General features: G+C 49.5%; 56 protein-coding genes and 1 pseudogene (1 of these 57 running past the window's edge). 31 read left to right on the top strand and 26 right to left on the bottom strand.

What is annotated here, in order from left to right; genetic code table 11:
• Positions 1-1,685, bottom strand: the 5' portion of a protein-coding gene (dcp, locus tag D9736_RS19655; RefSeq protein ID WP_130258977.1) for a peptidyl-dipeptidase Dcp. Its footprint begins 361 nt before the window's first position; the window shows 1,685 of its 2,046 coding nt (coding positions 1-1,685); its start codon is at positions 1,683-1,685; its stop codon lies beyond the left edge, outside the window.
• A 136-nt stretch (positions 1,686-1,821) separates the two neighbouring features.
• On the opposite strand from dcp, the gene ydfG reads away from it, so the two are divergent.
• The 3 genes from ydfG (at position 1,822) to ydfZ (ending at position 3,721) form a co-directional block, all read left to right on the top strand.
• Positions 1,822-2,568, top strand: a complete 747-nt coding sequence (gene ydfG, locus D9736_RS19650; protein ID WP_130258976.1) for a bifunctional NADP-dependent 3-hydroxy acid dehydrogenase/3-hydroxypropionate dehydrogenase YdfG — start codon at positions 1,822-1,824, stop codon at positions 2,566-2,568.
• Positions 2,569-2,656: 88 nt separating this feature from the next.
• Positions 2,657-3,343 carry a DNA-binding transcriptional regulator rspR gene (gene rspR, locus D9736_RS19645; protein WP_130219085.1) on the top strand — a complete coding sequence of 229 codons (687 nt, stop codon included), beginning with the start codon at positions 2,657-2,659 and terminating at the stop codon, positions 3,341-3,343.
• 174 nt (positions 3,344-3,517) lie between these two features.
• Positions 3,518-3,721, top strand: coding sequence for a putative selenium delivery protein YdfZ (gene ydfZ / locus D9736_RS19640; protein ID WP_000214710.1), 204 nt, complete (start codon positions 3,518-3,520; stop codon positions 3,719-3,721).
• 39 nt (positions 3,722-3,760) lie between these two features.
• Here ydfZ and D9736_RS19635 read toward each other — a convergent pair whose 3' ends face one another.
• The 7 genes from D9736_RS19635 to D9736_RS19605 all read right to left on the bottom strand — a co-directional run bounded on the left by D9736_RS19635 (position 3,761) and on the right by D9736_RS19605 (position 10,986).
• Positions 3,761-5,221 (bottom strand): mannitol dehydrogenase family protein, encoded by a 1,461-nt coding sequence (locus D9736_RS19635; RefSeq protein ID WP_130258975.1) that lies wholly within the window; start codon positions 5,219-5,221, stop codon positions 3,761-3,763.
• Between the two features lie 133 nt (positions 5,222-5,354).
• On the bottom strand, positions 5,355-6,638 hold the full coding sequence (locus D9736_RS19630; RefSeq protein ID WP_130258974.1) for a TRAP transporter large permease: 1,284 nt from the start codon (positions 6,636-6,638) through the stop codon (positions 5,355-5,357).
• Positions 6,639-6,662: 24 nt separating this feature from the next.
• Complete coding sequence (locus D9736_RS19625) at positions 6,663-7,139, bottom strand: TRAP transporter small permease (RefSeq protein WP_130258973.1); 477 nt, start codon at positions 7,137-7,139, stop codon at positions 6,663-6,665.
• Between the two features lie 51 nt (positions 7,140-7,190).
• Positions 7,191-8,165, bottom strand: coding sequence for a TRAP transporter substrate-binding protein (locus tag D9736_RS19620; RefSeq protein ID WP_130258972.1), 975 nt, complete (start codon positions 8,163-8,165; stop codon positions 7,191-7,193).
• Between the two features lie 44 nt (positions 8,166-8,209).
• Complete coding sequence (locus D9736_RS19615; protein WP_130258971.1) at positions 8,210-9,229, bottom strand: Zn-dependent oxidoreductase; 1,020 nt, start codon at positions 9,227-9,229, stop codon at positions 8,210-8,212.
• Between the two features lie 11 nt (positions 9,230-9,240).
• Positions 9,241-10,455, bottom strand: a complete 1,215-nt coding sequence (rspA, locus tag D9736_RS19610; protein WP_130258970.1) for a starvation-sensing protein RspA — start codon at positions 10,453-10,455, stop codon at positions 9,241-9,243.
• A 204-nt stretch (positions 10,456-10,659) separates the two neighbouring features.
• Positions 10,660-10,986 (bottom strand): YnfA family protein, encoded by a 327-nt coding sequence (locus tag D9736_RS19605; protein ID WP_064529976.1) that lies wholly within the window; start codon positions 10,984-10,986, stop codon positions 10,660-10,662.
• 134 nt (positions 10,987-11,120) lie between these two features.
• Here D9736_RS19605 and D9736_RS19600 point away from each other — a divergent pair, with 134 nt between their 5' ends.
• Both D9736_RS19600 and speG read left to right on the top strand, forming a co-directional pair.
• Positions 11,121-11,462 (top strand): DUF1283 family protein, encoded by a 342-nt coding sequence (locus D9736_RS19600; RefSeq protein ID WP_130258969.1) that lies wholly within the window; start codon positions 11,121-11,123, stop codon positions 11,460-11,462.
• 34 nt (positions 11,463-11,496) lie between these two features.
• On the top strand, positions 11,497-12,057 hold the full coding sequence (gene speG, locus D9736_RS19595) for a spermidine N1-acetyltransferase (protein ID WP_064529978.1): 561 nt from the start codon (positions 11,497-11,499) through the stop codon (positions 12,055-12,057).
• A 2-nt stretch (positions 12,058-12,059) separates the two neighbouring features.
• Here speG and D9736_RS19590 read toward each other — a convergent pair whose 3' ends face one another.
• Positions 12,060-12,770, bottom strand: a complete 711-nt coding sequence (locus D9736_RS19590; protein WP_130209287.1) for a YnfC family lipoprotein — start codon at positions 12,768-12,770, stop codon at positions 12,060-12,062.
• Positions 12,771-12,876: 106 nt separating this feature from the next.
• Between D9736_RS19590 and D9736_RS19585 the strand changes: the two genes are divergently transcribed.
• From D9736_RS19585 to clcB, 4 genes and pseudogenes are all read left to right on the top strand, one after another.
• Positions 12,877-13,182: a DUF1161 domain-containing protein gene (locus tag D9736_RS19585; protein ID WP_130219129.1), complete on the top strand. Its 306-nt coding sequence runs from the start codon at positions 12,877-12,879 to the stop codon at positions 13,180-13,182.
• A 52-nt stretch (positions 13,183-13,234) separates the two neighbouring features.
• Positions 13,235-13,321: pseudogene (locus D9736_RS23655) on the top strand (hypothetical protein); the annotation flags it as partial.
• 42 nt (positions 13,322-13,363) lie between these two features.
• Entirely contained in the window at positions 13,364-13,978 is a 615-nt protein-coding gene (dmsD, locus tag D9736_RS19575) for a Tat proofreading chaperone DmsD (protein WP_130258968.1), read from the top strand.
• Positions 13,979-14,137: 159 nt separating this feature from the next.
• Entirely contained in the window at positions 14,138-15,430 is a 1,293-nt protein-coding gene (clcB, locus tag D9736_RS19570; protein WP_130258967.1) for a voltage-gated ClC-type chloride channel ClcB, read from the top strand.
• Here the strand turns inward: clcB and bioD are convergent.
• The 3 genes from bioD to D9736_RS19555 all read right to left on the bottom strand — a co-directional run bounded on the left by bioD (position 15,383) and on the right by D9736_RS19555 (position 18,452).
• The gene (gene bioD, locus D9736_RS19565; protein ID WP_130209293.1) at positions 15,383-16,078 is read right to left on the bottom strand and encodes a dethiobiotin synthase; all 696 of its coding nucleotides are present in this window, start codon (positions 16,076-16,078) and stop codon (positions 15,383-15,385) included. The genes clcB and bioD overlap by 48 nt on opposite strands.
• A 125-nt stretch (positions 16,079-16,203) precedes the next feature.
• Positions 16,204-17,424, bottom strand: a complete 1,221-nt coding sequence (gene mlc, locus D9736_RS19560) for a sugar metabolism global transcriptional regulator Mlc (protein WP_130219069.1) — start codon at positions 17,422-17,424, stop codon at positions 16,204-16,206.
• A 134-nt stretch (positions 17,425-17,558) separates the two neighbouring features.
• Entirely contained in the window at positions 17,559-18,452 is an 894-nt protein-coding gene (locus tag D9736_RS19555) for a LysR family transcriptional regulator (protein ID WP_130219067.1), read from the bottom strand.
• A gap of 106 nt (positions 18,453-18,558) precedes the next feature.
• Between D9736_RS19555 and D9736_RS19550 the strand changes: the two genes are divergently transcribed.
• From D9736_RS19550 to D9736_RS19535, 4 genes are all read left to right on the top strand, one after another.
• Complete coding sequence (locus D9736_RS19550) at positions 18,559-19,812, top strand: MFS transporter (protein WP_130258966.1); 1,254 nt, start codon at positions 18,559-18,561, stop codon at positions 19,810-19,812.
• A 413-nt stretch (positions 19,813-20,225) separates the two neighbouring features.
• A complete protein-coding gene (asr, locus tag D9736_RS19545; RefSeq protein WP_214678558.1) occupies positions 20,226-20,534 on the top strand; it encodes an acid resistance repetitive basic protein Asr in 309 nt (102 codons plus the stop codon).
• Between the two features lie 92 nt (positions 20,535-20,626).
• Positions 20,627-20,710: a hypothetical protein gene (locus D9736_RS19540; protein ID WP_000233091.1), complete on the top strand. Its 84-nt coding sequence runs from the start codon at positions 20,627-20,629 to the stop codon at positions 20,708-20,710.
• Between the two features lie 99 nt (positions 20,711-20,809).
• Positions 20,810-21,631 carry a serine protease gene (locus D9736_RS19535; protein ID WP_130258965.1) on the top strand — a complete coding sequence of 274 codons (822 nt, stop codon included), beginning with the start codon at positions 20,810-20,812 and terminating at the stop codon, positions 21,629-21,631.
• 38 nt (positions 21,632-21,669) lie between these two features.
• Here the strand turns inward: D9736_RS19535 and mdtI are convergent, their stop codons facing one another.
• Together mdtI and mdtJ are read right to left on the bottom strand one after the other, a co-directional pair.
• Positions 21,670-21,999, bottom strand: coding sequence for a multidrug/spermidine efflux SMR transporter subunit MdtI (gene mdtI, locus D9736_RS19530; RefSeq protein ID WP_130219061.1), 330 nt, complete (start codon positions 21,997-21,999; stop codon positions 21,670-21,672).
• Positions 21,986-22,351, bottom strand: coding sequence for a multidrug/spermidine efflux SMR transporter subunit MdtJ (gene mdtJ, locus D9736_RS19525; protein ID WP_130258964.1), 366 nt, complete (start codon positions 22,349-22,351; stop codon positions 21,986-21,988). The genes mdtI and mdtJ overlap by 14 nt, the downstream gene beginning before the upstream one ends.
• A 406-nt stretch (positions 22,352-22,757) precedes the next feature.
• Between mdtJ and tqsA the strand changes: the two genes are divergently transcribed.
• On the top strand, positions 22,758-23,792 hold the full coding sequence (gene tqsA, locus D9736_RS19515; protein WP_130209311.1) for an AI-2 transporter TqsA: 1,035 nt from the start codon (positions 22,758-22,760) through the stop codon (positions 23,790-23,792).
• A 24-nt stretch (positions 23,793-23,816) separates the two neighbouring features.
• Here tqsA and pntB read toward each other — a convergent pair whose 3' ends face one another.
• Together pntB and pntA are read right to left on the bottom strand one after the other, a co-directional pair.
• Positions 23,817-25,205, bottom strand: coding sequence for a Re/Si-specific NAD(P)(+) transhydrogenase subunit beta (gene pntB / locus D9736_RS19510; protein ID WP_130219057.1), 1,389 nt, complete (start codon positions 25,203-25,205; stop codon positions 23,817-23,819).
• A gap of 10 nt (positions 25,206-25,215) precedes the next feature.
• Positions 25,216-26,748 carry a Re/Si-specific NAD(P)(+) transhydrogenase subunit alpha gene (gene pntA, locus D9736_RS19505; protein WP_130258963.1) on the bottom strand — a complete coding sequence of 511 codons (1,533 nt, stop codon included), beginning with the start codon at positions 26,746-26,748 and terminating at the stop codon, positions 25,216-25,218.
• 522 nt (positions 26,749-27,270) lie between these two features.
• On the opposite strand from pntA, the gene ydgH reads away from it, so the two are divergent.
• From ydgH to folM, 3 genes are all read left to right on the top strand, one after another.
• Positions 27,271-28,215: a DUF1471 family protein YdgH gene (ydgH, locus tag D9736_RS19500; RefSeq protein ID WP_130209317.1), complete on the top strand. Its 945-nt coding sequence runs from the start codon at positions 27,271-27,273 to the stop codon at positions 28,213-28,215.
• A gap of 188 nt (positions 28,216-28,403) precedes the next feature.
• Positions 28,404-29,786 carry an amino acid permease gene (locus D9736_RS19495; RefSeq protein ID WP_130209319.1) on the top strand — a complete coding sequence of 461 codons (1,383 nt, stop codon included), beginning with the start codon at positions 28,404-28,406 and terminating at the stop codon, positions 29,784-29,786.
• Positions 29,787-29,823: 37 nt separating this feature from the next.
• Complete coding sequence (gene folM, locus D9736_RS19490; RefSeq protein ID WP_130258962.1) at positions 29,824-30,546, top strand: dihydromonapterin reductase; 723 nt, start codon at positions 29,824-29,826, stop codon at positions 30,544-30,546.
• Here the strand turns inward: folM and D9736_RS19485 are convergent.
• On the bottom strand, positions 30,543-30,878 hold the full coding sequence (locus tag D9736_RS19485) for a GlpM family protein (RefSeq protein WP_130209323.1): 336 nt from the start codon (positions 30,876-30,878) through the stop codon (positions 30,543-30,545). The two genes, folM and D9736_RS19485, sit on opposite strands and share 4 nt — an antisense overlap.
• 127 nt (positions 30,879-31,005) lie before the next feature.
• Between D9736_RS19485 and rstA the strand changes: the two genes are divergently transcribed.
• From rstA to tus, 3 genes are all read left to right on the top strand, one after another.
• Entirely contained in the window at positions 31,006-31,725 is a 720-nt protein-coding gene (gene rstA / locus D9736_RS19480) for a two-component system response regulator RstA (RefSeq protein ID WP_130258961.1), read from the top strand.
• A gap of 3 nt (positions 31,726-31,728) precedes the next feature.
• The gene (rstB, locus tag D9736_RS19475) at positions 31,729-33,030 is read left to right on the top strand and encodes a two-component system sensor histidine kinase RstB (protein WP_130258960.1); all 1,302 of its coding nucleotides are present in this window, start codon (positions 31,729-31,731) and stop codon (positions 33,028-33,030) included.
• Positions 33,031-33,104: 74 nt separating this feature from the next.
• Positions 33,105-34,034 (top strand): DNA replication terminus site-binding protein, encoded by a 930-nt coding sequence (gene tus, locus D9736_RS19470; protein ID WP_130219049.1) that lies wholly within the window; start codon positions 33,105-33,107, stop codon positions 34,032-34,034.
• On the opposite strand, the gene fumC is transcribed toward tus, so the two are convergent.
• Positions 34,031-35,434: a class II fumarate hydratase gene (fumC, locus tag D9736_RS19465; protein ID WP_130258959.1), complete on the bottom strand. Its 1,404-nt coding sequence runs from the start codon at positions 35,432-35,434 to the stop codon at positions 34,031-34,033. The two genes, tus and fumC, sit on opposite strands and share 4 nt — an antisense overlap.
• A gap of 142 nt (positions 35,435-35,576) precedes the next feature.
• Positions 35,577-37,223 (bottom strand): class I fumarate hydratase, encoded by a 1,647-nt coding sequence (gene fumB / locus D9736_RS19460; protein ID WP_130258958.1) that lies wholly within the window; start codon positions 37,221-37,223, stop codon positions 35,577-35,579.
• A gap of 198 nt (positions 37,224-37,421) precedes the next feature.
• Between fumB and manA the strand changes: the two genes are divergently transcribed.
• A complete protein-coding gene (manA, locus tag D9736_RS19455; protein WP_130258957.1) occupies positions 37,422-38,597 on the top strand; it encodes a mannose-6-phosphate isomerase in 1,176 nt (391 codons plus the stop codon).
• A 100-nt stretch (positions 38,598-38,697) separates the two neighbouring features.
• Positions 38,698-40,206, top strand: coding sequence for a YdgA family protein (locus D9736_RS19450; protein ID WP_130258956.1), 1,509 nt, complete (start codon positions 38,698-38,700; stop codon positions 40,204-40,206).
• Between the two features lie 44 nt (positions 40,207-40,250).
• Here D9736_RS19450 and uidC read toward each other — a convergent pair whose 3' ends face one another.
• The 6 genes from uidC to malI form a co-directional block, all read right to left on the bottom strand.
• A complete protein-coding gene (gene uidC, locus D9736_RS19445; protein WP_130258955.1) occupies positions 40,251-41,516 on the bottom strand; it encodes a glucuronide uptake porin UidC in 1,266 nt (421 codons plus the stop codon).
• 38 nt (positions 41,517-41,554) lie between these two features.
• Positions 41,555-42,928, bottom strand: a complete 1,374-nt coding sequence (gene uidB, locus D9736_RS19440; protein ID WP_130258954.1) for a glucuronide transporter — start codon at positions 42,926-42,928, stop codon at positions 41,555-41,557.
• Positions 42,925-44,736 (bottom strand): beta-glucuronidase, encoded by a 1,812-nt coding sequence (gene uidA / locus D9736_RS19435; protein WP_130258953.1) that lies wholly within the window; start codon positions 44,734-44,736, stop codon positions 42,925-42,927. Before uidA ends, uidB begins: the two co-directional genes overlap by 4 nt.
• A 384-nt stretch (positions 44,737-45,120) precedes the next feature.
• Positions 45,121-45,708: a DNA-binding transcriptional regulator UidR gene (uidR, locus tag D9736_RS19430; RefSeq protein ID WP_130209345.1), complete on the bottom strand. Its 588-nt coding sequence runs from the start codon at positions 45,706-45,708 to the stop codon at positions 45,121-45,123.
• A 232-nt stretch (positions 45,709-45,940) separates the two neighbouring features.
• Positions 45,941-46,708 carry a 7-alpha-hydroxysteroid dehydrogenase gene (gene hdhA / locus D9736_RS19425; protein ID WP_000483368.1) on the bottom strand — a complete coding sequence of 256 codons (768 nt, stop codon included), beginning with the start codon at positions 46,706-46,708 and terminating at the stop codon, positions 45,941-45,943.
• A 111-nt stretch (positions 46,709-46,819) separates the two neighbouring features.
• Entirely contained in the window at positions 46,820-47,848 is a 1,029-nt protein-coding gene (gene malI, locus D9736_RS19420; RefSeq protein WP_130219033.1) for a mal regulon transcriptional regulator MalI, read from the bottom strand.
• Between the two features lie 174 nt (positions 47,849-48,022).
• On the opposite strand from malI, the gene malX reads away from it, so the two are divergent.
• The 3 genes from malX (at position 48,023) to add (ending at position 51,902) form a co-directional block, all read left to right on the top strand.
• On the top strand, positions 48,023-49,615 hold the full coding sequence (gene malX, locus D9736_RS19415; protein WP_130258952.1) for a PTS maltose transporter subunit IICB: 1,593 nt from the start codon (positions 48,023-48,025) through the stop codon (positions 49,613-49,615).
• Between the two features lie 9 nt (positions 49,616-49,624).
• Positions 49,625-50,797, top strand: a complete 1,173-nt coding sequence (gene malY, locus D9736_RS19410; protein WP_130258951.1) for a bifunctional maltose regulon transcriptional repressor/cystathionine beta-lyase MalY — start codon at positions 49,625-49,627, stop codon at positions 50,795-50,797.
• 103 nt (positions 50,798-50,900) lie between these two features.
• Positions 50,901-51,902, top strand: coding sequence for an adenosine deaminase (gene add / locus D9736_RS19405; protein ID WP_130258950.1), 1,002 nt, complete (start codon positions 50,901-50,903; stop codon positions 51,900-51,902).
• Between the two features lie 35 nt (positions 51,903-51,937).
• On the opposite strand, the gene D9736_RS19400 is transcribed toward add, so the two are convergent.
• Positions 51,938-52,978: an oxidoreductase gene (locus D9736_RS19400; protein WP_130258949.1), complete on the bottom strand. Its 1,041-nt coding sequence runs from the start codon at positions 52,976-52,978 to the stop codon at positions 51,938-51,940.
• A 242-nt stretch (positions 52,979-53,220) separates the two neighbouring features.
• Here D9736_RS19400 and blr point away from each other — a divergent pair, with 242 nt between their 5' ends.
• From blr to rsxC, 6 genes are all read left to right on the top strand, one after another.
• On the top strand, positions 53,221-53,346 hold the full coding sequence (gene blr / locus D9736_RS19395; RefSeq protein ID WP_001296096.1) for a division septum protein Blr: 126 nt from the start codon (positions 53,221-53,223) through the stop codon (positions 53,344-53,346).
• 272 nt (positions 53,347-53,618) lie between these two features.
• Positions 53,619-53,834 carry a transcription modulator YdgT gene (gene ydgT, locus D9736_RS19390; protein ID WP_064530017.1) on the top strand — a complete coding sequence of 72 codons (216 nt, stop codon included), beginning with the start codon at positions 53,619-53,621 and terminating at the stop codon, positions 53,832-53,834.
• 86 nt (positions 53,835-53,920) lie between these two features.
• A complete protein-coding gene (locus tag D9736_RS19385) occupies positions 53,921-54,361 on the top strand; it encodes a DUF2569 domain-containing protein (protein ID WP_130209359.1) in 441 nt (146 codons plus the stop codon).
• A 76-nt stretch (positions 54,362-54,437) separates the two neighbouring features.
• Positions 54,438-55,019 (top strand): electron transport complex subunit RsxA, encoded by a 582-nt coding sequence (gene rsxA, locus D9736_RS19380; protein WP_000133193.1) that lies wholly within the window; start codon positions 54,438-54,440, stop codon positions 55,017-55,019.
• Positions 55,019-55,597, top strand: a complete 579-nt coding sequence (gene rsxB / locus D9736_RS19375; RefSeq protein ID WP_130258948.1) for an electron transport complex subunit RsxB — start codon at positions 55,019-55,021, stop codon at positions 55,595-55,597. The genes rsxA and rsxB overlap by 1 nt, the downstream gene beginning before the upstream one ends.
• On the top strand, positions 55,590-57,671 hold a 2,082-nt coding region (gene rsxC / locus D9736_RS19370), incomplete at its 3' end, for an electron transport complex subunit RsxC (protein WP_130258947.1). The genes rsxB and rsxC, both read left to right, overlap by 8 nt.

Raw genomic sequence — 57,671 nt, 5'->3', positions numbered from 1 at the left:
TGCCAGCGCATATCAAGAAGCGCAGCGCTAAGTAACTCGCTCATCTCGTAGCCTTTATTGAACAGGCTGGCATTGCGCATTTTCTGTTGTAACTCTTCCGGCATGGTTTCTCCGGTTTGGTAATGCTTCGCATAGCGAGAGAATACCTGCGGATTTGTCGCCCAGTGTTCGTTGATTTGTGAAGGGAACTCGACGAAATCACGCGGCGTGTTGGTGCCAGAAAGCGTCGCATAACGTTGGCTAGCAAACAGGCCGTGCAGCGTATGACCAAATTCATGGAATAAGGTTATAACATCGTCCCACAATAACAATTCAGGTTCGCCTGTCGCTGGTTTCTGATAATTGCAAACATTGTAAATAACGGGACGTGTGTCATTGAGCGTCGATTGCTCAACAAAATTCCCCATCCACGCGCCGCCGCTTTTGGAATCACGGGCAAAGAAATCACCGTAAAATAGCGCAAGACCGACTCCGTTATGGTCAAATATTTCCCATACGCGCACATCCGGGTGATAGACCGGTATATCAAAGCGCTCGACAAATTTAATGCCGAAAAGCTGATTTGCAGTCCAGAATACCCCCTCATTCAACACTGTGTTCAATTCGAAATAAGGCTTGAGCTGCGCTTCATCGAGATCGAATTTCTCGCGTCTTACCTGCTCGGCATAAAATGCCCAGTCCCACGGCTGGACGCTAAATCCGCCTTGCTGCTTTTCGATAACCGCCTGAATAGACGCCAGTTCATCGTCTGCTCGCTTACGCGCGGCCGGGACAATTTCACGCATGAAGTTAAGTGCTGCTTCGGGTGTTTTTGCCATCTGGTCGGCGATTTTCCACGCAGCATAATGAGGGAAACCAAGCAGTTTCGCCTGCTGCGCGCGGATCTCCACCAGCCGTTGAATAATGGCACGGGTATCGTTAGCGTCTTTTTTTTCTGCCCGAGTCCAGCCCGCAGTGAACAGTTTTTCACGCGTCGCGCGATCGCGCAGTTCGGCAAGCGCCGGTTGCTGGGTGGTATTCAGCAGTGGGATAAGCCACTTGTTATCCAGACCTTTCTCGCGCGCTGCATCCGCCGCCAGGGCAATATCTTGCTCACTCATCCCGGCCAGTTGCCCAATATCGTCAACCACCAGCCCACCGGATTTGTTCGCCGCTAATAACCGCTGGTTAAACTGACTGATAAGGGTCGCCGCCTCTGTATTCAGCACTTTTAATTTTGCCTTATCGGCCTCTGCAAGTTTGGCCCCGGCAAGAACAAAACGTTGATGAATCACCTCGACCAGTCGAATAGATTCGCTATCAAGACGCAGAGATTCACGGCGCTTCCAGATGGCATCGACCCGAGCGAACAATTCGCCGTTCAGGTAAATGTCATTAGCCAGTTCTGCAAGTTCTGCCGAGAACTGTTCATCAAGACGCTGTAATTCATCGTTGGTATGCGCCGAGGTCATAGCGAAAAAGACGCTGGTCACACGTGTGAGTAATTCCCCGCTCTTTTCAAGAGCCAGAATAGTATTAGTAAAATCGGGCGTCTGTGGGTTTAACGCTATCGCTTCTATCTCAACCCGCTTTTGCCGCATCCCCTCGTCGAATGCCGGGCGATAGTGATGATTTGCAATCTGATCAAAATGGGGCGCCATATAAGGCAGCGTGCTCTGCGTAAGAAAAGGATTCGTCGTTGACATTTTCTACTCCTGAAAACGAGGTGTTCCATAGCGTAGGCTTACTGATAACGGAGTGCAATGTTGCAAACCAGTATTACCCGCTCTTAAGCATCACGTGCTATGTTAGTGACACACAAAAGCGTTGAGGAACAGTGAGATGATCGTTTTAGTAACTGGAGCAACGGCAGGTTTTGGTGAATGCATTACTCGTCGTTTTATTCAACAAGGGCATAAAGTTATCGCCACTGGCCGTCGTCAGGAGCGGTTGCAGGAGTTAAAAGACGAGCTGGGCGATAATCTGTATATTGCCCAACTGGACGTCCGTAACCGCGCCGCCATTGAAGAAATGCTGGCATCGCTTCCTGCCGAGTGGAGTGACATTGATATTCTGGTGAACAATGCTGGACTGGCGCTGGGTATGGAACCTGCACATAAAGCGAGCGTTGAAGACTGGGAAACCATGATTGATACCAACAATAAGGGCCTCGTGTATATGACGCGCGCAGTCCTGCCGGGCATGGTTGAGCGCAATCGTGGTCACATTATTAACATTGGTTCAACGGCGGGTAGCTGGCCATATGCAGGTGGCAACGTCTACGGCGCGACAAAAGCGTTTGTTCGTCAGTTCAGCCTGAATTTACGCACAGATCTGCACGGTACGGCAGTACGTGTCACAGACATCGAACCAGGGCTGGTGGGTGGCACCGAATTTTCCAATGTCCGCTTTAAAGGCGATGACGGCAAAGCAGAAAAAACCTATCAAAATACCGTTGCACTGACGCCAGAAGATGTCAGTGAAGCCGTCTGGTGGGTAGCCACTCTCCCCGCTCACGTTAACATCAATACCCTGGAAATGATGCCGGTTACCCAAAGCTATGCCGGTTTGAATGTCCATCGGCATTAATTTTTATACCCGGCCTCACCGCCGGGTTATTGCTTGTCACAAAAAAGTGGTAGACTCTTGCAGTTAACCCACTCAAAAGCAATAACGAATGACCGTCGAAACACAACTTAATCCCACACAGCCTGTCAATCAGCAAATTTACCGTATTCTTCGCCGCGACATTGTGCATTGTCTGATTGCACCAGGTACGCCATTGTCGGAAAAAGAAGTTTCTGTTCGTTTCAATGTGTCACGCCAGCCGGTTCGCGAAGCCTTCATTAAACTGGCTGAAAACGGCCTGATTCAAATTCGCCCGCAGCGTGGCAGCTACGTCAATAAAATCTCCATGACCCAGGTTCGCAATGGCAGTTTTATTCGACAGGCCATTGAGTGCGCGGTGGCACGGCGGGCAGCGAGCATGATCACTGAAAGCCAGTGCTACCAACTTGAGCAAAATCTTCACCAGCAACGCATTGCCATTGAGCGCAAACAACTGGATGATTTTTTTGAACTTGATGACAACTTCCATCAACTCCTTACCGATATTGCTGACTGTCAGCTCGCGTGGGACACCATTGAAAACCTGAAAGCGACCGTTGACCGGGTGCGCTACATGAGTTTTGACCACGTTTCGCCGCCGGAAATGCTGCTTCGCCAGCACATGGATATTTTCTCTGCGCTGCAAACACATGATGGTGATGCCGTTGAAAAGGCAATGGCATTGCATTTGCAGGAGATTAGCGAGTCCGTACAGCTAATACGCCAGGAAAATAGCGACTGGTTCAGCGAAGAGTAATTCTTTACCTCTCATCCCATTCGGGGTGAGAGTTCATCCCCTTCTTCTGGTTTATGCAAGCATCAAAAAAGATGTGAACTTGATCATAAACAAAAAAAAATTCACTCGACAGGAGTATTTATATTGCGCCCGTTACGTGGGCTTCGACTGTAAATCAGAAAGGAGAAAACACCTATGACGACCTACGATCGTAACCGTAACGCAATCACTACTGGCAGCCGTGTTATGGTTAGCGGCACCGGTCACACTGGCAAGATCCTGTCGATTGATACTGAAGGTCTGACCGCAGAGCAAATCCGCCGCGGTAAAACCGTAGTAGTTGAAGGTTGTGATGAAAAACTCGCACCTCTGGACCTGATTCGTCTCGGCATGAACTAAGCGTGTGAATGCCGCCATCGGCGGCATTGCTGTCACTTATCACTTCACCGCATATTTCGCCACGGTCGCTTTCGCACCATGCGCTAATAAAGACAAATACGCTTCCGTCACCTTTGCAGTGAACAACGCATTGTTCGGCAAATCATCACCAAATATCGCATTAATCACCATCAAGGACTGCACGCGCGCTTTCCCTTCTGCACTACTTTGCACGGCCTTCTGAATGGCCGGTAATAACGGGTCGCTGATTTCGATGGGATTACCCTGCTCATCAACACCGCCGACATATCGCATCCAACCAGCGACGCCAAGCGCCAACAAATCGAACGCGCTGCCCTGTTTCAGATGCCAGCGAATGGAATCCAGCATACGCTGTGGGAGTTTCTGACTGCCATCCATCGCAATCTGCCAGGTTCGATGGCGTAACGCTGGATTACTGTAGCGTTCAATCAGTCGATCCGCATAATTTTGCAGATCCACGCCCTGCACTTTCAGCGTCGGCGCCTGTTCCTGCAACATCAAGGCATGTGCCGCACGGCGATAATTTTCATCTTCCATACAGTCGTTAATATGCTGATATCCGGCCAGATAGCCCAGATACGCCAGGAATGAGTGGCTGCCATTGAGCATACGCAGTTTCATCTCTTCATAAGGCAGCACATCGCTGACCAGTTCAGCACCTGCTTTTTGCCATTCCGGACGTCCGGCAACAAAGTTATCTTCAATAACCCACTGACGGAACGGTTCACAGGCAACACCTGCTGGATCGCGCACGCCGGTAAGGTGCTCAATTTTATTCAGCGTTTCTGCCGTAACCGCAGGAACAATGCGATCAACCATTGTCGAAGGAAAAGTCACGTTTTCGACAATCCATTGCGCCAGTTCTGTATCGACTGCATGCGCGTAAGAAGTGACAACGTCACGCATCACATGACCATTTTCCGGCATATTGTCGCACGACATTACCGTAAATGCCGGTAAGCCTGCGGCCTTGCGCCGGGCCAGCGCCTCCACAATAACCCCTGCTGCCGTTTTCGGCTGGTGGGGATTATTTAGATCGTCAACGATCATCGGATGATCCAGCATTAACAGCCCGGTCGCCGGAGAGTGAAAATAGCCTTTCTCTGTAATAGTCAGAGAAACAATTGCAATTTGCGGTTCGCACATGGCAGCAAGCACAGCTTCTAAACCGTCTATTTGCACGTGCAACGCTTTTTTCACTACCCCCACTACACGAGCGGTCCAGGCATCGGCCGACATTTCCGCAACGGTATAGAGATTATCTTGCTGTTTTAGATCGGCGATTTGCTGTTCCCCGCCAATCAGGTTCACTTCATAGTAGCCCCAATCGCTGTGATGCTGGGCAGCCAGGATATCGGCATACACGCCCTGATGCGCGCGATGAAATGCGCCAAAACCTAGATGAACAATTTTGGGCGCCAGGTTATTACGATCATAAACAGGGAGTGTCGCCCTGGCGTTAAAAAGTCTGTTTTCCATATGAAGACCTGTTTCTGTTAATTAAACTACGATGTATCTGTTGCAAATATCGCAGTGGTATATTTATCTCTTATCATTAGCGAAAACCCGGCTACACTATCGGAAAATATAACCGGGTAACGAATAAAATGGATTATTTCATACCCAGCAATGCCGGAAGCCACAGTGAAAGCGCAGGAATATAGGAAACCAAAAACAGTAATATGATATTTCCTGTAATAAACGGTATTACAGCTTTACTGATCTCCCCTAAGGAGACACGAGCAATTCCCTGCGAAACGAAGAGACACACGCCAACAGGTGGTGTCGTCAAGCCGATAACAAGGTTCATTACCATCATTACTGAAAAATGGATTGGATCCATGCCGATAGCAGTTGCAACTGAGAGTAATGGCGTAAAGAGAATCAACAATGCTGCGATGGTTTCCATAAACATCCCTACCAATAACAACAGCAGGTTAATCATCAGAATCAGCAGATACTTGTTGTTCGTAATAGATAACATACCATCGGCAATTTGCTGCGGGATCCCTTCAGATGTCAGGATCCAGGCAAAAACATTGGCGAAACCAACCAGCATCAATATGCCCGCAGTACCGCTGATACTTTCCATCATACATCCCATGAATTTGTTCACAGTCAAGTCGCCATAGACAAAAAAGCCCACGATCAACGAAAACACAACTGCAAACACAGATGCTTCAGTAGGAGTAAACAGACCCGTTACCAAACCACCGATAATCATGACCGGCATTAGAATTGCCCAGATCGCCCCACGCGTAGCATGTAAACGTTGACGAAATGTAGCCCGCTCACCTTTTGGATAACCCCGTTTATGTGCCAGATACCATGCGATACCTGCCATGGTTAGGCCCATCATTAAACCAGGAACTGCCCCAGCGATAAAAAGTTTACCCACTGACAAACCGGTTAACGTACCAACAATGATCATTGGTACACTGGGAGGAATAATTGGACCGACTGTCGATGCCACTGCAGTAATTGCCCCAGAAAATGGTGCATCGTAACCACTGCGTTTCATTGCGGGGATCATAACTGAACCAATGCTGGCTGCTTCAGAAACTGCGGTGCCGGAAATACCAGCAAAGATCATTGAACCACTAACGTTGGCCATTGCTAAACCACCACGAATGTGACCCAGCCATGCGTTACTGAAAGATACAATGCGGTCAGTAATACCGCCGCCGTTCATTAATCCTCCCGCCAGCAAAAAGCCGGGGATACAAAGCAGTACAAAAGAGTCCATACCACTAAAGAACTGATTCGCCATAATGGCGAGTCCCATATCAGTGACCAGTAGATAGAAGATTGACGATAACGCAAGGGAGAAAATAACCGGCACTCCCAGCATAAGTGAAACAAAGAATATCACAAACAGACCAATAGTCGGATTCATGCGCTGTTCTCACATTAGAAAATTCTATTTCCGCTCTTGCGGCGTAAAATCCCGAATTAAATTAAACAAAGTAAAAAGCGACATGTTTCCGGTAATAATAATTACCGAGAATGTTACCCATGCCTGTGAAATAGGCAGTGTAGTGGCCATACGCCACATTGTGCTTTCTACGTATTCTACGGAGTTGACCATTAGAGTAATTGAGCAGGTAAGAATAATTAGATCAATAATTAGCACCAGATATTTCTTCAAACCAGGTGACAGCAGACTAACTACCAGATCTACGTTTACCAACTCACGTTTACCCGTTGCCAGTGCACAACCAAATGCGACGACGTAAACCAGTAAAAAACGAGCGACTTCCTCTGTCCATGCTGGTGAACTTATTGGTAATGGCCGAGATATAACCTGGAGCAATACAACACCAATAAGTGCAACTAATAAAACCGTACCAATAGTTAAATAAATTCTTTCTATATAGCCATATAACTTATTAAACATATCTGTCCCTCAGTAGCTCAAAAAAAGGGGGAACCTTTCCCCCTTTTACTATTATTTTGTTGCGCGAGCTTTTTCGTAAAGAGGTTTGATTTGTGGGTTAATAGTTTTTTCAACCGATTCATTTGCTATTCGAGCGAACTCTTTCTGATGAACATCAACCAACGTCATCCCTTTCGCTTGCAGAGCTTCAATTAATTTAGCTTCATCCTGTAAATATAGTTCGTGTTCATAGGCCTGTGCCTCTTTGCCTGCATCAATAATAGCCTGCTGGTATTCTGGCTTCAGCTTATTAAACTTCTTCGTCCCCATAACCAGATAAATCCAGCTACGAACATGTTCTGTCCTGTTAAGATACTTCTGTACTTCAAAGAAACTACCACTCATAATCATAGAAAGTGGATTTTCCTGCCCTTCAATCACTCCCTGCTGCAAGCCAGTAAAGACTTCAGAAAATGCCATTGGTGTCGGTTGCGCGCCCAAATCTTTCCAAACGTTGATGAACATTGGTACGTTCGGTAAACGTAGAGTCAACCCTTTAAGTTCTTCCGGATTGGTAATCGGACGGTTAGACGTCAGGTTACGGGGGCCGCGTTCAAACCAGGCGATGGTTTTCAGTTTCACACGCTCTTCAATATCTTTGGATATTTGTGCGCCAACTTCACCATTAACAATTTTTGCCATTTGTTCTGAAGAAGTAATCATATAAGGCACTGCCAGCAATGCCGCAGAAGGTGCCCAGTTTTGTAATGACTCACCTGTAATGGTCATATCAACGCTTCCTAGCTGAATTGCGTTAATAATATCCATTTCTTTACCTAATGATTCATTAGGATAGATTTTAACTTCTACCGCATTATTTGTTTTTTGCTTTACCAACTCAGCAAACTTCAGTGAGGCTTTATGCCAACTATGTTCTTCATTTACAGGATGCCCTAATTTTAGGGTAACGTCTGCGGCGATAGCTGAAAAACTTAATAATCCACCAAACAGAGTACAAAGTGCCAGAGATAGCTTTTTCTTTTCCATGATTAATGTTCCTTTGTAGGTACAGTTACTTTTATATAAGACATTCAGGACTCGGGGAATTTCAATAATACTTTGCACAGCCCTTCTTGTTGAGACTCGATGAGTTTAAATGCTTCATGTACATGTTGAATATCAAAAACATGGCTTATAATATTCTCCGGATGAATTAATCCCATCACCATCCACTCAATAACTGTAGGGAACATACGACAATTTAAACGCGATGAATAGAGGGTTAACTCACGACGAGTTAATTCCTGTTGCGCTATTGCAGACGGTGTCGCAGAAAAACCTAAAAGTCCAATTCGCCCGGCAGGAGAGATTAACGTCACGGCTTCTTCCAGGATAGATGGATGGCAAACCGCATCATAAATTAACGTAGGTGTTAGTTTATTATTGTGCAGAAATTCCCGTAATGAACCATTCCGGTTATTAAAAGTATGAGTCGCACCACAACGTCCTGCCATAAGCAGGCGATCTTCGCGTTGATCCACCACAATTACTGGAATCTGCCAGACGTTACACAAAACATCAATAATTGTTAAACCTGCCGGACCTGCTCCATATACCAGTGCAACATCCGTTGGGAAAACCCCCGTACGATTGGTTACATTGGCGGCTACCGCATACGGTTCAATTGCCGCTGCAAGGTTTGCTGGTATAGATTCCGGCACTCGCCAGATGTTAGTTGCTGGCACACAGGTATAATCGGTAAAGCCACCATCGCGATGAACGCCTAATACGTTTAAGCTTTCGCACACATTCGGGCGCCCAATTGAACATGGATAACAATGACCGCAGCTAATGACTGGATCAACCACGACGCGTTCAGCAATGCGTTGCGGAGAGATATTGTCCCCTACACTGGTTATCGTTCCGACAAATTCATGTCCTACGATACGAGGGTAAACCGCAAAAGGATTTGCGCCATGATAAATATGCAGGTCTGAACCACATATCCCTGCATACTCAACTTTGACGCAAACTTCATCAGCTTTTGGCGCAGAAGAAACGCTATCAATCAGATGCATTTGTCCAGGTTTTTCAACCACAACACTAACCATATATTCCGTCCTTACCAGTTCCAGAGTGTGCCATCTTCCAGACGTGCGACTGGCAGATAAGCGGGTTCGTAGGGGTATTTTGCTGCCAGCTTTTCATCAAACTCGATGCCAAGACCCGGTTTGTCGCCCGGATGCATATAGCCGTTATCGAAAGTCCAGTTATGCGGGAAGACTTCGAGCATTTGTTCTGAATAGCCCATATATTCCTGAACACCGAAATTCGGTACCCACAGATCAAAGTGCAGCGCCGCAGCCATGCAGACAGGCGACAAATCAGAAGGACCGTGTGAGCCAGTGCGTACCTGATACAGGGATGCGAAATCAGCGATCCGACGCATACCGGTGATGCCGCCCGCATGAGTCAGCGTAGTGCGGATATAGTCGATGAGTTGTTCTTCTATCAGTTGTTTGCAGTCCCAAATGCTATTGAAGACTTCACCCACCGCAATTGGCGTGACGGTGTGTTGGCGAATGAGGCGGAAACACTCCTGGTTTTCCGCAGGCGTCGGGTCTTCCATCCAGAACATGCGATAATCTTCAATGCTTTTACCAAAGCGCGCCGCTTCAATAGGCGTTAAACGATGGTGCATGTCATGCAGCAGATGTTCATCAAAACCAAACTTGTTACGTACCGCGTCGAACAGTTTTGGCATGAAGTCGAGATATTTTTCCGTCGACCACAACTGCTCCTCCGGCCACTGCCCTTTTGTCGCAGGTTCATAAGCCAGCCCTTTGCCTTTGGACATGCCATAGGTGGTCTTCATACCTGGAATGCCGCACTGTACGCGGATGGCTTTGAATCCCTGTTCCTGGTGACGAGCATAATCATCCAGTGCCTCATCAATGGAGTGACCGGTTGTGTGACAATAAACCATAACCCCTTCGCGAGACGCGCCACCCAGTAACTGATAAAGCGGCATGTTGGCGGCTTTGGCTTTAATGTCCCACAGCGCCATATCAACAGCTGAAATGGCCGACATGGTGACTGGACCGCGACGCCAGTACGCCCCTTTATAGAAAAACTGCCAGATATCTTCGATACGGTGAGCATCGCGGCCAATGAGTTGTGGGCAAAGATGATCTTGCAGATAAGATGCTACCGAAAGCTCGCGTCCGTTAAGCGTGGCATCGCCAAGGCCGGTAATACCGTCCTCGGTGGTGATTTTTAAGGTGACAAAATTACGTCCTGGACAGGTGACAAAAACTTCAGCCCCTACGATCTTCATGTTTTATTCCTTGCATCGCTCGTCGTGATGCATGAAATCTACGCAGTCGAAGTACTACCATACAAGTATAAAAATTAAAAAAGACCAGAATGATCACAAAAAAAGGCGCATATTTGCGCCGTGAATACTTGACAAAAAGTGAAAAAAACACCGGCCTTCAGAACATGATTATTTATATCTTATTGATAAGATAGGTTTATATTCTTACGCACGTCCCCAGCCAGCAACAATAATCAACATCCCACATAGCGCGACCAATGCTCCAGTCCAATCGTAAAGACTGAGTTTTACGCCATCCACAACCCGCAGCCACAGCAGCGCCGTGCAAACATAAACGCCACCATAAGCTGCATACACTCGCCCACTGGCCGCCGGATGCAATGTTAACAGCCAGACGAAAAGCGCCAGGGAAATCCCCGCCGGAACCAGCAGCCATACGCTGGCGTTCCGTTTAAGCCATAGCCAGGGCAGGAAGCATCCGACAATTTCACACAAGGCGGTAGCAAAAAACAGTAACGTTGTTTTAATCATCTTTGTCACTCATTGACATCATGTATATTTATGGCTCGACATAATATCATCACCCTATACATCCTTCTGGTACGTTTTGCGTTCGCAGTGGATCGTGTAAAATCCCCTTTAAACATTCATGTAAGGAATGAATCATGAATATTACTTTCTGCAAACGGCTCGGACTGCTCGCTTTTCTGCTACCTTGCGCACTGGCATTTAGCGCAACTATTCATGCAGAAACCAATAAACTGGTGATTGAGTCTGGCGACAGCGCACAGAGTCGCCAACAGGCGACAATGCAAAAAGAGCAATGGAATGAAACTCGCAATCTGCGTCAAAAAGTCAATAAACGCACCGAGAAAGAATGGGATAAGGTTGACGCCGCATTCGATAGCCGCGATAAATGCGAACAAAGTGCCAACATTAATGCCTACTGGGAACCGAATACTTTACGTTGCCTGGACCGTCGTACAGGCCGCGTAATTACCCCCTAAACTGTTATTGATATAAGGAATGTAAGGACACGTTATGACAAGCGCCCACAGTGTTAAGCTACGTCCGCTGGAGCGTGAAGATTTACGCTATGTGCATCAACTCGACAATAACGCCAGTGTGATGCGTTACTGGTTTGAGGAACCCTACGAAGCCTTTGTTGAACTCTCTGATCTGTACGATAAACATATTCACGATCAGAGTGAGCGTCGTTTCGTGGTGGAGTGCGATGGTGAAAAAGCGGGTCTGGTGGAACTGGTTGAAATTAACCATGTCCACCGCCGCGCAGAATTTCAGATAATCATCTCCCCGGAATACCAGGGTAAAGGTCTGGCAACACGCGCAGCAAAATTAGCAATGGATTATGGCTTCACTGTTCTTAATCTCTATAAGCTGTATCTGATTGTCGATAAAGAAAATGAAAAAGCGATTCACATTTACCGTAAGCTCGGTTTTACGGTCGAAGGTGAACTGATGCATGAATTCTTTATTAATGGTCAATATCGCAATGCCATTCGCATGTGTATATTCCAGCATCAGTATCTGGCGGAACATAAAACGCCGGGTCAGGCAATGCTGAAGCCGACCGCGCAATAGCGTTAATAATAATCAATGGTATTTTTGATTGTGTAAACCCGTTCGACGGCGGGTTTTTCCGCTTCATCAACAATGATCAATTGGCAGTCCACCGGATTGGCGTGGCTGTCATATTCACAGCTTTGCTTAACATTACCCACTTGTTGATTATTCAGTAAAGTAACCGCCGTGTAATCGAGTTTTTTGATCGGATCAGTTGACGGTGTTGCAGTGACTGATAACGTTTTATCGTTGCTTACTGTGGTTTTACCCAGCGGATAGCCCTGTTCATCATACCTATAATCCACCTTCATCTGTTTGCTGCTGGCTTTAACTACAAAGCCATTATCATCGGTTTCCCAACTCACTCCGGCGGAAGGTAATTCTGCTAACTGACATTTACCCTGTAAACGTACTTTTTTCTCCAGTGTCTGCGCGTCACGGTAATAATTCGCATCCAGCACTAAGGCAACCACGGTATTATTTTCCAGATCCAATAATTCAAGCGAATCGAAGCAACCTTCTTCCGATAAGCTGCCTGAAACACGTTTCGTCACTTCACCTTGTTCATTCATCAATGTCTGGGTGAAATCTTTAACCGGACCACGCAGCGGATCAAAATCAAATTCATTAGAGAAACTGGCCATCTCTGGCGTAAAAGAAAACGTCACTTCTGCGCGATCGCATCCTGTAAGCATTATCGCGAGCAAACATGGCAGTAATTTGAAATTCACTTTAGTCACCAGACAGTAGAGATTATTATCAATCATAGTAGTAAATACAGTACTTTACACGTGAAATGCTATGCTTAGTGAGTAATATTCATTTAAGGAGCCAATGATGAAAATCTCAACTTATTGCGCCGCACTACTGCTCACAATTGCCTCACCCGCCGTGCTGGCCGCGCCAGATTCTTGTGAACGGATAAAGAGCGATATTTCACAGCGTATTATCAATAACGGTGTGCCAGAAAGTAGCTTTACTTTAAGTATTGTGCCAAATGATCAGATCGATCAACCTGACACCAGGGTGGTTGGCCATTGTGCCAATGATACTCATAAAATTCTCTATGACCGCACCACCAGCGGTAACAATTCTGCCCCTGCACAACCGACTCAAGATGGCGCGCCTGCCGAACCGCAGTAAAAAGTATGATGGACGCTGGCGCGTCTTATCAGGTCTACATACTGCAACGTGCTTGTGTCTCATACCGGGCGGTGAGATGATCGGGCGAGCGCGATTTTATGGCCTGCATATGACGGTAGGAATGGCCGTCGCAGGTTAACAACTTGGTGCGGGGCAAGCCGCACGTTTCAGGATGATAGGAATGACGCATTTTTCACAACAAGATAATTTTTCTGTCGCGGCGCGTGTGCTGGGGGCGCTGTTTTATTACGCCCCAGAAAGCGAGGAAGCCGCGCCTCTGGTTTCTGCAATGACCAACGATGGCTGGGAAACTCAGTGGCCTCTACCGCAAATGTCTTTAGTACCGCTGGTAACGGCTTTTCAGCAACAGAGTGAAGAGTCGCGTACGCAGGCCTGGCAGCGTTTATTCGTTGGCCCGTGGGCGTTGCCGTCCCCGCCGTGGGGATCGGTCTGGTTGGATCGTGAATCGGTACTGTTTGGCGATTCAACGTTGGCGCTTCGTCAATGGATGCGCGAAAAAGGCATTCAGTTTGAGATGAAGCAAAACGAACCTGAAGATCATTTTGGCTCCTTGCTACTGATGGCGGCCTGGCTGGCGGAGAGCGGTCGTCAGACTGAGTGCGAAGAGTTGCTGGCGTGGCATCTTTTACCGTGGTCGACGCGCTTTCTCGAGGTTTTTATCGAAAAAGCAGAACACCCTTTTTACCGCTCGCTTGGTGAACTGGCTCGCTTAACGCTGGCTGAGTGGCAGTCACAATTGCTGATTCCCGTCGCAGTTAAGCCACTTTTTCGTTAAGGTTCCCGTAGCATTACCGGATGGCGACATTAGCGCGCCATCCCATATTAAATAAGTTACAGTGTCACACCATTTCCCCACTTAAAGCACGTACAGCTTTTGCGCCTGACGTCTTTTCCCGCAAAATAGATGCCCGTGTTTAACTTGCCATTTCTACTCATGCATCATCTACACCTTTACCCGGATCTGCGCTCCCTGTTTCGTCGTCTGCTTATCGCAACGATAATCGGTATTCTCGCGGCGTTTGCCGTTGCCGGATTCCGTCATGCCATGCTGTTGCTGGAGTGGTTGTTCCTGAGCAATGATTCCGGGAGTCTGGTCAATGCTGCGACAAACCTTTCTCCGTGGCGACGCTTGTTAACTCCTGCGCTCGGCGGTCTGGTGGCAGGTTTATTGCTCATGGGCTGGCAGAGAGTTACGCAGCAACGACCCCATGCGCCGACCGATTATATGGAAGCGTTGCAGAGCGAGGGGCAGTTCGATTACGCAGCAAGCCTGGTAAAATCACTTGCCTCTCTGCTGGTGGTGACCAGCGGTAGCGCAATTGGCCGTGAAGGCGCGATGATTCTGCTGGCGGCTCTTGCTGCATCCTGGTTTGCCCAACGTTTTACGCCGCGTGAAGAGTGGAAATTATGGATTGCCTGCGGTGCTGCGGCAGGCATGGCTGCAGCCTATCGCGCACCACTTGCCGGGAGTTTATTTATTGCCGAAGTGCTGTTTGGCACCATGATGTTGGCCTCTCTTGGCCCAGTGGTGATTTCAGCCGTGGTGGCATTGCTTGTCAGCAATCTTATTAATCACAGCGATGCATTGCTCTACAGCGTTCAGCTCGAGGTGACGCTGCATGTGCGGGACTATGCGCTAATTATCAGTACCGGCGTGCTGGCTGGTCTTTGCGGACCATTACTGTTGAAAATGATGAGCGCCAGTCATCAAGGTTTTGTTCACCTAAAACTGACGCCGCCCTGGCAGTTGGCGTTAGGGGGGTTGATCGTCGGCCTGCTTTCCCTGCTCACGCCTGCGGTATGGGGCAATGGTTATAGTACGGTGCAATCCTTTTTAACCACCCCACCACTGTTTACGGTCATTGCTGCGATCTTCATCTGCAAACTTTTTGCCGTGCTGGCCAGTAGCGGTTCCGGCGCGCCTGGCGGCGTGTTTACGCCAACGCTATTTATCGGGCTTGCAATTGGCATGCTGTATGGACGTAGCCTGGGGTTATGGCTTCCAGGCGGCGAAGAAATGACGCTTTTACTCGGACTAACAGGGATGGCAACACTGCTGGCTGCGACCACGCATGCGCCAATTATGTCGACATTGATGATATGTGAAATGACCGGGGAGTATCAGCTACTCCCCGGTTTATTGATTGCCTGCGTGATCGCGTCGGTAATGTCGCGGACCTTACACCCTGACTCTATCTACCGACAGCACACTACGCAGCATGGCTAAGCGGATGTATTGACCCAGTTCTCGCTGTTCAGCTCGTGGCAGATAAGGAAGTTCACCAATGAGCGGTGCCGGGAGTTTTTTACCCAGCACATCAATGATTTCAGCATAATGCGCTAACCCGGGGTTAATACGATTAGCCACCCAGCCAATGAGCGGCAGACCGTCGTTCGCAATCGCTTGTGCGGTCAGAAGCGCATGGTTAATACAGCCTTCCTGAATGCCCACCACCATCAACACCGGTAGCTGCTCCTGGACCACCCATTCAGAGAGCGGACGCAGATCATTCATCAGGCTGCGCCATCCGCCAGTCCCCTCAACGACAACATGATCAACTTTGTCAGTCAGGTTAGCCAGACCATTTGAAATGAGCGTGTAATTGATTGGACAACTGTGCGCCACGCTACTTTCTTCTTCGCTTAACGCAATGGGATTGACTGCTTCATAAGGCAGTTCAATTGATGAAACACTCTGCAACACCAGGGCATCTTTATTACGCAGCCCCTCAGGTGTCTCTTTGCTCCCCTTCGCTACGGGTTTGTATCCCGCAACCGTTTTTCCCTGGGAGGCTAACGCTTGTAGCAATGCGCGGGAAACCACCGTTTTCCCTACAGAAGTGTCTGTACCTGTTATAAAGAAACGCTTCAGCATCACTAACTCCACCGTTATGCTTCACTAATATAAGCCAGGAAAATAATTCAACGTGGAAAGTCTAAGTTATGCTTGCTGCACTCAATTTGAGATAGCGCAAATTTTGGTAGAACAGTTAAAAAATGTTAACCCTGCAACAGACGAATCAGCAAAGATCCATTATATAGCGCATCTTTTACCAGCGCGGCCCCTGCCATTGTCCCCTGATTGGTGAACTGAGTGCTCTCAACGCTAATATGCTGGCTGTATGCTGGAAGCGCCTGCTGGCGGATGCTGTCAGAAATCACAGGGAACAGAATATTTGCCGCTTTGCTTAACGGCGAGCCAATCAGTATTTTTTGTGGGTTAAATAAATTCACCATGATGGCCAGAATGCGCCCAACATGCGCGCCTACGCCAGTGATAATATCCTTTGCCAGCAAGTCACCCTGCAACGCCGCATGGCATAATGAATCCACGCTCAAAGGCTGCCCGTGCAACATCGAACTCATTGACTGATTAAGGCGTAATTGCGCCAGTTCGAGGATGCTGTCCACACTGGCGATGGTTTCCAGACAACCGTGGTTACCGCAATAACAGCGTTTACCATACGGATCCACCTGGGTATGACCAATTTCTACCAGGCTACTGCTTCCGGCATGTAACAAGTGACCGTCGGTAATCACGCCCGCGCCAACATTGTGATCAATTACCACCTGAATCACATCGCGCGCCCCGCGAGAGGCTCCAAATAATGCCTCGGCCATCGTCCATGCACTAATATCATGCTGAATGTAAACCGGTACACCCGTGTGCTGCTCCAGCGCTTCGCCGAGCGGCATCTCTTTCACATCCTCGTAAAACGGCATCCGGTGCACAATACCATTTTCCGTATCAATAATTCCCGGCAAAGTAATGGCGATGGATGTCAGGCGTTCGAGTTTTTTCTGATGACGGATAAAAAACTGATCAATATGCGCAATGATACGTTCTAGCAAAGGCAATTCATCCTGAAGCGCCAGCTCCAGTGTCTCTTCCACCACCAGCTTGCTGCTTAAATCACGCAGGGCAAGAAAAATTAAACCACGACTGATGCGCAGAGAAAGATAATGCCAGGCTTCTGTTTCCACCACCAACCCCACCGCAGGGCGGCCACGGTTTCCCCCTTCTTTAATTTCTAACTCTTGCACCAGGTGCGCTTCTAGCATTTCGCGGACAATTTTGGTGATACTGGCGGGAGCCAGTTGCGCCATGCGGGAAAGGTCGATTCGCGAAATGGGACCAAGCTGATCAATCAGGCGATAAACAGCACCCGCGTTGGTCTGCTTTATTTGATCAATATGTCCAGGCTGGTTTTCTGCAACCACCTTATACTCCCTATATTTTCGCGCTCCGAAATAATCTGTAGGCTATGGTGAAACACTTCAATGCGTGCCGTCAAATTTTTACTTAGCCATGTGATTAACAGCACACTTTTCGGGTTTTTTAGCTGAATTTTACCTCACCTGAGAGCATTCAGCAGCTGAATACGAAAGTTTCGCGCTGCCGGACTTTGTTCATGATGTGTCGGCCAGACCAACCACATTTCAGAAACCGCATCTTCTTCAGCAATAGGTATCCAACGCATTTCATTAAGCTGAACACGCTTAAATGAGGCGGGCAAAATCGAAACGCCCAAACCGGCAGACACAAGGCCAATGATGGTCATCGCCTCGCCCACTTCCTGGGTAATAACCGGTGTAAGATTGTAGCGTCGCATCAGGCCCAGAATGTCATCATAAAGCCCTGTCCCGACGTGAGGATCAAAGAAAACAAACGGCTCTTTTGCCAGTTCCGCCAACGTAACTACAGATTTACTGGCTAACGGATGATCGTGCGGAATCATCGCCATAAGCGGTTCATGCACAATTACCGCATGGTTCAACGTCTCCGGCAGCAAAGTATTGCGTAACAGTCCCATATCGAGCGTCCCTTCGATAAGGGGCGCAATTTGCTCGCGGGTATTCATCTCGCGCGTCTGCAAATGGACATCGGGAAATTCGCGGCGAAATAACGATAAGGTATCTGACACTGCGCGAATGAATGGCGCCGATGAGGTAAAACCAATGCGTAACTCTCCCGCCTCCCCCTGATGCAGTCGTTCTGCCCGCGCTGCGGCATCGTCTACCAGAGAAAGAATTTGACGACTATCGGCAAGAAATTGTTTGCCCGCAGCGGTGAGCGCAACGCTTCGATTGGTCCTGGCCAGCAGGCGCGCGCCAATTTGTTGCTCCAACGCCTGAATCTGTTGGCTTAGTGGCGGTTGAGAAATATTCAGGCGCGCAGCAGCACGACCAAAATGCAATTCTTCTGCAACAGCGATGAAGTAACGTAGGTGACGCAATTCGATATTCATATTTCATACATATTATTTGAGACTATTAATATATTAGACATAACAATTCGATTTTCCTACTCTATTCCTGAGCTAACACAACGCGCATATTTAGTAAGGATTTCAAGTGAGTCGTACCACAACTGTTGATGGCGCTCCGTCAAGCGCCACTGACAAGCAAAACGTTTCCCAGCCAAACCTATTCATCAAACGCGGTACGCCGCAATTTATGCGCGTGACCCTGGCGCTTTTTTCTGCCGGACTGGCAACCTTCGCTCTTCTCTATTGTGTGCAACCTATCCTTCCGGTTCTTTCGCAGGAGTTTGGCTTAACACCCGCAAACAGTAGTATTTCACTGTCAATTTCAACGGCAATGTTGGCTATCGGATTGCTGTTTACTGGCCCGCTTTCCGATGCCATTGGTCGCAAGCCAGTGATGGTTACGGCGCTGTTATTGGCCTCCATCTGCACGTTACTTTCGACGATGATGACCAGCTGGCACGGTATTTTGGTGATGCGCGCCTTGATTGGCCTTTCATTAAGCGGCGTGGCTGCGGTGGGCATGACCTACCTTAGCGAAGAGATCCACCCGAGTTTTGTCGCCTTTTCGATGGGGTTGTACATCAGCGGTAACTCGATTGGCGGCATGAGCGGACGCTTAATTAGCGGTGTCTTCACCGATTTCTTCAACTGGCGAATTGCACTGGCAGCGATTGGCTGTTTCGCACTGGCCTCGGCGTTAATGTTCTGGAAAATTCTTCCAGAATCTCGCCATTTCCGCCCTTCCTCACTGCGCCCTAAAACACTGTTTATCAACTTCCGTCTGCACTGGCGCGACCAGGGATTGCCTTTATTATTCGCAGAAGGTTTTTTGCTGATGGGCTCATTCGTCACCCTGTTTAATTATATTGGCTATCGCTTGATGCTTTCTCCGTGGCATGTCAGCCAGGCGGTGGTGGGTTTATTATCGCTGGCCTATTTGACCGGTACCTGGAGTTCACCAAAAGCCGGAACCATGACCACCCGCTTCGGACGCGGTCCGGTGATGTTGTCTTCGACAGGTGTCATGCTTGTTGGCCTATTAATGACATTGTTCAGCTCGATATGGCTGATTTTTGCCGGGATGTTGCTCTTCTCCGCCGGATTCTTTGCTGCTCACTCGGTCGCCAGCAGCTGGATTGGCCCCCGTGCTAAACGCGCCAAAGGCCAGGCTTCCTCGCTGTATCTGTTCAGTTACTACGTGGGTTCAAGTATTGCCGGAACATTAGGTGGGGTCTTCTGGCATAACTACGGTTGGAACGGCGTTGGCGCCTTTATTGCGTCGATGCTGGTGGTCGCGATTATAGTGGGTACACGTTTGCACCATCGATTGCACGCCTGAAAAAATAAGCCCGGGCTGAGTAAAAAACCCACCCGGGCTTATTGTCTGCTCAACTCAACGTTAATAACCATCCTAAAATAGACGAAGCGCCAGCCAATTCCCGCAGCGCATCTAATGTCATCAGGATAATAAATACCCAAATTAGCGGATTCATTTACTGTGTGTCATTTATTGATGATGCAAAGTAATTCTACCGTTTTGGGAACAGAGAAATAGTAAACTTGATCAAGACTACTGATATTAGTAGGGAATTTACCTTAAGTCACATCGCGTTATTATTTACCAATTTACTTTGTACATATCGTTACATGCCGAAACCAACCACTCACGGAAGCCTCTCATTACCCGAGATATAGTCATTACATCGGCCCCGTAGTGGGGTTGCATAAAAAAACCAAATTGAGGGTATGACAATGAAAAAAGTATTAGCTCTGGTTGTTGCCGCTGCGATGAGTCTCTCTTCTGCCGCTTTTGCCGCAGAGACTGCGACCACACCTGCCCCTGCAACTACTGCCACCAAAGCTGCACCTGCAAAAACCATGCATCATAAAAAACAGCATAAAGCAGCACCTGCCCAAAAAGCGCAGGCGGCTAAAAAGCATCATAAAAAAGCGAAAACTGAACAGAAAGCTCCGGAACAAAAAGCACAAGCTGCGAAAAAACACACCAAGAAACACAGCCATCAGCAACCTGCAAAACCAGCTGCCCAACCAGCAGCTTAAGTTTTCAACAGCAATAATGGCGCGCCCCCTCGCGCCTGAAAATTACGGCGCTAGACGGATAACGTTTAGCGCCGCCTTAAGCGGAGGGTACTATGGTGGGCCGTTATCGCTTTGAGTTTATTCTTATCATCCTTATTTTATGTGCATTGATTGCCACTCGTTTTTATCTTTTCTGATCGTAGTTATCTGATTTCACTCCCACTTTAATCCCGTCCCGGCTATAGTATTTATGAGGGTTTGCTTTTAATAATCATAATTACCCACCAGAGTGTGATATGCGTACAACCATTGCTGTAGTACTGGGTGCAATTAGTTTGACATCTGCATTGGTATTTGCAGATAAACCTGACAGTCCTGAATCGGCTAATGATGAAGTCAGCACCCTTTTTTTTGGTCATGATGATCGAGTGCCAGTAATTAACACGACCCAATCTCCGTGGGATGCGGTTGGGCAACTGGAGACTGCCAGTGGAAATCTCTGCACGGCCACCCTGATTGCGCCCAATCTCGCATTAACGGCGGGTCACTGTTTATTAACGCCGCCAAAAGGCAAACCAGACAAAGCAATTGCGCTGCGTTTTGTGTCGAATAAGGGGCTATGGCGCTATGAGATCCACAACATTGAAGGCCGCGTTGATCCGACATTAGGTAAACGGTTAAAGGCTAATGGAGATGGCTGGATTGTCCCGCCTGCTGCCGCGCCGTGGGATTTTGGTTTGATTGTGCTGCGCAATCCGCCTTCTGGCATTACACCCTTACCACTTTTCGAGGGAGACAAAGCAGCACTCACCGCCGCATTAAAAACGGTAGGTCGTAAAGTGACCCAGGCAGGCTATCCCGAGGATCACCTGGATACGTTGTACAGTCATAAAAATTGCGAAGTGACTGGCTGGGCGCAAACGTCGGTGATGTCGCATCAGTGCGATACCCTACCGGGTGACAGCGGTTCGCCGCTAATGCTGCATACTGATGACGGCTGGCAGTTGATTGGCGTGCAAAGTTCGGCGCCTGCGGCTAAGGATCGCTGGCGGGCCGATAACCGGGCTATCTCTGTTACCGGCTTTCGCGACAAACTGGAAGAGTTATCCCGGCAATAGCGTTTAAATGCTGCCCGAAAATACGGGCAGCATAAACATCAGGCGAGTTTCACCATGATCATTCCGGCTAACAACAGGACCAGACCAACCCAGCCTTTGCGGTTTAACCGCTGACCAAACAGGACCCAACCGGCTGCTAATGTGGCGACAATACCAAACCCACCCCACAGCGCATACGCCACTGACAAGTCGATCCCTTTCACTGCCTGGGATAGTGCACTAAAAGCAGCAAGTACCGCCGCCAGCGACAGCAAGCCATAGACTTTACGGCGAAAGCCATCAGAAAATTTCAAAAAGACGTTAGCAATAATTTCCAGCACTATCGCCAGTGCCAACCAGGCGGCGTGAATCCATTCAAACTGAGCCATGATTCTGCTCCAGCGTAGATTTACGCACTTTACGTGTACCCGATTTGATCAATACAATCCCGGCAACCAGAGTTGTTAACCCGACAATTTTCATCAGCGATAAACTTTCATCAAATAACAGAACGCTAAACAGCGTAATAAATAAAATACCGATACCTTCCCACAGCGCATAGGCAACGCCTAACGCAATTTTTTTAACGGCGAAAGAGAGAAGTATATATGACAGAGAAATCATCACCAGCATTAAAATAAACCCGCTGTTTCCATCACTGACGCTAGCCCATTTCATAGATAACGTGCCGGTAATTTCTGTGGCAATAGCCAGACCTAATAAAACCCAATAAAAATACATCGTCCTTCTCCTGCAAGAGAATTATTTTAATATTCGCTTAATTCAGCGAAAGTAAAGAGGTCAAGCCCAGCGCATAGCGCAAGCTTCGGCAGAAGAAAGGACTAAAGCGCGTTGCGCCAGTGCTGCTCACCTGCGAGCAAGATAGTGGATGAGGTACGAAGATGGGTAAATGTAGAAAATAACGTCCTGAACAAATTGTCCATAAAATTACAATTATCCGCAGTGTTGCTTCTCGTCATCGCGGATGATAATTGTCCTCGGTAGTTGAACACGTCTGATTTGTATCATAGCTTAAGAATTAACTCAAAACATTTTCATTTCTTTACCTGAGTGGTTTGATTTTCGTTATAATGCCGCAGCAAAAAAGAAAATATTATTAGCGAAGGAAGAAAAAACGAGGATAAACATGGCAAAGCCGATCATCACGCTCAATGGCTTAAAAATCGTCATTATGCTGGGAATGCTGGTCATTATTCTGTGCGGTATCCGGTTTGCCGCCGATATCATCGTCCCCTTTATCCTCTCTCTATTTATCGCGGTAATTCTTAACCCGCTGGTACAACGCATGGTTCGCTGGCGAGTGCCGCGCGTGTTGGCGGTGTCAATTTTGATGACCATTATCGTGATGGCGATGGTGTTAATGCTGGCCTATCTCGGTTCAACACTCAATGAACTGACCCGCACTTTGCCACAGTATCGCAGCTCAATCATAAAACCCCTGCAGGCTCTGGAACCTTTATTACAGCGCGTGGGGATTGATGTCTCAGTTGACCAACTGGCGCATTACATTGATCCGAACTCGGCAATGACGTTGCTCACCAACTTACTGACTCAGTTATCTAATGCCATGTCGTCAATATTTTTACTGTTGCTGACGGTATTGTTTATGCTGCTCGAAGTGCCGCAACTGCCCGGTAAACTCCAGCAAATGATGGCGCGACCGGTTGAAGGGATGGCGGCAATTCAGCGCGCGATTGACAGTGTGTCGCATTACCTGGTACTAAAAACGGCTATCAGCATCGTCACCGGACTGGTCGCCTGGGCGATGCTCGCTGCACTGGATGTTCGCTTTGCTTTTGTCTGGGGATTGCTGGCCTTTGCGCTTAATTACATACCCAATATTGGTTCAGTTCTGGCAGCAATTCCCCCTATCGCTCAGGTACTGGTGTTTAATGGTTTCTACGAGGCGTTACTTGTACTGGCGGGATATCTGCTGATTAATTTGGTCTTCGGCAATATTCTGGAACCACGCATTATGGGGCGCGGGTTAGGACTTTCCACACTGGTGGTTTTTTTGTCATTAATTTTTTGGGGATGGTTGTTAGGACCGGTAGGTATGCTGCTTTCTGTGCCGTTGACGATTATTGTCAAAATTGCACTTGAGCAAACGGCGGGAGGCCAAAGCATCGCCGTTCTGTTAAGCGATCTCAATAAAGAGTGACGGCCTCCGTAGAGGCCGTTGAGGTTACAGAGCTTTGAGGATTGCATCCACGCTGGCTTTGGCGTCACCAAACAGCATGTGGGTGTTCTCCTTGAAGAACAGCGGGTTTTGCACGCCAGCATAGCCGGTGTTCATCGAGCGTTTAAAGACAATCACGTTCTGCGCTTTCCACACTTCCAAAACAGGCATGCCAGCAATCGGGCTCTTCGGATCGTCCTGTGCCGCCGGGTTAACCGTATCGTTGGCACCAATCACCAGTACGGTATCGGTATCAGCGAAGTCATCGTTGATTTCGTCCATTTCCAGCACGATGTCATACGGTACTTTCGCTTCCGCCAGCAACACGTTCATATGCCCAGGCAAACGGCCCGCAACCGGGTGAATCCCGAAGCGCACGTTGATACCGCGCGCACGCAGTTTCTCGGTGATTTCTGCGACCGGATACTGTGCCTGCGCTACCGCCATGCCGTACCCAGGAGTAATGATTACTGAGTGCGAGTTTTTCAGCAGCTCCGCCGTCTCTTCTGCGGTGATTTCGCGGTGCTCGCCCACTTCCTGATCATCGCCGGTAGAGGAACCATCAGTGCCGAAACCGCCCGCAATGACGCTGATAAAGGAACGGTTCATCGCCTTACACATAATGTAAGAAAGGATGGCACCAGAAGAACCGACCAGCGCACCGGTCACAATCAGCAGGTCATTACTGAGCATAAAGCCCGCCGCTGCCGCCGCCCAACCGGAGTAGGAGTTCAGCATCGACACCACCACTGGCATATCTGCACCACCGATGGAAGCCACCAAATGCCAACCGAAGACCAGCGCTATAGCGGTCATTATCAGCAATGCCAGCACCTGCAAGCCAACACTATCGGTACGAACAAACACCATCAACAGCAGGAAGGAAACGACCAATGCAGCCAGGTTCATTTTATGGCGGTTTGGCAGCATCAACGGTTTAGACGAAATCTTTCCGCACAGCTTACCGAACGCCACAACCGAACCGGTAAAGGTTACCGCACCAATAAAGATGCCAAGGAACACTTCCGTCAGGTGAATATTGGCCAGAATCGGTGCCATTCCCGCGTCATGATGCAGATAGCTGTTAAAGCCAACCAGCACCGCCGCCAGCCCCACGAAGCTATGCAGGATCGCCACCAGTTCCGGCATTTCGGTCATTTCGACTTTCTTCGCCAGACGGATACCAATCGCGCCACCAATGACCATCGCAACCAGGATCCAGCCAACATTGCCAGTATCCGGCCCGAAGATAGTTGCAATTAACGCAATCGCCATCCCGGCAATACCGAGGTTGTTACCACGGCGAGACGTTTCATGTTTAGAAAGCCCGGCCAGACTGAAGATAAACAGGATCGCGGCAACAATGTATGCAGCTGTAACTAATCCTCCAGACATATGTTACCCCTTAGTTTTTGCGAAACATTTTCAGCATGCGCTGAGTCACGGTAAAGCCACCGAAAATATTAATGCTGGCGATAAGCACCGCGATAAAACTAAGGAAGCTAACCCAGCCGCCCTGGCCAATCTGCAATAGAGCTCCGACAACAATAATCCCTGAAATCGCGTTAGTAACCGACATCAGCGGCGTATGCAACGCGTGGGAGACATTCCACACCACGTAATAACCTACGACGCAGGCCAGCGCGAAAACGGTAAAGTGCCCGAGGAATTCTTTCGGTGTTACGCTTGCCAACCAGCCGAAAAGGATGATTGCCAGCGCCATCAGCGCATATTTACGCCACGGTGAGCAGGCGCATTTTTCTTCGGTTTTAACATCAGGTGCCGCTTTCTGTGCTGCCTGCGGTTGGACTGAAACCTGAATCGGCGGCGCCGGCCAGGTAATTTCGCCAGAACGGATCACGGTCACGCCGCGAATCACCACATCATCAAAATCAACCGTTATATTGCCGTCTTTCTCTTTGCACAACAGTTTCAGCAGATTGACAAGGTTGGTGCCGTAAAGCTGTGAGGATTGCGTCGGCAGGCGACCAGGAAGATCGGTGTAGCCAATCACTTTGACGCCATTCTCCGTGGTGAAGATTTCACCCGGCACGGTGTATTCACAGTTACCACCGTTTTGGGATGCCAGGTCGACAATCACACTACCCGACTTCATAGAATCAACCATTTCACGGGTAATCAGTTTCGGTGCTGGTTTGCCTGGAATAAGCGCAGTGGTCACAATGATATCGACCTCTTTTGCCTGGGCGGCAAAGAGTTCCATTTCTGCTTTGATGAACGCTTCCGACATCACTTTGGCGTAACCATCGCCACTACCTGCTTCCTCTTTAAAATCCAGCTCGAGGAACTCCGCGCCCATACTTTGAACTTGTTCTTTCACTTCCGGGCGAGTATCAAATGCACGCACAATTGCGCCGAGGCTGTTTGCTGCGCCAATGGCGGCCAGACCAGCAACACCCGCACCAATCACCATCACTTTTGCGGGCGGCACTTTACCTGCTGCGGTGATTTGCCCGGTAAAGAAACGCCCAAACTCATGAGCCGCTTCAACAATGGCGCGATAGCCGGCGATATTCGCCATCGAACTTAATGCATCAAGCGATTGCGCGCGAGAAATGCGTGGTACAGAGTCCATCGCCATCACCGTCACGTTACGCTCCGCGAGTTTTTGCATTAACTCCGGATTCTGCGCGGGCCAGATGAAGCTCACCAGCGTGGTTCCCGGATTTAGTAACGCAATTTCATCATCTAACGGCGCATTGACCTTCAGAATGATCTCTGACTGCCAGACGTTATTCCCTTCTACAATTTCGGCGCCCGCTTGCACAAACGCTTTATCGTCAAAACTAGCCAGTTGACCTGCGCCGCTCTCTACCGCGACGGTAAAACCTAGTTTCAGCAACTGCTCCACTGTTTTCGGCGTTGCTGCAACACGGGTTTCATTGGTTAACCGTTCTCTTGGTATGCCAATTCGCATGATATTCCCTTCCATCGGTTTTATTGATGATGGTTTGCCTGTGTTTTTGATACACAAGCCGCTCATGTACGAGCTAAATGTTACTCCGTTAAAATAAATTAGTAACAAACGCCTATAACGTACTGAAAATAATGCCTGTGATCTAGCGTCAAAAATCAGTATTTCGGCGTGAACTCTCAAAATATTAACGATTCAGCCTTGATAGCGGGATAAACACCATAGAACACAGGATAATGGGCGATAATTGTCTTTGATAATCAGGTAAAACATGAGATATCACCGACGCCAGCCACCGGTTAACATTAAATTAACTTATACAATTCAGCCAGTTCAGTCATTCTTCTGTTATTGTGGCTATTTTTTAAGCACGGACGCTCATTCGATCAGATTTAAAATCAAATCAAGAAGTCTGATATGAAAAAATCACGCAGACAGTTACACACTTTAAATGCAATAATCAGCCACGTTTCTCGTTAATAACAATACCAGTACCTGGTTTGCGCAAGGCGAAGGATTATTTTTATGAAGCTTAAGAACACCCTCCTGGCGTCGGCACTGCTTTCTGCTACGGCATTTTCCGTTAACGCAGCAACAGAACTGACACCGGAGCAAGCGGCAGCGGTTAAACCTTTTGACCGTGTAGTGGTTACCGGTCGTTTTAATGCCATTGGCGAAGCGGTTAAAGCCGTTTCCCGTCGCGCTGATAAAGAAGGCGCCGCCTCTTTTTATGTTGTCGACACTTCAGATTTCGGTAACAGCGGTAACTGGCGTGTAGTTGCCGATCTTTATAAAGCCGATGCTGAAAAAGCAGAAGCTGATAAGAATCGCGTTTTTAATGGCGTTATTGAACTGCCTAAAGACCAGGCTGTTTTGATCGAACCGTATGACACCGTTACCGTCCAGGGCTTCTTCCGCAGCCAACCGGAAGTGAACGATGCCATCACCAAAGCAGCAAAAGCGAAAGGTGCCTACTCTTACTACATCGTTCGCCAGATAGATGCCAACCAGGGCGGCAACCAGCGTATTACTGCGTTCATCTACAAACAAGATGCTAAAAAACGCATCGTCCAGAGCCCGGATGTGATCCCTGCGGATTCTGATGCTGGTCGCGCGGCACTGGCCGCAGGTGGCGAAGCCGCGAAGAAAGTTGAAATCCCGGGCGTTGCCACCACTGCATCACCAAGTGCTGAAGTTGGTCGTTTCTTTGAAACTCAGTCCTCAAAAGGCGGACGTTACACTGTCACGCTTCCTGACGGCACCAAAGTAGAAGAATTAAACAAAGCGACCGCAGCAATGATGGTCCCGTTCGATAGCATTAAGTTTTCGGGTAACTACGGCAACATGACCGAAGTCTCCTACCAGGTTGCTAAACGTGCCGCGAAGAAAGGTGCTAAGTATTACCACATTACCCGCCAGTGGCAGGAACGTGGTAACAACCTGACCATCAGTGCAGACCTGTATAAATAAATAACTATTCAGTATCACATTAAGGCGGCTTTATGCCGCCTTTCAGATTTTTAGCTACAAATTTTCCCGCAACCATTGCATGCCGCCACTTCTCTTCGTAAAATCCCGCGCTTTAGTGGCATTCACCATTTTTATGCGTTTTGCCCTAATATTTATTCTTCTGAACACGTTTTAAATACTGGATATCGATGGAAAAGAAACTGGGACTGAGCGCACTCACCGCGCTGGTATTAAGCTCAATGCTGGGCGCGGGTGTTTTCAGTCTGCCGCAAAATATGGCGGCGGTTGCCAGCCCGGCAGCACTGCTCATCGGCTGGGGTATTACTGGCGCTGGCATCTTATTGCTGGCCTTTGCCATGCTGATCCTGACACGCATTCGTCCCGACCTTGACGGCGGTATTTTTACCTATGCACGGGAGGGGTTTGGCGAGTTAATCGGCTTCTGCTCGGCATGGGGATACTGGCTATGTGCGGTTATCGCCAACGTCTCTTATTTGGTTATCGTCTTTTCCGCATTAAGTTTCTTCACCGATACGCCGGAACTACGCCTGTTTGGCGATGGTAACACCTGGCAATCGATCGTCGGTGCATCGGCATTGTTGTGGATTGTTCACTTTTTGATTCTGCGCGGCGTACAAACCGCCGCCAGCATTAACCTGGTGGCGACATTGGCAAAATTATTGCCGCTTGGTTTGTTTATTGTGCTGGCGATGATGATGTTCAAACTGGACACCTTCAAGCTCGACTTTACAGGCCTTGCGCTTGGCGTGCCGGTATGGGAACAGGTGAAAAACACCATGCTAATCACACTGTGGGTATTCATTGGTGTGGAAGGTGCGGTAGTTGTTTCTTCACGGGCGCGGAATAAACATGATGTTGGCAAAGCAACGCTTCTGGCGGTGCTTTCTGCACTGGGCGTTTATTTATTAGTCACGCTGCTTTCGCTGGGGGTGGTTGCTCGTCCTGAACTGGCTGAGATTCGTAACCCGTCTATGGCCGGTCTGATGGTGAAAATGATGGGGCCGTGGGGCGAGATTATCATCGCTGCCGGATTGATCGTTTCTGTTTGTGGCGCGTATTTAAGCTGGACCATTATGGCGGCAGAAGTCCCCTTCCTGGCAGCTACCCATAAGGCATTCCCGCGTATTTTTGCGCGCCAGAATGCACAAGCAGCGCCGTCTGCCTCGCTGTGGCTGACCAACATCTGCGTGCAAATTTGTCTGGTGCTGATTTGGCTGACTGGTTCCGATTACAACACGTTGCTGACCATCGCCTCAGAAATGATTCTGGTGCCCTATTTCCTGGTTGGCGCGTTCTTGTTGAAAATCGCTACTCGTCCGCTGCATAAAGCGGTTGGTGTCGGTGCCTGCATTTATGGCTTATGGTTATTATACGCTTCAGGCCCAATGCACCTGTTGTTGTCCGTCGTTCTGTATGCGCCAGGGCTGCTGGTTTTCCTGTACGCGCGTAAAACGCATACACATGATAATGTATTGAATCGTCAGGAAATGGTGCTGATTGGCATGCTGTTAATTGCCGCAGTTCCGGCAACCTGGATGCTGGTGGGATAACGTTCGTCCCATCGTATGCTTGCAAAGGAGATTAACGATGGGGAAAACCCAGCCCTTGCCAATATTAATCACTGGTGGAGGCCGTCGCATCGGCCTCGCTCTCGCCTGGCATTTCATTCATCAAAAGCAACCGGTGATTGTCAGCTATCGAACGCACTATCCTGCCATTGATGGACTGGTTAATGCAGGTGCGCAGTGTATTCAGGCTGATTTTTCAACGAACGACGGCGTGATGGCGTTTGCCGATGAAGTGTTAAAAACCACCCACGGCCTGCGTGCCATTTTGCATAACGCCAGTGCGTGGATGGCAGAAAAACCAGGTACGCCACTGACTGATGTTCTGGCCTGCATGATGCAGATCCATGTTAATACCCCTTACCTGCTCAACCATGCGCTGGAAAGATTACTACGCGGTCACGGACACGCCGCCAGCGATATCATTCACTTCACCGATTATGTGGTGGAGCGCGGAAGCGACAAACATATTGCCTATGCTGCAAGTAAAGCGGCAATGGATAATATGACCCGTTCGTTTGCCCGCAAATTGGCACCGGAAGTGAAAGTGAATTCTATTGCACCATCGCTGATCCTGTTTAACGAGCATGATGATGCCGAATATCGCCAACAGGCGCTGAATAAATCACTGATGAAAACCGCGCCCGGTGAGAAAGAAGTTATCGACCTTGTCGATTACTTACTCACCAGTTGCTTTGTAACCGGACGCAGTTTCCCGCTTGATGGCGGCCGTCATTTGCGTTAATGCAGCTTCATCCAGCAAATAATTAGCACCCATGCGCTTAACCCCCAGCACGCAACAGAACCCACAAAAGCAGCGGGCAAGCGCATGATTCCGGTGAAATACCACAACGACGCCAGATAAACAAAATAGGGAATAATCGACCACATACTGAAAACGATTGTGGCGCGTAAAGCTTCAATGCCGCGTTCACTGACAACAATATAATGCGCGATGAGCGCAAAGGTCGGGAAAAGCGGGATCAGCCCGGCGATATAGTAATTTTTCGTTTTTGCTAATACACCAATCAACACCACCACCAGCGCACCAAGCGCGGCTTTGATTACCAGCCCCATTTTTAACCTTAACACTTCCATAACAAGTTATTTGTAGAATACCCGATGCAACCTTGTTTAGAAACGATTGATAGTAAGTAAAATCAGCGCGGTGTATTGTGACGTTTTTATATCTGCCGTGAATAATATGAACACTATCGTATTTGTGGAAGATGACACAGAAGTTGGTTCACTGATTGCCGCGTACCTGGCAAAGCATGATATGCAGGTTACCGTGGAACCGCGCGGCGACCATGCCGAAGAGACAATTTTGCGGGAAAATCCGGATCTAGTGCTGCTCGATATCATGCTGCCTGGCAAAGACGGAATGTCCATCTGCCGCGATTTACGCACAAAATGGTCCGGGCCGATTGTTCTGCTGACCTCTCTCGATAGCGATATGAACCACATTCTGGCGCTGGAAATGGGCGCCTGCGACTATATTCTCAAAACAACGCCCCCCGCTGTTCTGTTGGCGCGTTTACGTTTACATTTGCGTCAGAACGAACAAGCGACGCTGACCAAAGGTATTCAGGAAACGTCTCTGACACCTTACAAACCATTGCATTTCGGTACGTTAACTATCGACCCCATCAACCGCGTAGTGACACTTGCTAACCATGAGATTTCACTCTCGACGGCTGATTTTGAATTGCTATGGGAATTAGCCACCCATGCAGGACAAATTATGGACCGCGATGCGCTGCTGAAGAATTTACGCGGCGTCAGTTATGACGGGCTGGATCGTAGCGTGGATGTAGCTATTTCGCGGTTACGAAAAAAACTGCTCGATAACGCTGCCGAACCCTACCGCATTAAAACCGTGCGTAACAAAGGCTATCTTTTTGCGCCTCATGCGTGGGAATAAGCGATGAAAAAACTGTTTATCCAGTTTTATCTTTTGCTGTTTGTCTGCTTCCTTGTGATGTCTCTGCTGGTTGGGCTGGTGTACAAATTTACCGCCGAACGCGCGGGCAAACAGTCACTGGATGATTTGATGAACAGTTCGCTGTATCTGATGCGTAGCGAATTACGCGAGATCCCTCCGCACGACTGGGGAAAAACGCTGAAGGAGATGGATTTAAATCTCTCTTTCGATCTGCGCGTCGAGCCGCTGAGTAAATATCATCTCGATAAAAACGCCATGCACCGATTGCGTGGCGGAGAGATTGTTGCTCTGGATGATCAGTACACCTTTTTACAGCGTATCCCGCGCAGCCACTACGTTCTCGCCGTGGGTCCCGTTCCTTATCTTTATTTCCTCCATCAAATGCGTTTGCTGGATATCGTGCTGATCGCCTTTATTGCCATCTCCCTCGCCTTTCCGGTGTTTATCTGGATGCGTCCGCACTGGAAAGACATGTTAAAACTGGAAGCGGCGGCGCAACGATTCGGCGATGGGCATCTCAATGAGCGTATTCACTTTGATGATGGTTCAAGCTTTGAACGACTTGGCGTGGCGTTTAACCAGATGGCGGACAATATCAACGCGTTGATTGCCAGTAAAAAGCAGCTTATTGATGGCATTGCCCATGAACTGCGAACACCATTAGTGCGCCTGCGTTATCGGCTGGAGATGAGCGACAACCTGAACGCCATAGAGTCCCAGACCTTGAATCGCGATATCAGTCAACTGGAAGCTTTAATTGAAGAACTGCTGACTTATGCCCGGCTCGATCGCCCACAAAATGAACTGCATCTTAGCGAACCAGACCTGCCGTTGTGGCTGTCAACACATCTGCAAGATATTCAGGCCGTGACCCCCGACAAAACGGTACGGATAAAAACGATCACGCCAGGTAATTACGCGGCACTGGATATGCGCTTAATGGAGCGCGTGCTGGATAACTTACTCAACAACGCCCTGCGCTACTGCCATTCAACCGTTGAAACCAGCCTGCTACTGGCAGGAAACAGAGCAACATTGATTGTTGAAGATGATGGTCCGGGAATTGCGGCAGAAAATCGCGAGCATATCTTTGAACCCTTTGTTCGCCTCGATCCCAGCCGGGACCGTGCAACTGGTGGCTGTGGGCTGGGGCTGGCGATTGTCCACTCCATCGCTCTGGCAATGGGCGGTACGGTCAATTGTGACACTAGCGAACTGGGGGGCGCCCGCTTCTCGTTCAGCTGGCCACTGTGGCACAACATCCCGCAATTTACTTCTGCCTGACACCAAACGCACGGTGGTTAAGTTGTCGTCAATGTGCTATAAATAAAGTATGTTGTAACTAAAGTGGTAATTTTATGGCCCGTTACGATCTTGTTGACCGACTCAATACGACTTTTCGCCAGATGGAACAAGAACTGGCAGCGTTTGCCGCTGAACTTGAACAGCACAAGTTGCTGGTTGCCCGCGTGTTCTCGTTACCGGAGGTCAAAAAGGAGGATGAGCATAATCCGCTTAATCGCATTGAGGTTAAGCAACATCTCGGGAAAGAAGCGCAGGCGCTGGCACTGCGCCATTTCCGCCATTTGTTCATTCAACAACAGTCCGAAAATCGCAGCAGCAAGGCGGCTGTTCGTCTACCTGGCGTGTTGTGCTATCAGGTCGATAACCTTTCACAAACGGCGCTGGCAAGTCATATACAGCGCATCAATCAACTTAAAACCACTTTCGAGCATATCGTCACGGTTGAGTCAGAACTGCCTACGGCAGCGCGTTTTGAATGGGTACATCGTCATTTGCCGGGGCTGATTACCCTTAATGCTTATCGCACGCTCACCGTTCTGCACGACCCCGCCACTTTACGTTTTGGCTGGGCGAATAAACATATCATTAAAAATTTGCATCGTGATGAGGTGCTGGCGCAGTTGGAAAAGAGCCTGAAATCGCCACGTAGCGTTGCACCGTGGACGCGCGAGGAGTGGCAGGGAAAACTGGAACGCGAGTATCAGGATATTGCCGCCCTGCCACAGGACGCGAAGTTAAAAATCAAACGTCCGGTGAAGGTTCAGCCAATTGCCCGTGTCTGGTACAAGGGGGATCAAAAACAAGTTCAGCACGCCTGCCCGACACCGCTTATCGCGCTGATTAATCGGGATAATGGCGCAGGCATGCCAGACGTTGGTGAGCTGTTAAATTACGATGCCGACAATGTTCAGCATCGTTTTAAACCCCAGGCGCAGCCGCTTCGTTTGATCATTCCCCGGCTGCACCTGTATGTTGCAGATTAACGCCCTGCTTTCATACTGCCGACCATCTGTTCTGGTCGTACCCAGCTATCAAACTCGGCTTCGCTAAGATAGCCCAGCGCAAGGGCGGCTGCTTTTAAGGTCAGCCCTTCTTTATGCGCTTTTTTGGCGATCTCCGCAGCTTTGTCATAGCCAATATGGGTGTTTAGCGCGGTCACCAGCATCAGCGATTCATTGAGCAATTGATTGATACGCTCACGATTCGGCTCTATTCCCACCGCGCAGTGTTTGTTAAAACTTTCCATGCCATCTGCCAGCAAGCGCACCGATTGCAGGAAATTGTGGATCACCATCGGACGGAAGACGTTCAGTTCGAAGTTACCAGAAGCGCCGCCGATGTTGATTGCCACGTCATTCCCCATCACCTGGCAGCAAAGCATGGTTAATGCTTCACACTGTGTTGGGTTCACTTTTCCCGGCATGATTGAACTGCCCGGCTCATTTTCCGGGATTGAGATTTCGCCAATGCCGCAACGTGGACCGGAGGCCAGCCAGCGGACATCATTGGCAATTTTCATCAGTGACGCCGCCAATCCTTTTAACGCACCGTGCGCCTGAACCAGCGCATCACAGGTCGCCAGTGCTTCAAATTTGTTCGGTGCGGTAACAAACGGCGCACAGGTAATGACCGAAAGCTCGTCCGCCACGCGACGGGCATACTCCGGATGGGTGTTCAGCCCCGTCCCTACAGCAGTCCCCCCCAGCGCCAGTTCCGCCACGTGAGGCAGGCTGTATTCGATATGTTTGAGGTTATGCTCCAGCATCGCTACCCAGCCGGAAATCTCCTGCCCTAAGGTCAGCGGCGTGGCGTCCTGCAAGTGGGTACGACCAATTTTGACGATATCAGCATACGCGCGGGATTTCTCATTCAGAGTTTGTGTCAGGGTTTTAAGTTGTGGAATGAGTTGCTTACGCAGCGCCAGCAGCGCCGCAACGTGCATTGCTGTTGGAAAGACATCATTGGAACTCTGGCTTTTGTTCACATCGTCGTTAGGGTGAACTTTACGCTCCATCCCGCGCACACCGCCGAGCAGTTCACTCGCCCGATTGGCCAGCACTTCGTTCATGTTCATATTGCTTTGCGTGCCGGAACCGGTCTGCCAGATTGCCAGTGGGAATTCGTCGTCATGCTGTCCTGCGAGTACTTCATCCGCCGCCTGCCGAATGGCACTCGCTTTCTCTTCAGACAGCAAGCCTAAATCTTCATTAACTTTTGCCGCTGCGCGCTTGGTTAGCGCCAGCGCATGAATCAGTGAGGTTGGCATTTTCTCCGTCGAAATGCGGAAATGCTCCAGCGAGCGTTGAGTTTGTGCGCCCCACAGCTTATCTGCCGGGACATCGATCGCACCCATCGAATCTTTTTCGCTGCGTACTGTTTTCATGGCCTGCTCCTCACCTGATTAATTTTTTCTTTCTGTTTTGCTTTCGTTAAGCAACTTTTAGCTCACTCATTATTTACTATTTGATAACAAATGTTTGGTATTTCGTGCCATGTAAAAAAGCCGCCCCGAAGGGCGGCTCTGCTTATTTCACGCAGCGGCTACACTGCGTGAGTTGTATCTGCTGGAAGAAGTCATTTCCTTTATCATCCACCAGGATAAACGCCGGGAAATCTTCCACTTCGATTTTCCAGATGGCTTCCATTCCCAGTTCCGGATATTCAACACATTCCAGACTCTTAATACTCCCCTGCGCCAGCACTGCCGCAGGCCCGCCGATACTGCCGAGATAGAAACCACCATGTTTTTTACAGGCATCCGTCACCTGCTGGCTGCGGTTACCTTTCGCCAGCATGATCATGCTGCCGCCCTGCGCTTGCAGTTGATCGACGTAAGAATCCATACGTCCGGCAGTCGTTGGGCCAAGAGAACCGGAGGCATAACCTTCCGGCGTTTTGGCCGGACCCGCGTAGTAAATTGGATGATCTTTAATGTACTGTGGCAGCCCTTCACCGTTATCCATCCGCTCTTTCAGTTTGGCATGAGCGATATCACGACCGACGATAATCGTGCCGTTAAGCGATAAGCGTGTAGAAACGGGATACTGCGACAACTGTGCGAGGATCTCTTTCATTGGACGGTTAAGGTCAACGCGTACCGCTTCGCCTTCCCCCGCTTTACGCAGTTCTTCAGGGATGTATTTGCCAGGATTATGTTCCAGTTTTTCGATCCAGATCCCCTGACGGTTAATCTTCGCTTTGATATTACGGTCAGCAGAACAGGAGACGCCCATACCAATCGGGCAGGATGCGCCATGGCGTGGCAGGCGAATCACTCGAATGTCATGGGCGAAATATTTCCCGCCAAACTGCGCGCCCAGACCGAGATTTTGCGCTTCAATCAGCAATTCGTTTTCCAGTTCCACATCGCGGAACGCCTGACCGTGCTCGTTCCCTTCCGTTGGCAGTTCGTCATAGTATTTAGCGGAAGCCAGTTTCACCGTTTTAAGGTTAGTTTCCGCAGAAGTTCCGCCAATAACGAACGCAATATGATATGGAGGACACGCCGCCGTACCCAGTGTGCGCATTTTCTCAACCAGGTAATTTTTCAGTTTCCCCGGCGTCAGTAACGCTTTGGTTTCCTGATAGAGATACGTCTTGTTTGCCGAACCGCCACCTTTGGCGATACAGAGGAATTTGTACTCATCGCCATCAACGGCATAAAGATCGATCTGCGCTGGCAAGTTGGTGCCGGTATTCACCTCTTTATACATATCCAGCGGCGCGTTTTGCGAGTAGCGCAGGTTATCTTCGATATAAGTGTTATAGACACCGCGCGCCAGCGCCGCTTCGTCGCCACCACCGGTCCATACACGCTGCCCTTTTTTACCAACGATGATCGCGGTGCCGGTGTCCTGGCAGGTTGGCAGAACGCCTTTTGCGGCGATATCGGAGTTTCGCAGGAATTGCAGTGCCACATACTTGTCGTTTTCGCTGGCTTCCGGGTCACGCAAAATATCGGCTACCTGCTGTTGATGGGCCGGACGCAGCATGAATGACGCATCATGAAACGCCTGACGCGCCAGAAGAGTTAACGCTTCTGGTGCAACTTTCAAAATCTCCTGCCCTTCAAATTCAGATACGCTGACATATTCGCTGGTCAGCAGGTAGTACTCGGTATCATCTTTTTTGAGTGGGAAAGGAGCCTGATAATGAAAGGGTTTGTTTGACATTGTTCTCTCACTTACTGCCTGGTTTGGTTATGCTTTGGGCGGGTGTTCCATTGCCCTGTTAAAAGCGAGTTGCATTATCCTACACACTTTTTTAACAAAAACTGAGACTAGTACGACTTTTTGCGGCTCCAGGTTACTTCCCGTAGGATTCTTGCTTTAATAGCGAGATTAATTTCCACATTTAAACAGGGATTGATCATGCAAAAACTCATTAACTCAGTGCAAAACTATGCCTGGGGCAGCAAAACGGCGTTGACTGAACTTTATGGCATGGAAAATCCGTCCAGCCAGCCGATGGCCGAGTTGTGGATGGGCGCGCATCCAAAGAGCAGTTCACGTGTGCACGATGCCGCAGGAGATATCGTTTCACTGCGTGATGTGATTGAGAGTGATAAAGCGACTCTTTTGGGAGATGCCGTTGCCAAACGCTTTGGCGAGTTGCCTTTCCTGTTCAAAGTATTATGCGCAGCCCAGCCGCTCTCCATTCAGGTGCATCCAAACAAACGCAATTCTGAAATCGGTTTTGCCAAAGAAAATGCCGCAGGTATTCCGATGAATGCCGCCGAGCGTAACTATAAAGATCCTAATCACAAGCCTGAGCTGGTTTTCGCCCTGACCCCTTTCCTCGCGATGAATGCATTTCGTGAGTTTTCCGACATCGTCTCCCTGCTTCAGCCAGTCGCGGGCGCACATCCGGCCATTGCTCACTTTTTGCAGCAGCCCAATGCCGAACGTTTAAGCGAACTGTTTGCCAGCCTGTTAAATATGCAGGGTGAAGAGAAATCCCGCGCGCTGGCGATTTTGAAATCTGCGCTCGACAGTCAGCAGGGCGAACCGTGGCAAACGATTCGTTTAATTTCTGAATTTTACCCGGATGACAGCGGTCTGTTCTCCCCGCTGTTGCTGAATGTCGTGAAATTGAATCCTGGCGAAGCGATGTTCCTGTTCGCTGAAACACCGCACGCTTACCTGCAAGGCGTGGCACTAGAAGTGATGGCGAACTCCGATAACGTGCTGCGTGCGGGTCTGACGCCTAAATACATTGATATTCCAGAGCTGGTTGCCAACGTGAAGTTTGAAGCCAAACCGGCCAACCAGTTGTTGACCCAGCCGGTGAAACAGGGCTCAGAGCTGGACTTCCCGATTCCGGTGGATGATTTTGCCTTCTCGCTGCATGACCTTAGCGATCAAGAAACCACCATCAGCCAGCAGAGTGCCGCCATTTTGTTCTGCGTCGAGGGCGATGCAACGCTGTGTAAAGGTTCTCAGCAGTTACAGCTTAAACCGGGTGAATCAGCGTTTATTGCCGCCAACGAGTCACCGGTGACGGTCAAAGGCCACGGTCGTTTAGCCCGTGTTTACAACAAGCTGTAAGAGCTTACTGAAAAAATTAACATCTCTTGCTAAGCTTATTAAAGGCTTATAACACCTTCAGGCGGCCAGTCCGCCTGATTTTATTTTATGGATAATCATTATGAATAAATCGCTGGTAGCGGTAGGCGTCATTGTTGCGCTCGGCGTAGTCTGGACAGGCGGCGCATGGTACACAGGCAAGAAGATTGAAACCCATCTCGAAGACATGGTCGCGCAGGCAAACGCGCAACTCAAACTGACAGCTCCTGAATCCAACCTGGAAGTGAGTTATCAAAACTATCATCGCGGCGTATTCAGCAGCCAGTTGCAACTGGTGGTGAAACCCATTGCCGGGAAAGAAAATCCGTGGATTAAAAGCGGTCAGAGCGTCATCTTCAACGAATCGGTTGATCATGGTCCCTTCCCCCTTGCCCAGCTTAAAAAACTGAACCTGATTCCGTCGATGGCATCAATTCAAACCACGCTGGTCAATAACGAAGTAAGCAAGCCACTGTTTGATATGGCAAAAGGTGAAACGCCTTTTGAGATTAACTCCCGCATTGGTTACAGCGGTGATTCCAGTTCCGATATTTCACTCAAGCCACTGAATTACGAGCAAAAGGATGAAAAGGTCGCCTTTAGCGGCGGCGAGTTCCAGTTAAATGCTGACAGAGACGGCAAAGCCATCTCCCTGTCCGGGGAAGCACAAAGCGGTCGGGTGGATGCGGTTAATGAGTATAACCAGAAAGTACAGTTGACCTTTAATAATCTGAAAACTGACGGTTCCAGCACGCTGGCAAGTTTTGGTGAGCGCGTTGGAAACCAAAAACTGTCGCTGGAAAAAATGACCATTTCGGTGGAAGGCAAAGAACTGGCACTGCTGGAAGGCATGGAGATCAGCGGTAAATCGGATCTGGTCAATGACGGTAAAACGATCAATAGCCAACTGGATTACTCGCTAAATAGCCTGAAGGTTCAGAATCAGGATCTGGGCAACGGCAAGCTGACCTTAAAAGTCGGCCAGATTGATGGCGAGGCCTGGCATCAGTTTAGCCAGCAATATAACGCGCAAACTCAGGCGCTGCTGGCACAGCCAGAAATTGCCAACAATCCTGAACTTTATCAGGAGAAAGTGACGGAAGCCTTCTTTAGCGCCCTACCGCTGATGTTGAAAGGCGATCCGGTGATTACTATCGCACCATTGAGCTGGAAAAACAGTCAGGGTGAAAGTGCGCTGAATCTGTCGCTGTTCCTGAAAGATCCGGCAACGACTAAAGAAGCGCCGCAAACGCCGGCACAGGAAGTGGACCGCTCGGTCAAATCTCTGGATGCGAAACTTACCATTCCGGTGGATATGGCAACTGAGCTGATGACTCAGGTAGCGAAGCTGGAAGGATATCAGGAAGATCAAGCGAAAAAACTGGCGAAACAGCAAGTTGAAGGTGCGTCAGCAATGGGGCAGATGTTCCGTCTGACCACCTTGCAGGACAACACCATCACCACCAGCCTGCAGTATGCTAACGGTCAGATCACGTTAAACGGACAGAAAATGTCGTTAGAAGATTTTGTTGGCATGTTTGCGATGCCAGCTCTTAACGTTCCGGCTGTACCGGCAATTCCGCAGCAGTAATTCACGGCCAAAACGCCGGGGAATTTTCACTCCGGCGTTTTTTCTCACTTCAGCATAAAGTCATACTGGATACTCATTTTCACATCCCAGTAATTCAGGCGATCGCCCAGCGCACTGCCATCGCGCTTTTCCCGCCCTTTATCGGCAGCAAGAAAGAAATTCATCCCTTGTAGCGGCCCTTCACTAACCCGATAGTTCACGCCACCTAAGATACCCGCGCCTTCAATCCGCACGTCTCGTTTACTGGATTCATAGCCGCGGGTCACAATCGGTGCAAATGTCAGCGTAAATTGCGGGGTTAAACGATAGTTGACGCCCAATTGCCAGGACTGCATTCCTTCGCGGTTACGATCAAGACTTAATGAAAAGGGATAGCCAATGTCGGTGTCCACCACGGCTCCATTCATCGCATGACGCAAATAACCGCCACTGCCAAATACGCTTCCCCACGGCGCACTCCAGGTCAATTGTCCACTAACCAACGCCGTTTCATTGGGCTGGCTGGTATTACGACTTAGGCCTTCGAGTTGCGCATAAAAGCCGAGCAACTCCCCTTTCAACGTATAATTCGGGTCGAGTGGTATGCTTTTCTCGAGAATACTTTGTATCTGGTTGGAAACATCTTTCTGTACCGATGCTCCCAGAGAATAGCGACTGGTATCATCATGCCAACTGGCGGCTAAAAAAGAACGTGCGCGATATTTATCGTATTTTCCCGTCTGGCTGTTATAAACCCCTTCATCACGAATACCGGTTGTTGAATCGGTCCATAAAAATACTCGTGAACGCCACATTCCCCACAATTCAATATTTGGCGTTAAAGCCCAGTAACCTAATGCTCCTTCGGAAATAGTCGGCAATGTCCGTTGCGAACTACCAGCAATTAACGGAATACGATAAGGTAAGCTGCCATAACTATAATCTGTTCCGAAGCGACCTAATTTAAGCAGGCTATTTTCACTGGGTTTTATTTTTACTGCCCCCAGGGCAAAGCCAAAACTTTTATCACCATCAAGATACCAGCGGGTACTCATATCAGCACGAGCACCTAATTTATAAACATAATATGCCCCGCCTTCGACACCAATAATATTAGAATAATAGCCACTATTAAAATCAAGCAATCCTCCCTGTACCCACGCGTAAATGTCTCTTCCCGCGCCAGCACTAGGTTTGTCAGCCCTGCGTAATTCATTTTTCAGTCTGATGCGTAGTCCCGCTTCATCGTCAGCCAGTTGTGCAGCGTAAGCGGTGGTAAGGCCAGAGGCAGCCGTCAGGCAAATAACGGCCATGGCCACTATTTTTCTCATAGTTGCACCTTTGATGTTCTGATTATTTTTATGGAATATTAATTAGTGATATCGCTGATTAATTGCTGCTGCATTTGTTTGCGATTATCAATTTCAACTACGATTTCTTTGAATTTTTTATCCGTGAGCGGATAAAACCAGATTATTATAAATGCAAGTAGCATAAACCCGCAGGGTACTAAGGCAATTGATGTGCGGATCCCCATAATAACTTCCGGTGTTTGCACCTGATTGGCAATATATCCGCTTAATCCCAAAATAAAGGCGGGAATTGATCCTCCTATTGCCTGGCCGCATTTGCGCGTAAATGAGAATAGCGAATAGGTAAGTCCTTCAATCCGCACACCAGTCAGGTATTCACCATATTCTACGGTATCGGCTTCCAGCGCCCACATCACCGTCATGGTAACGCCCTGACCAATTGAGGCAATGGCTAACGCAACCAGTGCCACCGGCAGCGACCAGACGGATACCCAGAAGAACAGCAGGTAACCACAAGTCCCCAGCAGCGCGCCAATCAGGAAGGTATTCTTTTTACCGATCCTGGCGACCATCCCCGGCACCAGCGGTGCCGACGCCACTGTACCGACCAGGTTCTGTACCAGCACTAACACCGTGAACAATCCTGCATCATTCAAAACGTAGCGTACGTAAAATAACGATGAGGCACTGACCGCGAAGGTCGAGATCAGCACACACAGCGCCCCAATGCACAACATAAACAGCGGGCGATTTCGTTTCAGCGTTTGCAGACTGATCTTCAACGAAGGCTGCGCCACAATACGCACCACATTCTCGCGCGTCGATTTAAAGCAGATGAAGTAAAGCACCATTCCGGCCATCGCCAGCACAATCGTCCAGAAATGGTATACCGACACCATCTCCTCCGGGCTGGAGTTCTTAATGCTCGGTCCTATCAGAAATGCCAGGCAGACAAAGGTCAATGAAGCGGCAATCCCGCGAGCCGCGCCCAGACGGGCGCGGGATTGTGGTTGTTGGGTCATCGCGGTAGCAAGTGAACCATAAGGAATATTCACCAGGCTGTAGCAAAGCCCGAGGCCCATGTAGGTCAAATATGCATACACCACTTTGCTGCTATGGCTCCAGTCGGTCGGCACCCAGAATACCAGCACGCTGAAGATCATTAACGGCGCTGTGCCGAAGAGTAAAAATGGGCGGAATTTTCCCCAGCGGGTATTCACACTGTCCACTACTCGCCCGGCCAGGACGTCGGCAAAGGCATCGAATACCCGCACCAGTAACAGCATGGTGCCCGCCGCAGCGGCACCGACGCCTGCGACGTCGGTGTAGTAACTCAACAGGAAGAGCGCCCCCATTGCGAAGGCGAAGTTATTGGCGACGTCACCGAGGCTGTAGCCGACGATGGTGCGCCAGGAGAGTTGTTGATTCATTGTTTGCCTCCCTGCTGCGGTTTTTCACCGAAATTCATGCCAGTCCAGCGTTTTTGCAGCAGGAAAGCCGCCGATTTCGGTTTGCGGTCGCGGGTGAAGATCCCTTTCTTGTTGCCGCCAACGCGCATAATGCCCTGCGAGGTCGCAAAATCAGCGAAGTTCCATACCTGTTCACCGACGACGGCGCTGACGCGATCAAAGACGCGGTGATACATATCCAGCCATGCGCACTGATACTCTTCACTCCACATGTCGGTGTACATCGAGTGCAGACCCGCTAACGTATCCACGCCGTATTCGGTGATGATAATCGGCTGATGCAGTTTCTCCTGCCAGGCAAGCAGTTCTTTTTCCAGTACCTTCTCTGCCGTTTCCAAATCGCCGCTTTGGACATACCAACCGTAATAACGATTCAGGCACAGCACATCAAAGAGATCGCTGATGGTATCGGTGTGAGCGTCGCAGAACATTACATTGACGCAGGTGATCGGTCGCGTCGGGTCCAGTTTACGCGTTGCCTCCGCCAGTGGTGCGAAATATTCCCGTGCACCTTGCGGGCGAGTATCCGGTTCGTTGGCAATGCTCCACATCACCACGCTGGGGTGGTTTTTGTCACGCGCAATCAGTTCTTTAATCGCCTGTAAGTGCGCCTGCTGAGTTTCCCCGTTGACGGCCTCTTCGCTGTAGAGTTCTTTTGGCTTGTTACCCGCTTCAAATCCAATGCCTAAAGAGAGGTTAAAGCCGACGGCAGCAGTTTCATCAATCACCACGATGCCATTTTCATCAGCCCAGTCGAGCATCTCTTCAGCGTAAGGGTAATGCGAGGTACGGTAAGAGTTGGCACCAATCCAGTCCATCAATGCGTGATCGTGCACCATCAGCACGTTATCGAATCCTTTACCGCGTAAATCCGCATCTTCATGACGACCAAAACCAGTGAAGTAGAACGGTTTGTGGTTGATCAGGAACTGTTCGCCCTTCACTGCCACTGACCGGATGCCGACGCGCAGCGGGTAGATATCACACTCTGTCTGGCTTTTGGCTGTGACGCACAGTTCATAAAGATAGCCTTCACCCGGTTGCCAGAGGTGAGGATTCACCACTTGCAAAGTCCCGCTGTTGCCTTGTCCAGTCGCAACAACCTGTTGATCCGCATCACGCAGTTCAACGCTGACATCACCATTTGCCACCACCTGCCAGTCAATAGACGCGTGGTTACAGTCTTGCGCGACATGCGTCACCACGGTGATATCGCCCACCCAGGTGTTCGGTGTGCTGTAGAGCATTACGCTGCGATGGATCCCGGCGTAGTTAAAGAAATCATGAAAGTAAGACTGCTTTTTCTTACCGTTTTCGTCGGTAATCACCATTCCCGGCGGGATAGTCTGCCAGTTCAGTTCGTTGTTCACACAAACGGTAACACGTACACTTTTCCCGGCAATAACATACGGCGTGACATCGGCTTCAAACGGCGTATAGCCGCCCTGATGCTCCATCACTTCCTGATTATTTACCCACACTTTGCCGTAATGAGTGACCGCATCGAAACGCAGGACGATACGCTGGCCCGTCCAACCTTTTGGTATAAAGACTTCGCGCTGATACCAGACGTTGCCCACATAATTACGAATATCTGCATCGGCGAACTGATCGTTAAAACTGCCCGGCACAGCAATTGCCCGGCTTTCTTGTAACGCGCTTTCCCACCAACGCTGAGAGATTCCACAGTTTTCCCGATCCAGGCTGAATGCCCACAGGCCGTCGAGTTTTTTGATTTCACGAGTTGGGGTTTCTACAGGACGTAACATAAGGGACTCCTCATTAAGATAAAAATACTGGTCAACCTTTAATCTGATTAGTTAACCAATTCTGTGTTGAACACAGTTATCTGTGAGAAACCCATGGAAGAGAAATGGAAATAAAAAGAACTGACACCGCGATCAAAAAACCAAAAACTGCAATACCCACAGCGTGATATGGATCGCATTAATCTTTAAAACAGCGTTGACAGAAGACACAAAATAAGCAACCGAACGCTCGTTCGACTACTTATAAAGCGATAAATTCCCATGACATATGGTTTCGGCGAATGTTTTAGTGGGATTTTTCGACCAGGGGAGAACGTTTTTTGTTCAGCCGTGTTGAGACATTGAACGCGGGCACTCTCTTCACCGGCCCGCGGAAAGTGAGGATCAGGATGCGGTCAAGATACCGCCAATCATCGCGCGCAGCCCCTGGGCAAATAACGCTTCTCGCGCCAGGTCTTCCGCTTCGATATCGGCCAGCACGCCATAGGTCAGATCCAGCAGTAAACGAGAGGTCATTGCCGTGTTAATGTCAGGGCTTATCTCGCCTTTTTGCTGGGCATCCCTCATGCGCTGGGCAATACATTCCGTGATGGTCAGATGTTTATTCTTAAGCATGGTGGCAACCTGTGGATTACGCATTCCTTCTGCCATAATTTCGACCACCAGCGCTCGTTGTCCAAAGGCTTCATGGGTGAGAGAGACTATCGACTCGACCATATAGTCAACGAAATGGATCCCTTCAATCGGTTCCCGGAAGCGGGCCAACGCCCTCTCCTGGTCCTGGAGAATAATCGCCTGAATCAAGGCTTCTTTCGAAATGAAGTGGTGATAAAGCGTCCCGGGACTGATAGCGCAGGATTTACAGATGGCTTTCATTGAGGCACTGTGAAATCCATTTTCTGAAAAAATCTCTCTGGCAGCATTGAGGATCCGGGTCCGTGTCGGTTGTGCTTCAGTTTGCATGTTATCCATCGTTAAACCAATATAGTTAGCATGAATAACTAGTTTACCGCGTTGTCCGGTGAGCGCCTATCATTGCAGTTGAATTGTGCGAAGGTACACCCGTTTCGTTTACTATTTGCACGATAATTGGTCAACCAGCAGGCGGAATTTGGCTACCAGTTATCTGGCGGAGGTTTTCCCTACTCTACAAGCGGTGTCGGTAAACAACACTCACTCGGTTGTTTACCGACCTGTTAGCGTATTAATTCAGTTCCTGTACCCCACCGCCGGAGACGGTGAGTATTTGCCCGCTTATCCAGCTGGCAGCTGGTGAACAGAGGAATAGCGCCGCGTTGGCAATATCTTGCGGTTGGCCCAGACGCCTGATTGGCGTGTGCTGCAACATTTTCTGTTCAATTTCTGGTGTAATAACGGATTTCAGGGCATCAGTTAATATTGCCCCAGGCGCTATGCCATTCACCCGAATATTTTTTTCACCCAGGTCAAACGCCATATTCCTGACCAGATGGCTGGCCGCAGCTTTAGATGACGCATAGGAGGTCATGTTTTTATTTTTATTTTCTGCCGCCATAGATGTGATGGTCAAAATAACGCCTCCGCCATTTTTTTCCATTTCAGGCGCTATGAGTTGTGACAGATGAAAAAAAGAAAACACATTCAGCTCATAAGCGCGGCGGAAATCCGCCATTGGCATATCAAACGGTTTAGGACCACCACCACCAGCATTGTTAACCAGAATATCAACTTTGCCCAGCTTACTGATGGCAAAGTCTGCCAGAGCAGATAACTCCTGTTCGGAAGTAATATCACAGCGCCAGGCAAATGCCTGCCCACCCAGTTGTTGAATTTCATCTACAACATGATTAGCCGCATCGGCGTTAATATCACTGACCACCACAGATGCGCCAGCTGTCGCGAATGTAATGGCGATTTCTTTACCAATACCTGCACCCGCACCTGTAATGATGGCGCATTTTCCGTCGAGTCTCAGGTTGTCAGAATTAAACACATAAACCTCCTGTGAACTTCAGTAAAAATAAAAGGCACCGCCTGTGTGCCACATTTTTTATCATTAACCTTGAGGAAAGGACACTACCAGGTATAGCAGATAAAGAGAGGATTATTTCGCCGCAATGAGCCGGGCAGGAATAATAAGATTACGTGAATGCGTCTCTTCATGAGTGATTTTTTGCATCATGCGATCCGCAAGTGTCGTACCAAGTTCCCGCGCAGGCGTGCTGGCCCAGGTAACGGGTATATCATCAAGTGCAGTTGGCGTCGCATCGGTAAATGCCGCCAGTGAAACCTGTTGTTCAAAGTAACGATCGACGCCACTTTCGCCACTTTGTCGTCCAGCTTTCAGCAAGCCAAACCATGCACCCATTGCTATGGTTTCGTTATAACAAACCACGGCGCTGATGGTCGGGTTATGGCGCAAAAGCGCCGTAATGGCTTCCGCAGCTTGCTTCTGACTCGAGGCACACTCCAGTACCCAATCACTGTGAAACGGCAGGCTGAATTTCAATAGTGTCGCGCAATAGCCACCCACTCGTTCCGCACGGGTTAAAGAGGAACTTTGCCCGCCCAGCCAGGCAATACGCTGGTGTCCATTGCGAATGAGATGCTCCGTCAATAACTGCGCTGCCTGCATGTTATCCGGGCGAACAGTATCAACATCATCAAGATAACTGGCTCGTGAAGCGAAAATCACCGGGATACCTTTTTCTTCTGCCATGCGCCGCAGGTCATCACTGCTCCCTGCCGCACCGGCAATGACGACGCCATCGACGCCCTGGTTCAGTAGCAGTGAAAAGCGCTGGGTCAGTTGCTCACCGTCTTTACCGCCGTGGAGCAAAAAAACCATTCGCCCCTGCGCTTCCAGTGCCTCCGTCAGCCCGGCTGTTAATTCAGCGTAAAACGGCGCAGACAAGTCACGCACAATTAAGCCAACCACACCACTCTGCCCGCCGCGTAGTGCCGACGCCTGGCGATTGCGCACAAACCCCAGTTCTTCAATGGCGGCGTTAACACGTTCTCCTGTGGCGGTAGAGATTCGCCCTTTGCCACTAAGCACCAGCGAAACGGTACTGACCGACACGCCCGCAGCGAGCGCAACATCATGAATGGTGATTTTTTTGGCGGTAGCCATGCAGATGACCTACTCCCTGATTATGTGACAGATAAAACGTTTTACCTTTTATTTATCTTATACCCGCTATTATCGTTGCGTAATGTGATTTATGCCTCACTAAAATTTGATAAAACGTTTTATCTTCTCGCGCAATTTATTGAATCCAGATTGTTCTCTACGAGGAGTCGTTTTATGACGGCGAAAGCAGCACCGAAAGTCACGCTGTGGGAATTCTTCCAGCAGTTAGGCAAAACCTTTATGTTACCTGTCGCATTACTGTCGTTCTGCGGCATTATGTTGGGGATTGGCAGTTCCCTTAGTAGCCACGATGTCATCACACTGATCCCGGCATTGGGTAACCCTGTGTTGCAGGCCATCTTTACCTGGATGAGCAAGGTTGGTTCGTTCGCGTTTAGTTTCCTGCCAGTAATGTTCTGTATCGCCATCCCGCTGGGTCTGGCGCGCGAAAACAAAGGCGTCGCGGCGTTCGCTGGTTTTGTTGGTTACGCAGTGATGAACCTGGCGGTGAACTTCTGGTTGACCAATAAAGGCATTCTGCCGACCACCGATGCTGCCGTGCTGAAAGCCAATAACATCCAAAGCATTCTTGGGATCCAGTCGATCGACACCGGGATCCTCGGTGCGGTGATCGCCGGTATTATCGTCTGGATGTTACATGAACGTTTCCATAATATCCGCCTGCCAGATGCGCTGGCGTTCTTCGGCGGTACGCGCTTCGTGCCAATCATCTCCTCGCTGGTGATGGGCCTTGTCGGTCTGGTGATTCCATTGGTCTGGCCGATCTTCGCCATGGGCATTAGTGGATTAGGCCATATGATTAACAGCGCGGGTGATTTCGGACCTATGCTGTTTGGTACGGGTGAGCGTCTGCTGCTACCATTTGGTCTGCATCACATTCTGGTGGCATTAATTCGCTTTACCGACGCAGGCGGCACGCAGGAAGTCTGCGGTCAAACCGTCAGCGGCGCACTAACCATCTTCCAGGCGCAATTGAGTTGCCCGACCACTCACGGTTTCTCTGAAAGCGCCACGCGTTTCCTCTCGCAGGGCAAAATGCCTGCGTTTCTCGGCGGTCTGCCCGGTGCAGCGTTAGCGATGTATCACTGTGCGCGCCCGGAAAATCGCCATAAAATTAAAGGCCTGCTGATTTCTGGCCTGATCGCCTGTGTTGTTGGCGGCACGACCGAACCGCTGGAATTCCTGTTCCTGTTCGTAGCGCCAGTTCTGTACGTCATCCACGCGCTGTTAACCGGCCTCGGCTTCACCGTCATGTCTGTGCTCGGTGTCACCATCGGTAATACTGACGGTAATATCATCGACTTTGTGGTGTTCGGTATTCTGCATGGCCTGTCAACCAAGTGGTACATGGTGCCAGTGGTGGCGGCAATCTGGTTTGTTGTTTACTACGTCATCTTCCGTTTCGCTATCACCCGCTTCAATTTGAAAACCCCTGGCCGCGATAGCGAAATTGCCAGCTCAATCGAAAAAGCCGTTGCCGGTACGCCGGGTAAATCAGGTTACAACGTTCCGGCAATCCTCGAAGCCTTAGGCGGTGCCGACAATATTGTCAGCCTCGATAACTGCATTACTCGTCTGCGTTTGTCAGTGAAAGATATGTCCCTTGTTAATGTGCAGGCACTGAAGGACAATCGGGCAATTGGCGTAGTACAACTTAATCAACATAACCTGCAGGTTGTTATCGGGCCGCAAGTTCAGTCAGTCAAAGATGAAATGGCCGGTCTGATGCGTACTGTTCAGGCATAAGGATAAGATATGTTCGATTTTTCGAAGGTCGTGGATCGTCATGGCACATGGTGCACACAGTGGGATTATGTCGCTGACCGTTTCGGCACTGCTGATCTGTTACCGTTCACGATTTCAGACATGGATTTTGCCACCGCTCCCTGCATTATCGAGGCGCTGAACCAGCGCCTGATGCACGGCGTGTTTGGCTACAGTCGCTGGAAAAACGATGAATTTCTCGCGGCTATCGCCCACTGGTTTTCCACACAGCATTACACCGCCATTGAAACGCAGTCGGTGGTATATGGCCCTTCCGTTATCTATATGGTGTCGGAACTGATTCGTCAGTGGTCCGCTGTCGGTGAAGGTGTGGTGATCCATACCCCGGCCTACGACGCATTTTACAAAGCCATTGAAGGTAATCAGCGCACTGTGATGCCCGTTGCTTTAGAGAAGCGGGTTGATGGCTGGTTTTGCGATATGGGCAAACTGGAAGCCGTGTTGGCGAAACCGGAGTGTAAAATTATGCTCCTGTGTAGCCCTCAGAATCCTACCGGTAAAGTCTGGACTTGCGATGAACTGGAAACAATGGCTGACCTGTGCGAACGCTATGGTGTGCGCGTTATCTCCGATGAAATCCATATGGATATGGTATGGGGTGAGCAACCGCATATTCCCTGGAGCAATGTAGCTCGCGGCGACTGGGCGCTACTAACTTCTGGTTCGAAAAGTTTCAATATTCCGGCTCTGACCGGGGCTTACGGGATTATTGAAAATAACGACAGCCGTGAAGCGTATTTATCGGCCCTGAAAAGCCGTGATGGGCTTTCCTCCCCTGCGGTACTGGCGTTAACCGCCCATATCGCCGCCTATCAGCAAGGCGCGCCATGGCTTGATGCCTTACGCGTCTATCTGAAAGATAACCTGACGTATATCGCAGAGACGATGAACGCCGCGTTCCCTGAACTCAACTGGCAGATTCCCCAATCCACTTATCTCGCATGGCTTGATTTACGTCCGTTGAACATTGATGACAACGCGTTGCAAAAAGCCCTGATTGAACAAGAAAAAGTCGCAATCATGCCGGGATATACCTACGGTGAAGAAGGCCGTGGCTTTGTTCGGCTCAATGCCGGATGCCCACGTTCTAAACTGGAAAAAGGTGTCGCTGGATTAATTAACGCCATCCGAGCTGTACGCTAATTGCGATTGCGCAACGCAAATAATCGTTGCGCAATCGTAGATTTTTACCCTGCTTTGTTTTTATAATGGTGCGCACTTTTATATCCAGAAAAAGAGTGCGACCATGATTGATACCACCCTGCCATTAACTGATATCCATCGCCACCTTGATGGCAACATTCGTCCCCAGACCATCCTTGAACTTGGCCGCCAGTATAATATCTCGCTACCTGCACAATCCCTGGAAACGTTAATTCCACACGTTCAGGTCATTGCTAACGAACCCGATCTGGTGAGTTTTCTGACTAAGCTTGACTGGGGCGTTAAAGTTCTCGCCTCGCTCGACGCATGCCGTCGCGTGGCGTTTGAAAATATTGAAGATGCTGCCCGAAACGGTCTGCACTATGTCGAACTGCGTTTTTCGCCAGGTTATATGGCAATGACGCATCAGTTGCCTGTTGCGGGCGTTGTCGAAGCCGTTATTGACGGCGTACGTGAAGGTTGCCGCACCTTTGGTGTGCAGGCGAAACTTATCGGCATTATGAGCCGGACCTTTGGCGAAGCTGCCTGCCAGCAAGAGCTGGAGGCATTTTTAGCCCACCGTGATCAGATTACCGCACTGGATTTAGCCGGTGATGAACTTGGTTTTCCGGGGAGTTTGTTCCTCTCTCACTTCAACCACGCGCGTGATGCAGGCTGGCATATTACCGTCCACGCAGGCGAAGCTGCCGGGACAGAAAGTATCTGGCAAGCCATTCGTGAACTGGGAGCTGAACGCATTGGGCATGGCGTAAAAGCCATTGAAGACCGGGCGCTGATGGATTTCCTCGCCGAGCAACAAATTGGCATAGAATCCTGCCTGACCTCCAATATTCAGACCAGTACCGTGGCATCTCTGGCGGCACATCCGCTGAAAACTTTCCTTGAGCATGGTATCTGCGCCAGTATTAACACCGACGACCCGGGTGTTCAGGGCGTCGATATCATTCACGAATATACCGTTGCCGCGCCCGCTGCAGGTTTATCTCGCGAGCAAATCCGCCAGGCGCAGATTAATGGTCTGGAAATGGCTTTCCTCAGCGCAGAGGAAAAACGCGCACTGCGAGAAAAAGTCGCAGCGAAGTAACAAAAATGGATGGTGCTAATTGCACCATCCCCTTTTCAAGCAAGGCACAAAGTCGAGCGATGTTTGGCGGATTCGATACCCAGCTCAATCAACTCCATTACCTGAATGGCCTGACTTGCTGGCACCGGGTTTTCAGCGTCGCCATTCAACGCATCACGAATGGCAGCATAGTAAGCCGGATAATTCCCCGGCACGGTCAACAGCGTTTCTTCAACACGTTCCTCGCCTTCAACGCGGGTTAGTACACCGTCACGCATATCGTAGCCCCAGTCTTCCTGCGGCAGACGCTCACCATTTTTCAACCGCTCTTCCTGCGGATCGAGACCGTATTTAACATAGCTGCCACGGGAGCCATGCACGATATAACGCGCTGACTCAGCTGCCGCCAACATGGTGCCGTGTAAAATGACCCGCCGCTGTGGGTAGGACAAAATGGCGTGGAAATAATCAGTCGACTGCGCCCCCGGGCGCAACTGTGCTAAATCCACCGTCATACTGACAGGTAAGCCAAAAAGCGTAATAGCTTGATCGAGCAAATGCGGTGCCAAATCGTACCAGATACCGCTGCCAGGGCCGCCCTGTTCACGCCAGCGATCGCGCACCTGCGGCCGGAAGCGGTCAAAATGAGACTCAAAGTACGCAACTTCACCCAGCGAGCCTTCCGCGAGCAAACCTTTTAGTGTCAAAAAATCGCTATCCCAGCGACGATTATGAAACACCGACAATACGCGACCCAGACTTTTTGCCAACGCATCCAGTTCTCGAGCTTGTGACAGTGTCACGGTAAAAGGCTTGTCGACGACCACATGTTTACCCGCTTCAAGCGCCGCTTTGGCTAACGGGAAATGGGTATCATTTGGTGTGGGAATGACAATCAAGTCTATGTTGGGATCATTAAAAAGATGCTTTGGTTCAGAGACAACCGTCACTGTTGGCCAGTCGGCTTTTACTTTTGTTTCGTCACTGCTGGAAATTACTGCCAGTTCTAGTCCGGGCGTGCCCGCTATCAGGGGCGCATGGAAGGTTTTGCTCGCATAACCATACCCAATCAACCCAACACGGATGTTGTCGCTCATGTCATTGCCTCTCAGAGAAGTACGATCGCTATTTGACACTATCCTTTACCCTCTCTCAACAGTTTAATAACCTGCCCGCAATAAGGGATGTTATTTAACTTAAGTCAAAGAAATGGCGAATTTTCTAATGATAAAAGCTAAATATCGCAAAAACCTCAGCAAAAATCTTGCTGGGGCAATTATTGCTAAGTAACATTTACCCCCTGAAGTTAATGGATCACTCAACATAGATGTGGGCAGTAATGAATCGTCTTATTGAATTAACAGGTTGGATCGTTCTTGTCGTTTCTGTCATTCTCCTTGGCGTAGCGAGTCACATTGACAACTACCAGCCGCCAGAACAGAGTACAACAGTACAACATAAGTAATACCTGCACTTGCAGACCAGCATGCAGCCCGTCCGGATGCATGTTTTAACTTGTCGGGTATTAAACCAGGAATTTATTATCTTGTGGTGTGTTGTCGGCGATTGGCAGGGATAGTAAAGCGCGTTACTCTTTTCATGACAGTATTTTATCCCTGAATATTTACCATCAGCACATTCTTATTATTGTTATTACATAAGCGTTCACTTTTGGTGAAGTTTTATCATTACATATAATACCTACCACTTTGGTATTAATTATTTTATGGGCCTTTTATGACTGTTCAGGACTACTTATTAAAATTTCGCAAAATCAGTTCACTCGAAAGCCTGGAAAAACTCTACGATCATCTTAATTACACACTGACGGACGATCAGGACCTTATCAACATGTATCGCGCCGCCGATCACCGTCGCGCAGAGCTGGTGTCTGGCGGGCGTTTGTTTGACCTGGGCCAGGTGCCGAAGTCCGTCTGGCATTATGTCCAATAAAGAAAGTAGCGATTGATAATAAAAACCTTATAATAACGCCCCTAAAATTAGATTTGCCTGTTTGCTGTCGCTATTCTGGAGAACCTATGACCACCACAACGCCACAACGTATTGGAGGCTGGTTGCTTGGCCCTTTGGCCTGGCTGTTAGTCGCTCTATTGAGTACGACGCTGACGCTGTTACTGTATACCGCAGCGTTATCTTCTCCTCAAACATATAAAACGATCGGCGAACAAGCACTGACAACGCAAATCTTATGGGGCGTTTCTTTTATTACCGCCATCGCCATGTGGTATTACACTTTGTGGTTGACCATCGCTTTCTTTAAACGTCGGCGTTGTGTTCCTAAACACTATATTATCTGGCTACTGATCTCCGTATTACTGGCTGTTAAAACCTTCGCTTTTTCGCCAGTAGCAGATGGCGTAGCCGTGCGCCAGTTGTTGTTCACTTTGCTGGCAACCGCATTGATAGTCCCCTATTTCAAACGCTCGTTGCGGGTCAAAGCGACGTTTGTGAATCCGTAATAACCTTACAGTTAACCTGTTGTCGCCTGCTCTGGATTAACGGATAATAGGCGGCTTTTTTATTTCAGGCCGAAAAATGACTGACTACCTGTTACTGTTTGTCGGAACTGTACTGGTCAATAACTTTGTACTGGTTAAGTTTCTGGGCCTCTGTCCGTTTATGGGCGTTTCCAAAAAGCTGGAAACTGCAATGGGGATGGGGCTGGCAACAACATTTGTGATGACGCTGGCGTCAATTTGCGCCTGGCTTATCGACACGTGGATCTTGATTCCACTCAATCTGATTTACCTGCGCACGCTAGCGTTTATTTTAGTGATCGCTGTTGTCGTGCAGTTCACCGAGATGGTAGTGCGTAAAACCAGCCCGGTGCTTTATCGTCTGCTGGGGATTTTTCTGCCGCTTATTACCACCAACTGTGCGGTGCTTGGTGTCGCGTTGCTGAATATTAATCTCGGGCATAATTTCTTGCAGTCGGCACTGTACGGTTTTTCAGCAGCTGTCGGCTTCTCGTTGGTGATGGTGCTTTTCGCAGCCATCCGCGAGCGCCTGGCTGTGGCTGATGTCCCGGCACCTTTTCGTGGTAATGCCATTGCGCTGATTACCGCAGGTCTTATGTCTCTGGCCTTTATGGGCTTTAGTGGTTTGGTGAAGTTGTAATGAATGCTATCTGGATTGCCGTTGCCGCCATAAGCCTGCTGGGCCTGGCGTTTGGCGCCATTCTGGGTTATGCCTCCCGCCGTTTTGCGGTGGAAGACGATCCGGTCGTTGAGAAAATTGACGAAATTTTACCGCAGAGCCAGTGTGGTCAATGCGGTTATCCTGGCTGTCGCCCGTATGCGGAGGCTATCAGTTGCAACGGTGAAAAAATCAATCGCTGCGCCCCTGGTGGCGAAGCAGTAATGCTGAAAATTGCCGAGTTGCTCAACGTCGAACCACAGCCGCTGGATGGCGAAGTGCAAGAGTTGACGCCTGCGCGTATGGTAGCGGTTATCGATGAAAATAACTGTATTGGCTGCACTAAGTGTATTCAGGCGTGTCCGGTGGACGCCATTGTCGGCGCTACCCGAGCAATGCATACCGTCATGAGCGATCTGTGCACAGGTTGTAATCTGTGTGTAGACCCATGCCCAACGCATTGCATCTCCTTACAACCGGTTGCAGAAACGCCAGACAGCTGGAAATGGGATCTGAACACCATTCCCGTGCACATCATTCCCGTGGAACACCATGCTTAAGTTATTCTCTGCTTTCAAAAAAAATAAAATCTGGGACTTCGATGGCGGCATTCATCCACCGGAGATGAAAACTCAGTCCAACGGTACTCCCCTGCGCCAGGTTCCGCTGGCGCAGCGATTTGTTATTCCACTGAAACAGCATATTGGTGCTGAAGGCGAGCTGTGCGTTAACGTTGGTGATAAGGTACTGCGCGGACAGCCACTCACCCGTGGACGCGGCAAAATGCTACCGGTTCACGCGCCCACCTCGGGTACCGTTACGGTTATTGCGCCCCACTCTACGGCTCATCCTTCAGCTTTAGCTGAATTAAGCGTGATTATTGACGCCGATGGCGAAGATTGCTGGATCCCACGTGACGGTTGGACCGATTACCGCTCACGCACTCGGGAAGAATTAATCGAACGCATTCATCAATTTGGCGTCGCCGGACTGGGTGGTGCTGGCTTCCCTACTGGCGTTAAATTGCAGGGCGGCGGCGATAAAATCGAAACGTTGATCATTAATGCCGCAGAATGCGAGCCGTATATTACCGCCGATGACCGCTTGATGCAGGATTGCGCCGCCCAGGTCGTGGAAGGTATTCGCATTCTTGCGCATATTCTACAGCCACGCGAAATTCTGATCGGAATTGAAGATAACAAACCGCAGGCAATTTCCATGCTGCGTGCGGTGTTGGCGGATTCTCACGATATTTCTCTGCGAGTTATTCCGACCAAATATCCCTCTGGCGGCGCCAAACAGTTAACCTACATCCTGACCGGAAAGCAGGTTCCACACGGCGGTCGTTCATCAGATATCGGCGTGTTAATGCAAAACGTCGGCACGGCTTACGCAGTGAAACGAGCCGTTATTGATGGCGAGCCGATTACCGAGCGTGTCGTAACGCTAACTGGCGAAGCAATTGCACGCCCCGGCAACGTCTGGGCACGACTGGGTACGCCGGTCCGTCATTTATTGAACGATGCAGGATTCTGCCCTTCTGCCGATCAAATGGTGATTATGGGCGGCCCGCTAATGGGCTTTACCTTGCCGTGGCTGGATGTCCCGGTCGTAAAAATAACCAACTGTTTACTGGCACCGTCTGCCAATGAACTTGGCGAACCACAGGAAGAACAAAGCTGCATCCGTTGTAGCGCCTGTGCTGATGCCTGCCCTGCAGATCTCCTGCCGCAACAGTTGTACTGGTTCAGCAAAGGTCAGCAGCACGATAAAGCCACCACACATAACATTGCCGATTGTATTGAATGCGGGGCCTGTGCGTGGGTTTGCCCAAGTAATATCCCTCTTGTGCAATATTTCCGTCAGGAAAAAGCCGAGATTGCCGCCATTCGTCAGGAAGAAAAACGCGCAGCCGAAGCAAAAGCACGCTTTGAAGCTCGTCAGGCACGTCTGGAACGTGAAAAAGCCGCGCGTCTTGAACGACACAAGAACGCGGCGGTTCAACCTGCGGCCAAAGACAAAGATGCGATTGCTGCCGCACTGGCACGCGTAAAAGAAAAACAGGTCCAGGCCACACAACCTATTGTGATAAAAGCGGGCGAACGCCCGGATAACAGCGCGATTATTGCGGCACGGGAAGCGCGTAAAGCGCAAGCCAGAGCGAAACAGGCTGAATTGCAACAGACTAACGAAGCCGCAACGATTGCCGATCCGCGTAAAGCGGCAGTGGAAGCCGCAATTGCTCGCGCCAAAGCGCGCAAGCTGGAGCAACAACCTGCTAACGAAGAGCCGCAGGAACAGGTGGACCCGCGTAAAGCTGCCGTCGAAGCGGCTATCGCCCGTGCTAAAGCGCGCAAGCAGGAGCAACAGCCTGCTAACGAAGAGCCGCAGGAACAGGTTGATCCGCGTAAAGCTGCCGTCGAAGCGGCTATCGCCCGTGCTAAAGCGCGCAAGCAGGAACAACAGCCTGCTAACGAAGAACCGCAGGAACAGGTTGACCCGCGTAAAGCTGCAGTCGAAGCCGCTATCGCCCGTGCTAAAGCACGCAAGCAGGAGCAACAGCCTGCTAACGAAGAGCCGCAGGAACAGGTTGATCCGCGTAAAGCTGCCGTCGAAGCCGCTATCGCCCGTGCT

The organism is Escherichia sp. E10V10, assembly GCF_004211985.1.
In the GTDB taxonomy this organism is placed as follows: domain Bacteria; phylum Pseudomonadota; class Gammaproteobacteria; order Enterobacterales; family Enterobacteriaceae; genus Escherichia.
This window is presented reverse-complemented; position numbering and strand designations above follow the sequence as displayed.

What these genes read in the sequence shown, in the direction of transcription:
- uidB (WP_130258954.1), bottom strand. Translation starts at nt 42,928, where the DNA reads ATGAATCAACAACTCTCCTGGCGCACCATCGTCGGCTACAGCCTCGGT.
- D9736_RS19535 (WP_130258965.1), top strand. Translation starts at nt 20,810, where the DNA reads ATGCGTACAACCATTGCTGTAGTACTGGGTGCAATTAGTTTGACATCT.
- uidA (WP_130258953.1), bottom strand. Translation starts at nt 44,736, where the DNA reads ATGTTACGTCCTGTAGAAACCCCAACTCGTGAAATCAAAAAACTCGAC.
- rspA (WP_130258970.1), bottom strand. Translation starts at nt 10,455, where the DNA reads ATGAAGATCGTAGGGGCTGAAGTTTTTGTCACCTGTCCAGGACGTAAT.
- tqsA (WP_130209311.1), top strand. Translation starts at nt 22,758, where the DNA reads ATGGCAAAGCCGATCATCACGCTCAATGGCTTAAAAATCGTCATTATG.
- blr (WP_001296096.1), top strand. Translation starts at nt 53,221, where the DNA reads ATGAATCGTCTTATTGAATTAACAGGTTGGATCGTTCTTGTCGTTTCT.
- malY (WP_130258951.1), top strand. Translation starts at nt 49,625, where the DNA reads ATGTTCGATTTTTCGAAGGTCGTGGATCGTCATGGCACATGGTGCACA.
- folM (WP_130258962.1), top strand. Translation starts at nt 29,824, where the DNA reads ATGGGGAAAACCCAGCCCTTGCCAATATTAATCACTGGTGGAGGCCGT.
- D9736_RS19540 (WP_000233091.1), top strand. Translation starts at nt 20,627, where the DNA reads ATGGTGGGCCGTTATCGCTTTGAGTTTATTCTTATCATCCTTATTTTA.
- D9736_RS19555 (WP_130219067.1), bottom strand. Translation starts at nt 18,452, where the DNA reads ATGAATATCGAATTGCGTCACCTACGTTACTTCATCGCTGTTGCAGAA.
- clcB (WP_130258967.1), top strand. Translation starts at nt 14,138, where the DNA reads ATGCATCATCTACACCTTTACCCGGATCTGCGCTCCCTGTTTCGTCGT.
- D9736_RS19585 (WP_130219129.1), top strand. Translation starts at nt 12,877, where the DNA reads ATGAAAATCTCAACTTATTGCGCCGCACTACTGCTCACAATTGCCTCA.
- D9736_RS19495 (WP_130209319.1), top strand. Translation starts at nt 28,404, where the DNA reads ATGGAAAAGAAACTGGGACTGAGCGCACTCACCGCGCTGGTATTAAGC.
- bioD (WP_130209293.1), bottom strand. Translation starts at nt 16,078, where the DNA reads ATGCTGAAGCGTTTCTTTATAACAGGTACAGACACTTCTGTAGGGAAA.
- pntA (WP_130258963.1), bottom strand. Translation starts at nt 26,748, where the DNA reads ATGCGAATTGGCATACCAAGAGAACGGTTAACCAATGAAACCCGTGTT.
- speG (WP_064529978.1), top strand. Translation starts at nt 11,497, where the DNA reads ATGACAAGCGCCCACAGTGTTAAGCTACGTCCGCTGGAGCGTGAAGAT.
- fumC (WP_130258959.1), bottom strand. Translation starts at nt 35,434, where the DNA reads ATGAAAACAGTACGCAGCGAAAAAGATTCGATGGGTGCGATCGATGTC.
- D9736_RS19450 (WP_130258956.1), top strand. Translation starts at nt 38,698, where the DNA reads ATGAATAAATCGCTGGTAGCGGTAGGCGTCATTGTTGCGCTCGGCGTA.
- D9736_RS19615 (WP_130258971.1), bottom strand. Translation starts at nt 9,229, where the DNA reads ATGGTTAGTGTTGTGGTTGAAAAACCTGGACAAATGCATCTGATTGAT.
- D9736_RS19385 (WP_130209359.1), top strand. Translation starts at nt 53,921, where the DNA reads ATGACCACCACAACGCCACAACGTATTGGAGGCTGGTTGCTTGGCCCT.
- manA (WP_130258957.1), top strand. Translation starts at nt 37,422, where the DNA reads ATGCAAAAACTCATTAACTCAGTGCAAAACTATGCCTGGGGCAGCAAA.
- rsxB (WP_130258948.1), top strand. Translation starts at nt 55,019, where the DNA reads ATGAATGCTATCTGGATTGCCGTTGCCGCCATAAGCCTGCTGGGCCTG.
- D9736_RS19600 (WP_130258969.1), top strand. Translation starts at nt 11,121, where the DNA reads ATGAATATTACTTTCTGCAAACGGCTCGGACTGCTCGCTTTTCTGCTA.
- fumB (WP_130258958.1), bottom strand. Translation starts at nt 37,223, where the DNA reads ATGTCAAACAAACCCTTTCATTATCAGGCTCCTTTCCCACTCAAAAAA.
- ydfZ (WP_000214710.1), top strand. Translation starts at nt 3,518, where the DNA reads ATGACGACCTACGATCGTAACCGTAACGCAATCACTACTGGCAGCCGT.
- uidR (WP_130209345.1), bottom strand. Translation starts at nt 45,708, where the DNA reads ATGGATAACATGCAAACTGAAGCACAACCGACACGGACCCGGATCCTC.
- malX (WP_130258952.1), top strand. Translation starts at nt 48,023, where the DNA reads ATGACGGCGAAAGCAGCACCGAAAGTCACGCTGTGGGAATTCTTCCAG.
- D9736_RS19400 (WP_130258949.1), bottom strand. Translation starts at nt 52,978, where the DNA reads ATGAGCGACAACATCCGTGTTGGGTTGATTGGGTATGGTTATGCGAGC.
- rstA (WP_130258961.1), top strand. Translation starts at nt 31,006, where the DNA reads ATGAACACTATCGTATTTGTGGAAGATGACACAGAAGTTGGTTCACTG.
- uidC (WP_130258955.1), bottom strand. Translation starts at nt 41,516, where the DNA reads ATGAGAAAAATAGTGGCCATGGCCGTTATTTGCCTGACGGCTGCCTCT.
- ydfG (WP_130258976.1), top strand. Translation starts at nt 1,822, where the DNA reads ATGATCGTTTTAGTAACTGGAGCAACGGCAGGTTTTGGTGAATGCATT.
- dmsD (WP_130258968.1), top strand. Translation starts at nt 13,364, where the DNA reads ATGACGCATTTTTCACAACAAGATAATTTTTCTGTCGCGGCGCGTGTG.
- add (WP_130258950.1), top strand. Translation starts at nt 50,901, where the DNA reads ATGATTGATACCACCCTGCCATTAACTGATATCCATCGCCACCTTGAT.
- mdtJ (WP_130258964.1), bottom strand. Translation starts at nt 22,351, where the DNA reads ATGTATTTTTATTGGGTTTTATTAGGTCTGGCTATTGCCACAGAAATT.
- D9736_RS19630 (WP_130258974.1), bottom strand. Translation starts at nt 6,638, where the DNA reads ATGAATCCGACTATTGGTCTGTTTGTGATATTCTTTGTTTCACTTATG.
- ydgT (WP_064530017.1), top strand. Translation starts at nt 53,619, where the DNA reads ATGACTGTTCAGGACTACTTATTAAAATTTCGCAAAATCAGTTCACTC.
- D9736_RS19635 (WP_130258975.1), bottom strand. Translation starts at nt 5,221, where the DNA reads ATGGAAAACAGACTTTTTAACGCCAGGGCGACACTCCCTGTTTATGAT.
- D9736_RS19485 (WP_130209323.1), bottom strand. Translation starts at nt 30,878, where the DNA reads ATGGGGCTGGTAATCAAAGCCGCGCTTGGTGCGCTGGTGGTGGTGTTG.
- rsxA (WP_000133193.1), top strand. Translation starts at nt 54,438, where the DNA reads ATGACTGACTACCTGTTACTGTTTGTCGGAACTGTACTGGTCAATAAC.
- pntB (WP_130219057.1), bottom strand. Translation starts at nt 25,205, where the DNA reads ATGTCTGGAGGATTAGTTACAGCTGCATACATTGTTGCCGCGATCCTG.
- D9736_RS19605 (WP_064529976.1), bottom strand. Translation starts at nt 10,986, where the DNA reads ATGATTAAAACAACGTTACTGTTTTTTGCTACCGCCTTGTGTGAAATT.
- asr (WP_214678558.1), top strand. Translation starts at nt 20,226, where the DNA reads ATGAAAAAAGTATTAGCTCTGGTTGTTGCCGCTGCGATGAGTCTCTCT.
- D9736_RS19625 (WP_130258973.1), bottom strand. Translation starts at nt 7,139, where the DNA reads ATGTTTAATAAGTTATATGGCTATATAGAAAGAATTTATTTAACTATT.
- D9736_RS19620 (WP_130258972.1), bottom strand. Translation starts at nt 8,165, where the DNA reads ATGGAAAAGAAAAAGCTATCTCTGGCACTTTGTACTCTGTTTGGTGGA.
- mdtI (WP_130219061.1), bottom strand. Translation starts at nt 21,999, where the DNA reads ATGGCTCAGTTTGAATGGATTCACGCCGCCTGGTTGGCACTGGCGATA.
- tus (WP_130219049.1), top strand. Translation starts at nt 33,105, where the DNA reads ATGGCCCGTTACGATCTTGTTGACCGACTCAATACGACTTTTCGCCAG.
- rstB (WP_130258960.1), top strand. Translation starts at nt 31,729, where the DNA reads ATGAAAAAACTGTTTATCCAGTTTTATCTTTTGCTGTTTGTCTGCTTC.
- rspR (WP_130219085.1), top strand. Translation starts at nt 2,657, where the DNA reads ATGACCGTCGAAACACAACTTAATCCCACACAGCCTGTCAATCAGCAA.
- malI (WP_130219033.1), bottom strand. Translation starts at nt 47,848, where the DNA reads ATGGCTACCGCCAAAAAAATCACCATTCATGATGTTGCGCTCGCTGCG.
- ydgH (WP_130209317.1), top strand. Translation starts at nt 27,271, where the DNA reads ATGAAGCTTAAGAACACCCTCCTGGCGTCGGCACTGCTTTCTGCTACG.